The organism is Mesorhizobium sp. M0317 (assembly GCF_040321555.1).
In the GTDB taxonomy this organism is placed as follows: Bacteria; Pseudomonadota; Alphaproteobacteria; order Rhizobiales; family Rhizobiaceae; genus Mesorhizobium.
The window spans coordinates 1-55,041 of record NZ_JAMYRV010000043.1; the positions used below are offsets into that span (position 1 = coordinate 1).

Below are 55,041 nucleotides of genomic sequence, written 5' to 3' on the forward strand. Positions count from 1 at the left end.
TCTTCTCTTTTTGATTTAATCTTCAGACCGTGAGGTTGCTGTCGTGGGTTGGGCTTAAGTTCTCGCGCGGGGTTGTGGGTGATTGGGGGTGGGTGTGCGCCCTACGAGACCCCCCACCCCGCTTCGCAAAAGCCGCCTTGCGGCATTTGCTGCGCGACCCTCCCCACAAGGGGTAGGGTGAAGAAGCTTAAAACCGCTCCAGCTTCGCCCGCACTTTCACCAGAAACGCCGCCCTCGTCCTTGGCGTCGAGGCGTCCATCAGGTAGTGCGCCAGGAAAAACGTCCGGCAGCGGCGGGCGCACAGCGCGCGCATACCGCGCAGCAAGGTCTTGCGGCCGGGCTGGCCGACGACGACGCTCCACCAGGTCGGCGCGCCGCAGGTGGTAATGACGCCGACCCTGGTGACATGTGTCATCAGCGACGTGATGCGCCCCTTGCCCAGCTTGAAGGCGACATCGGTCGCCCAGACCCGGTCGAGCCAGCCCTTCAGCATGGCCGGCAGCCCGTACCACCAGGTCGGATAGATGAACAGGATCGCCTCAGCCCAGGCGAGATGCTCGAAATGCGGTTTTAGGGCCGGATCCTCCGGCGCCCGCTCATTGTAGGCGCGTCGCTCTTCGCAGCCCATCACCGGATCGAATTTCTCCGCATAGAGGTCGAGCAGCCGCACCTCCCAGCCGCGTGCCTTCAGCACATCGACTGCGGCATCTCTGATGGCGGCGCAAAAGCTTTCGGGCACCGGATGGCAATAGACCACCAGCACGCGCATCAGAATTCATCCATCCCGGCCGCGACCTTGGCCATGAAGGCTGCCCGCGTCTCGTCGGTCGACAGGTTCATCGAATAATGCGCGAGGTAGGACACCGAGGCGCCGGGCCTGATCGTCGCGCGCAGCATCCGCTTGACCAATCTGCGTGGCGGATCGCCCATCAGCATGGCGCGGAAGCGGCTGCCGCCATAGGTGGTGACGGCGGTCAGCTTGCGGATGTTGTGGAGCGAAGGCTGCGCCTTGCCGTCGACCAATTTGAACGACACGCCGGGCAGAAACACGCGGTCGAAAAAGCCTTTCAGGATGGCCGGGAAGCCGTAGTTCCAGACGGGATATGACAGCACCAGCGCCTCGGCCTTGAGCAGCCGCTCGACATAGGGCGCGGCCGGGTCCGCAGGGCTGCGTTGGTTATGATAATCCAGCCTCTCCCCGCGCGTCAGCCTGGGGTCGAAATCCTCTGCATAGAGATCGCAATCGTCGACCTCATGGCCGGCGGCCGTCAGCCGCTCGACGATCGTGCGGTGCAGACCTGCATTGAAGCTGGTCTCCACCGGGTGTGCGTAGAGGACGAGGACTTTCATGGGGAAATACTTGCGAGGTGGGCGCGAGGCACCCTCCTCTGCCCTGCCGGGCCGCGGCGTTCAGGCTGCCAATCTCCCCCCTTGCGGGGGAGATGTCCGGCAGGACAGAGGGGGGTGCTCAAGCTCAAACCTCTGCTCATTCTGCTTTCTGCAAACCCCTGAACAAAAAAGTCCGGCCCGAGCGATAGTCGTAATCCGGATTTTCCCAGGCGATCATCTTGCCGGGATTGAGCAGGCCTTGCGGATCGGTCTCGCGCTTGAAGGCGAGCTGGATTTCATCCGTCTGCTTCATGCCGCCCTCTTCCAGCGTGTAGCGGTGCGGGTTGAAGATCGGGCAGCCATTCTCCTCATGCAGCCGGATGATTTCGTTGAGCCGCGCCTCGGTGGTGAATTTCACCAGCGGCAGGCCGAAGCAGGTGATGTTGCCGTCGAGGCGCACGAATTCGAGATGCGAAAAGACCTCGTTCGGAAACATCGCGTCCATCTTCTCCACCAGCGCCAGCTGGTTGGGAAACGGATAGAGCGATTGCAGATAGGTGATCGCGGGATCGACCCGCAGTGCCCTGAGCGTGGTGTGGTTCCACGCCAGTTCGAAGCCCGGCGGCAGGCCCTTTTTCTCTTCGTCCGTTGCCGTCGCCGCATTGAAGATGACTTCGCCGCCGGCGCGGCGGGTGAAGGCGAGGAACGCGTCTAGCCCATGCCGGGCAACCATGACGACGCAGATGCTTTGCCCGTCCCGGAAGAACTTCTGGTGGCGCTTGAAATAGAGCTGCGGCACGGGCGCGGCGATCGGCGTGATCAGCTTGGTCAGGATGCCGTCCTGGCGTGCCAGCGCGTTGCCGTAGCGGGCTGCCGGCATGAAAGCGTCGAAGCCGACGATCACGTCGGTCCATTCATAGGCTGCAGTCAGCGGCATCTCGACCTCGGTGATGATGCCGTTGGTGCCATAGGCGTGGGTGACCTTGTGCAGGTCCTCGCCGGCGAGTTCGAGCGCCTTCGGCTCCGCCTCCATAGTGACGACGCGCAGGCGCAGCACATTGCCGAAATCACGCAGACCGCCGAAATTGATCGAGCCAACGCCGCCCGAGCCGCCGGCGATGAAGCCGCCGATCGAGGCGGTGTTGTAGGTCGACGGCGACAGCCGCAGTTCCTGCCCGGAATGCGCGCGCGTCGCTCTGTCGATGTCGGCGAGGATCGCGCCCGGCCCGGTGACGACGCGGCCCGGCGCTATGGCCTTGATCTCGTTCATCTCGGCGAGGTTCAAAACCACGCCGCCCGACAGCGGCATCGCCTGGCCGTAATTGCCGGTGCCGCTCCCGCGCGGCGTCACCGGAACGCCATGACGGTGGCAAGCGGCAAGCACGCGGATCAGTTCGGCCTCGTTCCTGGGCGTCACGATCAGGTCGCCGGTGACGTGGTCGAGCTGCTGCTTCAGCACCGGGCTGTACCAGTAGAAGTCGCGGCTCTTCTGCTGGACGATGGCCGGATTGTCGTCGAGCTTTATCCCGTCGAGATCGCGTTTGAGCGCCGAAACATCCATCATTCCACCATCAGTTCGTCGAGCTCGGCATAGTCGGGCAATTGCCTGTCGATCGCTCGGCCGTTGCGCACGACGATGCGATCCGATTCGGGCCGCGACAGCAATTCCGTCCAGCTCCGCCCTTTGAAGACGATGAAATCGGCGCTGCCACCTGCTGCCAGTGTCCCGACACCGTCGAGCCGCATCACCTTGGCCGGCGTCGCCGCCACCGTCTGCGGCCAGTCGCCGACCGGATGATCGAAATGCAGGATGCGCGTCGCCATGCGGTAGACCTCCAGCATGTCGAGATCGCCATAGGCATAGAACGGATCGCGGGTGTTGTCGGAGGCGACCGCGACCGGGATGCCCCTCGCCTTCATCTCGTGCAGCAGCGTCACGCCGCGCCAGCGTGGCGTGGTCTGGTCGGCACGCCGGTCCTGCAGATAGAGATTGCACATTGGCAGCGACACCACCGCCAGCCGCGCCTTGGCCACCTTGTCGAGTGTATCGAGCACGTCGAGATCCGGCTGGCGCGCCAGCGAGCAGCAATGTCCCACCAGCATGTTGCCCTCAAAACCGTTCCACAGTGCCGCCTCGGCGATCTTCTTCAGCGATATCGCCGCGATGTCGTCGGTCTCGTCGGCGTGGAAATCGAGATCGAGCCCGTGCCTGTTCGCCTCGGCGAACACCTTGTCGAGAAGCTCTTCGAGATCCGGCACCATATAGGTGACGACGCCGAGCACGCCCTTGGCCGCAGCCACGCGCTTGGCCAGCCTCTCGAACCACTTTCTGTCGCGCACGCCTTCGATGCCGAGCAGGCAGGCTGCCTGCAATTCGATGCGACCGCGCCATTTCTCCCGCATCGCCTCGAACACCGGCCAGGAGATCTCCTCCTGCGGCGGCACGCTGTCGAGATGCGTGCGCAGCGCCTTGGTGCCGTGCGCGAAGGCCGAGCGCAAAGAGAAATCCATGCGCCGCGCCACGTCCTCGGCGCTCCAGCGCGCTGCACGGTCGGCGCCGGTGGCATTGAGCGCGCCCATGAAACTGCCGTCGGGATTGGGTTTGCGCGGCCAGATCTGGCCCTTGTCGATATGGGTGTGGCAGTCGACGAAGCACGGCAGGATGATGCGGCCGGCAAGGTCGATGGCGGTGGCTGGCGCTTTTGATTTCTTGTGCGCGGCGATGCTGGAGAGCTTACCGTCGGCGACGGCGATGTCGGCCAGCGCGAAACCGTCGGTGTCGTAAGTGGGGGCAAGACCTGATGTCAGCGACCGGTGAAGGCGGACGTTGGTGAGATGGTACGAGCCAGAGGTCGGTATCAAGGACCGCCCCCCTCTGCCCTGCCGGGCATCTCCCCCTCAAGGGGGGAGATTGGCAGCTTTTCCGACAGCACCCGTCTTCCAACGTCGATAATTGGCGAAATCCCGGATGACGTCCAATCTCCCCCCTTGAGGGGGAGATGGCCGGCAGGCCAGAGGGGGGTGTTTCGCGCCAGCATCTCAATCACGTCACCCAACCCCCTACCGCTCCTGCTTCAGCGCGCTCTCGTGCCAGCGGCGCAGGATGAGATGCGACACCAGCGACAGCACCAGGAAGATCAATATGCCGGTGAGCGAGATCAGGATCAGCGCCGCGAACAGCCTTGGCGCGTTGAGGCGGTAGCCGGCCTCGATGATGCGCGACGCCAGCCCCGACGACTGCCCCTGCGCGCCGGCGACGAACTCGGCCACCACGGCGCCGATCAGCGACAGGCCGCCGGCTATCTTCAAGCCTCCTAGAAAATACGGCATGGCCGCCGGCAGTCTGAGATAGCGCAATTGCTGCCAGCGCGTCGCGCCGTTGAGCTTGAACATGTCGCGCAGATTGCGGTCGACCGAATTGAGGCCGAGCGTGGTGTTGGACAGGATCGGGAAGAACGCGACGATCCAGGCGCAAAGCAAAAGCTTCACCGTCTGGTTGTCCACATAGATGTTGATGAGCGGGAAGACCGCCACGATCGGTGTTACCTGCAGCACGATGGCGAAGGGAAAGAACGACATCTCCACCCATTTCGATTGCGCAAACAGCACCGCCAGTCCGACGCCGCCGACGACCGCGAGCAGCAGGCTGAGAAAGGTTATGCGCAACGTGACCAGCAGCGCGGAGAACAGGAGCCCCGCATCGCTATAGAGCGTCCACAGCACCACGCCGGGGCGCGGCAGGATATATTGCGGGATCGCGTTCCACACGCAAATGCGGTCCCACAGCCAGATCGCCAGGATCATGATCGCCAAAGGCAAGACCCACCGGCCGATCCGCTCCAGCCGCTCCTGGCGTACGCGGCCCGCCTCTTCCGCGTCGAGCGTTGCGGCATTCTGGTCAATGGCCGTCATGGTGCGGTCCGGCTGATGTGTTGATGGCGTTGACCAGGATGTCCGAGGCCTGGCGGCAGAGCGCGGCATAGTCGGGCGAAGTGCGGAAAACCTCGTCTCGCGGATAGGAGGCGTCGATGGCAAGCTCGGCATGGACGCGGCCCGGCCGCGCCGCCATGACGACGACGCGGTTGGACAGGAACACGCTTTCGAAGACGCTGTGGGTGACGAAGACGACGGTGAAGCGCTCGTCCTGCCACAGCTCCAGAAGGTCGTTGTTGAGCTTGAAGCGGGTGATCTCGTCGAGGGCGGCGAACGGCTCGTCCATCAACAGAATGCGCGGCTTCGTCACCATCGCGCGTGCGATCGAGACGCGCATCTTCATCCCGCCGGAAAGCTCGCGCGGCACGGCGTTTTCGAAACCGGTCAGGTGCACCCGCTCCAGCATCTCCGTCACCACCGGCGCCGCCTTGGCACGCGACACGCCTTTCAGCCTGAGCGGCAGCCAGACATTGTCGAAGACATCGGCCCAAGGCAGCAGCGTCGGTTCCTGGAAGACGAAGCCGATATTGGCGCGGTCGATCGAACCGCCCCAGTCGAGCTGACCGGATGTCGGCGTCGACAGGCCTGCGATCAGCCGCAACGCCGTCGACTTGCCGCAGCCGGACGGCCCGAGCAGGCTGACAAAATCGCCCTCGCGGATGGCGAGATCGACGTCGCTCAATGCAGTCACGCCATTGGAAAACACCTTGCCGACATGGCGCAGCGTCAGCAGCATCGGGCCTTCACCCGATGCCGTCATGGGCGCCTGCGCCATCTTTTCCAGCTTCACGATTACTTCTTCAGCTCGATTCCGACACCTTTGTTGATGAAGGCCAGCGTATAGGCCTTCTTGATATCGATGCCCTCGGGCGTGACCTTGGCCTTGACCATCTTGTCATAGAAGCTCTTGATCCGGTCTTCGTTCATGGCGCCGATGCCGAGCTTTTCGGTGTCGCCGGAATCGGCCAGGCCGAACTTCTTCATCTGCTCGATCGAGAAGGCAATCTGCTCGTCGCTCATGTCGGGATTGTCTTTCTTGATCATCTCGTTGGCGGCCTTGTTGTCGCCGTAGAGGTAGTTGTACCAGCCCTTGGCCGAGCCATCGACGAAGCACTGGACCACCTCCGGCCGCTTGTCGATCGTGTCCTGCATCACCTCGATCGTCGTCGAATAGGTGTCCCAGCCATAGTCGGCGAGCAGGAACTGGTTGGGCACGAAGCCGCCTTCCTTCTTGACCGCAAAAGGTTCCGAGGTGACGTAACCCTGCTGGATCGACTTCTTGTTGGCCAGGAATGGAGCGGTGTTGTAGGTGTAGGGCACGCGCTTGGCGGCATCGAAACCGAGTTCGATGACCATCCACTGGAAGAAGGTCTGGACGCCCTCGTCGCCGAGAATGTACTGGTCGGCGTTCTTCAAATCCTCCCACTTGTCCAGCCCCTGCCCCGGGTGGGACATGATGACTTGAGGGTCCTTCTGGAAATCGGCGGCGACGACGCGCATCGGGATGCCCTGCTGGACGGCGTCGAAAGCCGACAGCAGATTGCCGCCCATGTAGAAATCGAGCTTGCCGGCCAGCAGCAGCGGCCGCCCGCTGACCTGCGGACCTCCCTGCGAAATCGTCACGTCGAGGCCACATGCAGCGTAGGTGCCGTCGGCGACGGCCTGGTAGTAGCCGCCATGCTCGGGCTCGGCCAGCCAGTTGGTGCCGAAGGTGACCTTCTCGTTTGCTGCCGCGCCGAACGTGCCGGCTCCAAGCAGCGCGACCGCAAGCGCTGAAATCTTCTGTTTTCCGTACATCGACACCACCCTTTGTTGGCTCCGGAGCGTCACGCGCCGGGCTCGACACCATTGATCCAAGAAGCAAGACACATGCCACCGCCCGGGCCGCCTGCTTGCGCGGCAGTCACTGCCAACACCGGACGGGTCATGCTGTGCGGGAGGCATCGTGCCTATTTTTTGGACGCCTGTCCACAATCGCCCTTGTGCCATGCACCACATCTTGAACGTACTATCGGTCACGTCTTAGGCTGGTCTCGCAGACAGGAGATTGCCATGTTCAGATACCTCGCGCCGAAGTCGATCAAGCCGCCTTTCGCCCGCTACAGCCACGGCGTCGAGGTGCCGCCAGGCAAGCGGCTGGTTCTGTGCTCCGGCCAGGTCGCCATCACGGCGGACGGCCAGATCCCCGAGGATGCCGGCGCGCAGGCCGAGCTCTGCTTTCAAAACATAGCGGCGATTCTGGCTGAAGCCGGGCTGGGGCTAGGCGACATCGTGCGCATAAACGCCTACGTCACCGACCGCGCCTTTCTGCGGCCCTATATGGACGTCCGCGACCGCTTGTTTGCCAGCCCCGCGCCCGCCTCGACGCTGATGATCGTGTCAGGCTTTGCGCGGCCGGAGTTCAAGGTCGAGGTCGAGGCGATTGCGGCTGGGTGATCGACAGGCGACGTTTGGCGCGCTAGGTCTCCCTCACAGTCAAGAGGCATGACATGACCGTTGCAAACAGACGCGTGTGGTGGGGCGACTACCGGACCACCGAATACGCCGCGATCGATCCGGAGGCGACGATTGCCGTGCTGCCGGTGGCGGCGATCGAGCAGCACGGCCCGCATCTGCCTGTATCAACCGATACCTCGATCATGAACGGCATGCTGGAGACGGTCATCGCCCGCCTGCCCGGCGATCTCGACATCCGCATCCTGCCGGTCCAAACGGTCGGCAAGTCGAACGAGCATCTGCAGGCGCCGGGCACGCTCACCCTGCCGGCGGCCACCCTGGTCGATGCCTGGACCGAGCTTGGCCTGTCCGTTGCCCGCGCAGGCGTAAGGAAACTGATCGTCGTCAACTCGCATGGCGGCAATGAAGAGATCATGGGCATCGTCACGCGCGAGCTGCGCGTGCGTGAGAGGATGCTGGCGGTGAAGACCAGCTGGCAGCGCTTCGGCCGCCCCGCCGGCATGTACACCGAGCTGGAAGACCGCCATGGCATCCATGGCGGCGACGTCGAGACCTCGTTGATGCTGCATTTTCGCCCGGAGTTAGTCGACATGGCCAAGGCCGACAATTTCGCCTCCAAGGTCGCCCGCGCCGAAACCGAATTTGCGCTGCTGCGCCACACCGGAACGCACGCTTTCGCCTGGATCGCTGGGGATCTCAACCCCAACGGCGTGGTCGGCGATGCCAGCATTGCCACGGCCGAGAAAGGCCGACTGACGGCGGAGCATCAGGCCGACGGCTTCATCACCCTGTTGAAGGATGTGCGCAAGGCGAAGCTTGCCGACTGGCTGGCATAGCGGGCCGCCTTAGCCGTCGATCTTCAACACGAAAGGCGTACCCTCAAAAGCATCGGCGCCCCGCCCGATCGCTTCGATCGCTTCGATCATGCGGCCTTGTCGTGAGAGCAGAGCATCCGCGACGGCGATCAACCGTGGATTGGGTGTCGCCGAGGGCGAAAGCTTCCGCAATGTCTGCGCAAGTTCGACTTCGTCGCGCTTCGGGGCGAGCGCCGCCGCAATGATATAGGCCGAGGCGGTCGAGCGGCTGATGCCGGCATAGCAATGGACGACCATGGGTTTGGCGCGGTCCCATTTCCGGGCGAAATCGAGCAGATTGCGCACATGGCCTTCGCCGGGCATGGTCATGCCGTCCTGCGCCACCGCGATGTCGTGCATGACCAGATGCAGGTGGTTTTCCCTCGCGATTGAGGCCGGCCGCGTCACCTCGGTGCCGGCAGCGAGCAGCGACAGCACGCGCTCGGCGCCGCTTTTGGCCACCGTCTCCTCAAGCTTTGCCAGCGAACAGATATGGATCATGGCGCGATCTCCTTCGACCCATCGTCGCGCCGTGCGTGCCAGTCGGCAAGCGCCGATTCGAGCCGCTGCCATTCCTCCTGACTTCCAGGCAGCCCCGCGCGGAGCACCTGGGGACGCTCGGAAAAATGCCTGAGCAATATGCCGCGCTCACCGAGCGTCGAAAACAGCCCCGGTGCATCGGCAAGCCGGAGATAGCGAAACAGCGTCGTGCCGCCGGCGACAGCAACGCCAAAGCGCGAAAGCAGCGCATCGAGCCGCGCCGCATCCTGCGCCAGCCGCCGCCGCATGTCGGCCTGCCAGCCGCTGTCGGCAAGCGCGCGGATGCCGTATTCGAGCGCTGGGCCGGCGACCGCCCAAGGGCCGAATTGCGTTTCAAGCCTTTCGACCGTCACCGCATCGGAAAGTGCGAAGCCGAGCCGCAGGCCGGCGAGACCGAAGAACTTGCCAAACGAGCGCAGCACGACGATGCCGCCCCGCCCGACATCGCCGGCCAGGCTTTCCGCGTGCGGGCCGACATCCATGAAGGCTTCGTCGACGACCAGCAGACCGCCTATGGCGCGCAATGTCTCGGCAAGCCGAAGCAGCCTCTCCCGCGACACGACGCGCCCGTCGGGATTGTTGGGATTGACGACGATGGCAATTTCGGCTCCCGCAAGCGCCTCGAAATCGTCGACCTCCGCCACCGCATGGCCGGCAATCGCGGCGGCCCTGGCATGCTCGGCATAGGTCGGCCCGAGCACCAGCGCCTTGCCGGGGCTGACCAGCGAGGCGACGCGCGGCAGCAGGATCTGCGTGCCCGGGGCGACCGCCACATTCTCGGCCGAAGGCGCGCCATAGGCGCCGGCCGCGACCCTGGCCAGCTCACGCAGGCGCGCGGCCTCCGGCAATCGTGACAGGGCGGTGGCGGGCAGCTCGAAAAGCGGGTAGGAGTGCGGATTGATACCTGTCGAGAGATCGACGAAAGGTTGTGGCGCGTGAGGGAAGAGCGCCTTCGCCCGGCCAAGGGATCCACCGTGATCCACCACAGTAATCGCTCCATCAGAAAGCTTCATGTCGATCCTGATCGCTTTCCTGTCGCTGGCCATCGAACGCATCCTGGGTTACCCGGACTGGCTGTTCCGTGCCGTCGGCCATCCCGTCACCTGGTTCGGCAGGCTGATAGCCTTTCTCGACCACAGGCTCAACCGCGACACTGATTCCGACGCGCTGCGTCGCCGCCGCGGCGTGCAGGCGCTGCTGGTGATCGTGCTGGTGCCGGCGGCAATCGCCTTCATCGTGCAAATCCTGCTCTGGCAGCTCTTTCCTGCCGGCATGATCATCACGGCAATCCTGGCCTCGTCGCTGCTGTCGCAAAAGAGCCTTACCGAACATGTCGAGGCGGTGGCCGATTCGCTGGATACCGGCGGGCTGGCGCTCGGCCGCATTGCGGTTGCGCGCATCGTCGGTCGCGATCCAGAGAAGCTCGACCATGCCGGCGTCAGCCGCGCCGCCATCGAAAGCCTGGCCGAGAATTTCTCCGACGGCATCGTTGCGCCCGCCTTCTGGACAGGTGTCTGCGGTCTGGCCGGCGGCGTGGCCTACAAGGCCGCCAACACCGCCGATTCGATGATCGGCCACCGCACCCCGCACCACGAGGCCTTCGGCCGCGCGGCGGCACTCTTCGACGACTGGATCAACCTGCCGGCGTCCCGGCTGACCGCGTTGCTGATCGTTGCCGCCGCCTTTCTCGTTGACGGCGCCGATCCCCGCAACGCCTGGCAAGCAATGCGGCGCGACGCCAAAAAGCACCGCTCGCCCAATGCCGGCTGGCCGGAGGCGGCAATGGCCGGCGCACTCGGCCTGGCGCTCGCCGGCCCGCGCAGCTATGGCGGCGTTGTCGTCAACGATGCCTTCATGGGCGAAGGCGGCCGCCGCGAGGCGGAAAGTCTGGACATCAGGCGGGCGCTGAAACTTTATCAGGTCGCCGACTATCTGCTGATTGGGCTGTTCGGGTTGCTGTCGGCGGTGCTTATCGCGGCAACGTCCTGAGAGCTTACCGTCGCCTTCCTTTACCCTCCCCCTTGTGGGGAGGGTCGGCGCGCAGCGCCCGGGGGGGGGACTGCGCCCTACGAGAACCCACACCCCGCACCGCTTCGCGGATCGACCCTCCCCACAAGGGGGAGGGTACGAAACCCTCAAAACTCGATCCCCTGCTGCGCTTTCACGCCGGCCGAAAAATGATGCTTGGTCACGCCCATCTCCGTCACCAGATCCGCCGCCTCGACCAGCGCCGGCTTGGCGTTGCGGCCGGTGACGACGACATGCAGACCTTCGCGCCGCGCTTTCAGCGCCGCCACCACTCTGTCTAGATCGAGATAGTCGTAACGCAGCGCGATGTTCAGTTCGTCCAGCACGACGAGGCTGATCGAGGGATCGGCGATGAGCTCCAGCGCCTTGGCCCAGGCGGCTTCGGCCGCCTTAATGTCGCGCTTCAGATCCTGCGTCTCCCAGGTGAAACCCTCGCCCATCGTGTGCCAGACGACGCGGTCGCCGAACGCCGCGAAGGCATCCTTCTCGCCGGTGTGCCATTTGCCCTTGATGAACTGGACGATTCCGACGCGCTTGCCATAGCCGAGCATGCGCAGCGCCAGCCCGAAGGCAGCCGTGGTCTTGCCCTTGCCGGGTCCGGTGTTGACGATCAGCAGCCCCTTCTCGACCGTCTTTTCCGCGACCTCGGCGTCCTGCACCGCCTTGCGCTTGGCCATCTTGGCGCGATGGCGCTCTTCGTCTTTTGTGTCGATATCGGTCATCTCATTTCACCTTGAGCGGCAGCCCCGCCACCATCAGAAGCACCATATCAGCTACGACCGCGATCTGCTGGTTGAGCCGGCCGGCGGCATCGCGGAACCGGCGTGCCAGCGCATTGTCGGGCACGATGCCTTGTCCGACTTCGTTGGAGACCACGAACCACGGTCCGCGCGGCCGCGAAAGCACATCGGCCAGCCGCCGGCACTCCCCCTCCAGATCATGATCGGCCAGCATATGATTGGTTAGCCAAAGCGTCAGGCAGTCGACAAGCACCGGCTGGTTGTCCGGCAATGCCTCGAGCGCGCCTGCAAGATCAAGCGGGGCATCGATGGTCGCCCATCCCTCGCCGCGGCGCGAGCGGTGCTGCGCGATGCGCTCGCGCATTTCGCCGTCATTGGCTTGCGCGGTGGCGATATAGGCCCATGGCGGCAGCAACGCCGTCGCCAAAGTTTCGGCATGCGCGCACATGCCGGAGCGCGCACCGCCGATGATGAAGGTCAAACTGCGATCAGGCAAAGCTGTCGCGCAGGCTGGTCGCGGTGCCGGTGAAGCGCGCGCGCACTATGCCGACAACTGCGCCGAGCACCAGCCAGAACACCAGATTGGTCAGCGTCACCGCCACCACGAACTGATGATGCAGGCTCTCTGGGATCGGCGTTACGAAACTGTCAGGCTGCGGCGCGCCGACAATATGCGGGGCGACGATCAGGACGACGGCGAGCACGGTCAGGGGCGCCGACGTGCGGAAGGTGATAAGGGCAAGACCGATCGCCGTTGTCATCACCGTTGCCCACCACCAGATCTGGCGCTGTATGAGATCGGCCGCCGGCATTGCCGGCAGTTCCGGCGGCAGGCCGAGTCCCGGCGCCAGCGTGAACACGGCAAAGCCCGCCAGACCCCAGAACACGCCCTGGCGCCAGCTGCCGATGCCGCCGGCGAACTCGGAAACCGCCACCAGGACCAGCGCGAAGCCGATGCCGGTGACGATATTGGCGACGACACTGAAGGCGAAACGCTCGAAGCCGTCGGCCGGCGCCCAGCCTTCGTCCTCCGCCGGCGCGGCTGCTTCAGCCGGTGCTGCGCTGCTCACCGCATTTTCCGCCGGCGCGGCGGTGCTCATGGCATCGGTGTCCGCAGCGTTGGCGGCGGGCGCCGCGGCATGCTGATGCTCATGGCCGCCACCAGCCTTTTCGTAGACCTCCGCCTTGAGGATCAGCGGCACGGTGGCGTAGGCCTGCATGCAGGCGAGAGCGACACCCGCCACGAGCCCTGCGATCGCCGCGATGAACACGACGTTGCGAAACAGGTTCATGATGTCAGATCCTCGTCAGTGGCAGGGAAACGCCATCGAATGGCGATAGTCGTGCGCCGCATTGTGGACCGCATCGATATGCGAGAAACCGACAACGCCGACGACGAAAATGCCCAGAAACACGCTAAGCACGAGCTGCATGAAGCGCGACTGCGAGGAGACGGAAGCGCCGAGGGAGACGGAAGCGGTATTCATATCTTGTCCTTTCGCCCTCCACCCGAGGGCATCGAAGTCAGTTCCCTGTCGCCGGCAGGTCTCCTGGCTCGCGGATCAGCGCCCTTCCCCACCTTCCCGAAGAAAAAATCCTCAGTGGCTTGGAGAGGACTACCGCACACAGTTGCGGGGGCAGCCACGGCATTGGGCCAACAAGTCAGCCCTCACCGCATTCCCTCTTGGTCCCTAACGGAACCGACGACATGCATGACTATAGGCTGAAACGGCCGCATCCGGCAAACCAAATTCCGCCGGCCAACAGCGCGAATGCGCCATGCGGCGTTACGGGTTCAACGCGGTGATCCGCTCGGCAACCAGCCGCTGCAGCCGCCACAGATGGCGATCGTGAATGCCGCGCTCTTCAAGGTTTTTCACCGTGTTGTAGAGATAGTCGGCGCCCGACCCCCAGTGCCCGCAGGACGTTGCCAGCCTTTCGACGACCTTGCCCTCGTCGAGCGGTCCTGAATAGGTCAGGCCGTTGCGGTTGATGACGAAGGCCAATGCCCTGAGCGGTCCGGCCTCGCTTGCAAGCTTGAGCATGCGCGGCCGGTAGCTTGTCGGCTTCAGCGTGACTTCGCGCCGGAAAAGCCGGCCCAACTGCTCGCGCCGGTTATTGTCGGTCAGCCGAAAGGCGACGCCCTTGCATTGTCCGCCACGGTCCAGCGCCATCATCAGGCCGGGGCTGTCCTTGGTGCCGCGCCAGCGCGTCATGTTCATGCAAAAGGACCGATGCCAGCCGCGCGCCAGCGCAACGCGGTCCTCGACATAATCTATTTCCGGTTTCCAGATCAGCGATCCATAGCCGAACAGCCATAGCGGTTCGCTGTCCGGGAGTTCGACCTGCAATTCATCCAGCAGCGCGTCATAGTCGGCTTCATCGAGATGCATCGCGTCCGGATCCGGCCCGGGGTCCCTGATCTCGCGCCAGCAGCGCGCGACCAGCTCCGGCGTAAGCGACATCTGTCGTGCGGCCACTTCCGAATCCCCCCATTTCCGAATGTCCCGTGTCCACGACATGATTATGCGCCGCGCCTGCAACCGGCAATGCGGCACTCTGATTGACAAACGATTTGCCGGGGTGTCGGCTGACGCTTCATAGGAAGCCAGCCATGCATCCCAGCCCGAGCGAGCGCGACCCCTATAACGGCCTGAGCCGGGCCGAACCGACGCTACCGTCGTCGGCCTATTGGGATAGCGAGGCTTACCAGCGCGATCTCGACGCCATCTGGCACAAAAGCTGGCTGCTCGTCTCCCGCGAGGCCGACCTCGCCCAGCCGCTGGCGTTCAGGACATTCCGCATCGGCACGCAGGAAATCGTCATTCTGCGGGACGAGACCGGCGAACTGCGCGCCTTCCACAACACTTGCCGGCATCGCGGCTCGCAGCTTTGCCAGAAAAGCGAGGGCCGGCTGAAAGCGCGGCTCATCACGTGCCCCTACCACGCCTGGTCCTACTCGCTGCGCGGCGATCTGGTGCGCGTTACCTCGAAATCGCTGCCAGATGGTTTCGACAAGGCAGATCATCCGCTCTACCGGGTGGCGCTGTCGGTGTGGCGCGGCTTTGTCTTTGTGAACCTTCAGCAGGCTGCGGCCGGCTCCGCCGGGACCTCCTTCGATCCCGCATCCGGCGACCTCGCCAACTGGCCGCTGGAAACGCTGGTATCAGGCCATGTCCTGCGCAAGGTGATGAACTGCAACTGGAAGATCTTCTGGGAAAACTTCAACGAGTGCCTGCATTGCCCGGGCGTCCACAAGGACCTGTCTCGGCTGGTGCCGATATACGGCCGCGGCCTGATGAGCCGGCACGACGACCCCGACTGGGGCCGCCATGCCGACAATGACGCGCCGGAGTTTTCGGGTGGCCTGCGCGCCGGCGCCGAGACCTGGTCGCGCGACGGACATGCCCATGGCCCGGTCTTACCGGGCCTGACGCCAGCCGAGCGTGCGGCCGGACAGACCTATGCCACCAGCCTGCCCTCGATGTTCATCGTCGGCCATGTCGATTATGTCAGGACGGTGCGACTGATGCCGCTCGGTCCCGAACAGACCGAACTCACCGCCGAATGGCTGTTCGCGCCCGAGGCGCTGGCTGAGACGGACATCGACAATGTCGTCGCCTTCGGCACCCAGGTGCTGGAGGAGGATGCCGCGATCTGCGAGATCAATCAGAAAGGCCTGCGCTCGATGCGCCACCAGGCCGGCGTGCTGATGCCGGAGGAGTACGATCTGCACCGCTTCCACAACTGGGTGCGCGAGCGGCATGCAGCGCTTGAGGCAACCGCCTGATCGGCGACTAAAGCGACTTCGGCAGATAGCGCCAGGTGATAAAGCCGCAAACCGCGGCCAGAATGCCCAGCGTCACGAACACCGAGCCGAGGCCGAAAAACGCCAGCACCACCGAATAGACCAGCGGCGGCGTCAGCTCGGAAAAGTCGAGATAGGTGCGGTAGACCGCGGCCATCTGCGCCCGCTCATAGGACCGCACCGAGCGCATGAAGGCGGTCGAGCCCAGTGCATCGAGCGCGATGGTGAAGAAGGCGCCGCAGAGCAGGAAAAAGCCCGTAAGCAGCGGCGCGGTAGTGCCGACCGCGCCCGCCGCAAGCAGCGTCGCCGACATCGCGAAATAGGCGAAGGTCATGGTGCGCCGGCCGCCGAAGCGTTTTCCCGCTTTGCCCCAGAAGATCGCCATGAACAACAGCGCATTGCCGGCCGAAACCAGCAGGCCGCCGGCAAGCTTGCCCTCGCCGGTAATCACCATGAACAGCGGCCCGTAGACGAAGAACGTCGTCCAGAAGCAGGAGCGGCCGAAGGCGATCAGCCAGGCCAGCCTGAGCCTGGGTTGTGCTACGAAGCGGCCGATATTGGCCAGCGGATTGGCCGGCCGCGTCTTGCCAGGCCGGATCGACTGGTTGTCGCCCAGCCTGTAGGTCCAGAACAGCGCCAGCAAGGCCAACGCAAACACCGCCACCGCGCCATGCGCGGCATAGATGCCGTAGCGTGTGTAGAGGAAGATGCCGAGTGTCGGCCCGCCGGTCCAGGCAAGCATCGACCACGCCATGCGCAGCGATTCGGCCTGCATGAAATCGATCTTGCGGATGTGATCCATGATGTAGAGGTTGAGCGTGATCGACAGCGCGCTCGCCCCCATGACGCGGCACAGCATGCCTGCCAGTTGCCCGGCAAGCGTGTGGGTGACGAAGAACAGCGAGCCCATCGCCAGCAGGCAGGCGCCGGCGGTATAGACCCAGCGCCGGGCAAACCTGCGGATCAAGATCGGCATGAACAAGGTCACCGACAGGCCGAGCAGCGCCACGATGGTGTAGAGGATCGAGACGATCTGCTCGTTGTGCAGAATCTCATAAGCCTGGATCGGGATGACGCTCGATACCGTGGCGCGGGCGAAGGATTCGACCGCATAGAGCGAGGCAAAGGTGCGCGCATCCGCCGGACGCAAGGCTGGAAGCCAGATCGGATGGCGCACATGGGTGGACATTTGATCCCCAAATCAGACTCGCAGCCCAAATCTGCGCTGGCGCTTCCTCCGCCGGTAACAGGAAACCGACCCCTTCCCGGCAAAAAGCGAATTCGGCCAAAGGCTTTCCGGCTCTGGCCTAAAGCGCCGCCCGATGCAGCCGCACGGCGCGACCCGGAGCGTAGAGGGCGGCCTTCTTTTGTCCGGTGCAACCGTGATAGTCGTCTTTGGGGCTGAATCAGATCGCGAGACCATGAGCATCCATACCGCACCCCCTGGAGATCAACTGAAGCGAGATCAACCGAAGCGCATCGTCGCCATCGATGTCGTACGCGGCATCGCGCTGATCGCCATGGCGAGCTACCACTTCACCTGGGATCTCGAAAATTTCCACTACACCGACCCCGGCCTCACCGCCGTCGGCTGGTGGAAGATCTATGCGCGCTGCATCGCCTCGACCTTCCTGTTCCTGGTCGGCGTCAGCCTGTTTCTCGCTCATGGCAGGCAGATCCGCTGGACCGGCTTCTGGAAACGTTTTGCCATGGTCGCCGTCGCGGCCGCCGCTATATCGGCGGTCACGTACTTCATCACGCCGGACAGCTTCATCTTCTTCGGCATCCTGCATCAGATCGCGCTGGCCAGCCTGCTCGGCCTTTTGTTTCTGCGGCTGCCTTCCTGGCTGACGCTGGTCGTGGCGGCGGTGATGATCGCAGTCCCCCTCTATCTCCGATCCGAAGCCTTCGATCATCCGGCGCTGTGGTGGGTCGGCCTGTCGGCGATCAACCCGCGCTCCAACGATTACGTGCCGCTGTTTCCCTGGTTCGGCGCCGTACTTCTCGGCATCGCCGCGGCAAAGTTTGCGTCCACCACTGGCCTGCTGGCGCGGCTGGCCACGCTGGGATCAGGAAGCTGGACCAGGCCGCTCACCTTCATCGGCCGCCACAGCCTGGCTTTCTATCTGATCCACCAGCCGCTGCTGTTCGGCTGCGTCTGGCTGTTCTCGCAGATTGCGCCGGCGCCCGTCGAAACAAGGGAAGTGATCTTCCTCAAGGAATGCCAGGTATCCTGCGAACAGCAGCGCGACACGGAGTTCTGCACCAGCTATTGTGTGTGCATGCTGGACACGCTGCAAAGCGAAGCGGCATTCGACCGGCTCTACAATGGCGACCAGACCCCGGAGTTCAAAGCGCATCTCGGTGAACTCGCCGGCATCTGCACCGCCAAGACGGAGGAGAGTCCGATGACGCAGGGAGGGCAACAATGACCGACAAGCTCACAAAACCCGGGCTGGCAAAACCCGATCTATCGAGACCACGGCTGATCCCATGGCCGCCGCTGATCTACATCGCCGCCATCGCCATCAGCATCGCGCTCGGCCTGTTCTATCCCCTGCCCTGGATCGGCGACCTCTTGGGCGACCTTTTGTTTGCCGCCGGCTTTGTGGTGCTGTTTGCCGTCGCAGCCCTCTGGTTCACCGCTATCCGCACCATGATCCGGGCCAAAACGACGATGAACCCCAATGGCGTGCCGGAGCATCTGGTGACGTCTGGCCCGTTCGGCGTCACGCGCAACCCGATGTATCTGGCCAACACGCTGCTTTTGATCGGCGTCGCCTTCGTCTCGGGGATCGTATGGTTCCTGCCGCTGGCCCTGATCGCGGCTTTTGCAACGCAGAAGGTCGCCATCGAGAGCGAGGAGAAGGTGCTGTTCGCCAAATTCGGCAAGAAGTACCGCGACTATGCGAAGCGGGTCAGGCGCTGGATTTGAGGCGGGTGTGATCGCTGGCAGGGTTCGCATGCCTTGGCGACTAGCCGAAACGCCCATCTCTTCGTCATCCACGGGCGAAGCAAGGAGCGTAGCGACGCAGCACAGACCCGAGGATCCATGCCGCGACGTACAGGCGTTGCCACGTCCAGAATTCTGCACCGCTGCACTCCACGGCCAATGTCACGGAATGGATTCTAGGGTCTCCGCGACGGAGCCTCGCTCCTGCTTCGCCCTAGAATGACGAAGTGTGGAAGGGCTCCGCTAATCGCGAACGTTTGCGACGGGCGCGCAAACGCTCGACGGTCCGCTCAGGTATTAACCCCCAGCTCCACCAGCCGCTCGACGCAAGACTCCTCAGCCTGGTCGAGCTCCGCCAGCGTCTCCTCGAGATCGCGGCGCTTCTGGCGCAAATCCTCGCGCTTCTCCTCGATGCGCTTGATCATCAGCTTGAGTTGACCGACCTCGCCGGGCGGTTCCTTGTACATCTGGATGATTTCGCGGATCTCGTTGATCGAGAAGCCGAGCCGCTTTCCGCGCATGATCTGGCGGATCAGATGCCGGTCCGACGGACGAAACAGCCTTGTGCGGCCCCGCCGCACCGGTTGCACCAGCCCCTCATCCTCATAGAAGCGCAGCGTCCGCGTCGACACGTCGAATTCGCGGGTCAGTTCGGTGATCGAATAATATTCCCGCATCTTTGCTCCAAATGTCGGAACATCGGAAAACGCCCGGTCGCCCGGGATTCCAACGCATTCCGATCAACCCCGTTCCAAGCCGGACTCGGCATGAAACCCCGCGCAAGCCTCGCGCCACATTTACGTAAAAGTCAATTGAGCCCGCAACGCCTCTTTCTCAAGGGATAGCGAACCACCAGGTGGCCAGCCCGAGGAAGGCAAAGAAGCCAACGACGTCGGTGACCGTGGTGACGAAAACCGCCGACGCCACCGCCGGGTCGATCTTGAACCGGTCGAGCAATAGCGGGATCAGGATACCGGCAAGGGCTGCCACGAACATGTTGATGATCATGGCCGCCGCTATGATGCCGCCCAGATTGGCATCGCGGAACCAGACGGCCGCGACAATGCCGATCAGCACGGCGAAGATGATGCCGTTGATGGAACCCACGCCCATTTCGCGGCGGATGATGCGGCCGGCATTGTAGATGTCGAGATCCCTGGTCGCCAGCGCGCGCACGGTGACGGTCATGGTCTGCGAACCGGCATTGCCGCCCATGCCGGCCACGATCGGCATCAGCACGGCCAGTGCCACAATATGCTCGATGGTGCGGTCGAACAAGCCGATCACCGATGCCGCCAGGAACGCCGTCAACAGGTTGACCAGCAGCCAGGGAACGCGCGAGCGCGAGGTCGAAAGAATGCTGTCGGACAACTCTTCGTCGCCGACGCCGCCCATGCGCAGCAGATCTTCCTCGGCCTCCTGCTGGATGACGTCGACGACGTCGTCGATGGTCAGCACGCCGACCAGCCGCTCGTTCTCGTCGACGACGGCGGCGGACAGAAGATCGTATTGCTCGAAGTCCCGCGCCGCCTCTTCCTGGTCCATGGTGGCCGGAATGGCGTGCCTCGTCTCGTGCATCACGTCTCCGACCTTGGTCGTGCGCTTGGTGCGCAGGATCTGGTCGAGGTCGATGGCGCCGAGCAACTTGAAGCTTGGATCGATGACGAAGATCTGGCTGAAGCGCTCGGGCAGGTTCTTGTCTTCGCGCATGTAGTCGATGGTCTGGCCTATGGTCCAGAACGGCGGCACGGCGACAAACTCGGTCTGCATGCGGCGACCGGCGGTCTCTTCCGGGTAGTCGAGCGAGCGGCGCAGCCTGATCCGCTCGGTGAACGGCAGCTGCGACAGGATCTCGTCCTGGTCTTCCTTTTCGAGGTCTTCGAGAATGTAGACCGCGTCGTCGGAATCGAGGTCCTGCATGCCCTGGGCAATTTGCTCATTGGGCATATTGTCGACGATATCGCGGCGGATCGCCTCGTCGACCTCGGTCAGCGACGAGAAGTCGAAGTCGGCGCCGAGCAGTTCGACAAGGGCGCGACGCTGTTCGGGGTGCAGGGCCTCGAGCAGATCGCCAAGTTCCGACTGGTGCAGGTCGTCGACTTCGCGCTTCAGCGTCAGCGTATCGCGATCGGCAATCGCCGCGCCGATCTGGGCGAGGAATGATGACAGGACGGCGCCGTCCTCGCCATAGATGTCGGCGTGGGCGTCGTCAGCGGCTTTGGCGCCGGTCGTCTGGTCGTCCTGGCGTTCCACCAGCGGCTCCCGCCATGGGAATTTCGGAAAAGGTGCCTGTCAGGTCTAGCGCGCAACGCACGGGAATATCAAACGAAATGCGCCCCGCCCTGCATATGGGGAGAGAGCGATTTCATCAGGATATGACGCCGCCCAGGATTCAGGCGGCGCGACAGCACATGTCGCTGGGGAAAGAGCACCCGAGCACGGTTGGGGCAGAATTGTCATGATGCAGGTCCTGCCATCTGCCGGACCCGCCCAGGCCAGGAACCAGAACAGCCGGAAGCCCTTGAAGATCAGGTCACAGACGCAGAAGGCAATCGAGGAACGGCGCGTGCGCGTGGTCGTGGCCGAACGCAATCCGCTCGTGATATCGGCGCTGCGCGACATGCTGGACTGCGACGGGCGCTTCGAGCTCCTGGCCTGCGTGCAAAGCGGCAGGCATTTTCTTGAGTTGGCAGCGGAAGGCGAATTCGACGTCGCAATCATCGGGTGGAAGCTTGCCGACATGGACGGCGCCGATGTGCTGGCCGAGGTTCACAGCCGCAAGCTCGGCGTGCGCATCGCGGTGTTTTCCAACGACCACGACATCGGCATCCTGAAGCAGTGCGTGCGGCTCGGCGCCCAGGGCTACTGCTTCCAGTTCGACGATCCGGCGATCATCTTCGAGACCATCCTGGCCGTCGCGCATGGCCGCATATGCATCCCCTACATCGACATCAACAAGGTCAACGACACACCCTTGTCGCTGCTCACGGTGCGCGAGCGCGAGCTGCTGGCGGTGCTGTCCGACGGCTGGACGAATCTGCAGATCGCTACGCGGACCGGGATTTCCGAGAACACGGTGAAATACCACCTCAAGAATCTCTACGACAAGCTCGACGTCCGCAACCGGGCGATGGCCGTCGCGCTCTACGCGCGGGAGAGGCGTACCCAGAACCAGCCGTTCGGGTAGGAAAGCGATGAGCCGCGGGTAGGTCACCCGGGTGGGCAACCCCCACCCGCGCGCGGCAAGATGTTACCCCTTGAGGTGTTGTTGCCATTAGCCGTCGAGACGAAACTCCCCTCACCGCTTTGCTGGATCAGGAGGAGTTCGCGACATGGCCGGTTTCATCCATCTTTTCATTCCCGGACCGACCAACATTCCCGAACAGGTCCGGCGGGCGATGAACCTGCCTATGGAGGACATGCGCGCCGCGTCCTTCCCGGATCTCACGCTACCGCTGTTCGAAGACATCAAGACGGTGTTCAAGAACGAGACCGGCCGCGTTTTCATCTACCCCTCCTCCGGCACCGGCGCCTGGGAAGCGGCGATGACCAATGTGCTCAGCCCCGGTGACCGCGTGCTGATGTCGCGCTTCGGCCAGTTCTCGCATCTGTGGGTCGACATGGCCGAACGGCTCGGCTTCGAGGTCGATGTCATCGACTGCGAATGGGGAACCGGCGTGCCGCTCGAGCTCTATGCCGAGCGGCTCAGGGCCGACAAGGCGCACCGCATCAAGGCAGTCTTCTGCACCCAAAACGAGACCGCGACCGGCGTGACCAGCGACGTCGCCGGCTGCCGCGCCGCGCTCGATGACGCCAACCACCCTGCTTTGCTCTTCGTCGACGGCGTCTCGTCGATCGGCTCGATCGACTTTCGCCAGGAGGAATGGGGCGTCGATTGCGCGGTTAGCGGCTCGCAGAAGGGTTTCATGCTGCCCGCCGGCCTCGGTTTCCTCTCCGTCAGCAAGAAAGCGCTGGTGGCCTCGCGGAGCGCCACCCACCGCCGCTGTTTCTTCTCCTTCGAAGATATGATCCGCGCCAACGATGCCGGCTACTTCCCCTATACGCCGGCTACGCAGCTGCTGCGCGGCCTGCGCGCCTCGCTCGACCTGATCGCCGAGGAAGGGCTGGAAAACATCTTCGCCCGCCACCATCGCCTCGCCGAAGGCGTGCGCAAGGCGGTCGACGCCTGGGGCCTGAAGCTCTGCGCCAAGACGCCTAAATGGCACTCCGACACCGTCAGCGCCATCCTGGTGCCGGACGGCGTCGACAGCGGCGATGTGGTCAAGCGCGCCTACCAGAAATACCAGACCTCGCTCGGCGGCGGCCTCAACAAGGTGATCGGCAAGGTCTTCCGCATCGGCCATCTCGGCTGGCTGAACGAGGTGATGGTGCTGGCCTCGCTCTCGGCCGCCGAAATGGCGCTGCTCGACTGCGGCGTACGGCTGGCGCCCGGCGCCGGCGTCGGCGCCGCCATCCAGCACTTCCGCGCCTCGGCCGCCGTGCCGGTCGCCGAAGCCGCCTGAGGAGCCGACAATGAGCCACACCATCAACCACCTCAAGAAATTACGGCTGCAGCGCAGCGAGCTGGCGGTTCCAGGCTCCAGCCCGGAAATGATCGACAAGGCGGCCAACAGCGCCGCCGACTTCATCTTCCTCGACATCGAGGATGCGGTCGCCCCGCCCGACAAGGAACGCGCCCGCAAGAACATCATCCAGGCGCTCAACGACATCGACTGGCGCGCCAAGGGCAAGACCGTCTCGGTGCGCATCAACGGCCTCGACACCCATTACATGTATCGCGACGTGGTCGACGTCATGGAACAGGCCGGTGACCGGCTGGACACCATTTTGGTGCCGAAGGTCGGCGTGCCGGCTGACCTCTACATGGTCGAGGCCATGGTCAACCAGATCGAGATGGCAAAGGGTTTCAGGGCCCGCGTCGGCCTCGAAGCGCTGATCGAGACCGCGCTCGGCATGGCCAATGTCGAGGCGATTGCCGCGACACCCGGCCGGCTGGAAGCCATGCATTTCGGCGTCGCCGATTATGCGGCAAGCTGCAAGGCGCGCACGGTCAACATCGGCGGCCTCAACCCCGACTATCCCGGCGATCAGTGGCATTTCGCTCTGTCGCGGATGACCGTCGCCTGCCGGGCCTATGGCCTGCGCGCCATTGACGGGCCTTTCGGCGACTTCTCCGATCCGGAGGGCTACGTCGCCGGCGCCAGACGCGCGGCGGCGCTGGGTATCGAAGGCAAGTGGGCGATCCACCCCTCGCAGATCGCGCTTGCCAACGACGTCTTCTCTCCATCGGAAAAAGAGGTCACCCGCGCCCGGCGCATCCTCGAAGTGCTGAAGGAGGCGGAGGCGCAGGGCAAGGGAGCAGCCGCACTCGACGGCAAGATGATCGACGCAGCGTCGGAACGCATGGCGCGCAATGTTTTGGTGGTCAACGAGGCAATCGAACGGGCCAGCCAATTCTCTAGCGAGCCGCGTGTCGCCGCGCATTGACCGTTCAGGGAGGACAAAATGGACATCCACGAATATCAGGCCAAGGAACTGCTGGCACGCCACGGCGTGCATGTGCCGCGCGGCGGGCTGGCCTACAGCCCCGAGCAGGCGACCTACAGGGCGCGCGAGATCGGCGGCGCCAAATGGGTCTTGAAGGCGCAGGTGCATTCCGGCGCCCGCGGCAAGGCCGGCGGCATCAAGCTCTGCGCCAATGACGAGGAGATCTCCAACGCTGCCGAAGCCATGCTCGGCCGCAAGCTGGTGACCCAGCAGACCGGCCCGCGCGGCAAGCTGATTTCGCGCCTGTATCTCGAGGAAGCCGTCGATATCGCGCAGGAGCTCTATGTCGGCTTCGTTCTCGACCGCAAGGAAGAGCGCGTCATGATCGTGGCGTCCGCTGCCGGCGGCATGGAGATCGAGGACATCGTCGAGAAGGCGCCGAACTCCATCCTGCGCACATCGGTCGATCCCGGTGTCGGCATGCAGCGTTTCCAGGCCCGCGAGATCGCCTTCGGGCTCGGCCTCGACCACAATCTGATCGGCAAGGCGACCGAGACCATCTTCAGCTGCTACCAGGTGTTTCGCGACTACGACGCCTCGATGCTGGAGATCAATCCGCTGGTGGTGACCCGCGACGGCAATTTGATCGCGCTCGACGCCAAGATGTCGTTCGACGAGAACGCGTTGTTCCGACGGCCGGAAATCTCCGAGCTGCGCGACAAAAGCCAGGAAGATCCGCGCGAAACCTTCGCCAGCGATCGCGGCCTCTCCTATGTCGGCCTCGACGGCAACATCGGCTGCATCATCAATGGCGCAGGGCTCGCCATGGCGACCATGGACATGATCAAGATCGCCGGCGGCGAACCGGCCAACTTCCTCGACATCGGTGGCGGCGCCTCGCCCGAGCGGGTGGCGAAATCCTTCCGCGCCGTGCTCGGCGACAAGAATGTCGAGACCATCCTGGTCAACATCTTCGCCGGCATCAACCGCTGCGACTGGGTCGCCGAAGGCGTCATCAAGGCGATCCGCGAGGTCGGCGTCAACGTGCCGCTGGTGGTCCGTCTCTCCGGCACCAGGGCCGAGGAAGGCCGCCGCATCCTGGCTGATTCCGGCGAGGCGGTGATCGTTGCCGACACGCTTGCAGAAGCCGCCGAAAAAGCCGTCGCCGCATGGCGCGCGGCCACCAAGAAAAAAGCAGCCTGAGGGAGGTCGAGAAAATGGCAATCCTGCTCAACCGCAGCACCCGCGTCATCGTCCAGGGGTTCACCGGCAAGATCGGCAGCTTCCATGCCGACGACATGAAACGCTATGGCACCAAGCTGGTCGGCGGCGTCACCCCCGGCAAAGGCGGCCAGAAGCATCTCGGCCTGCCTGTCTTCAACACTGTCAAGGGCGCGGTGCGCGAGACCCGCGCCGAGGCCAGCATCGTCTTCGTGCCGCCGCCCTTTGCCGCCGATGCGATCATGGAAGCGGCGGACGCCGGCATTAAACTCTGCGTCTGCATCACCGACGGCATCCCGTCGCAGGACATGATGCAGGTCAAGCGCTACATGCTGCGCTACCGCTACGAGGACCGCATGCGGCTGATCGGCCCGAACTGCGCCGGCGTCATCACGCCCGGACAGGCGCTGATGGGCATCATGCCCGGCAGCATCTACCTCCCCGGCCGCGTCGGCATTGTCGGCCGCTCGGGAACCCTGGGCTACGAGGCGGCGTCGCAGATGAAGTCGCTCGGCATCGGTGTCTCGACCAGCGTCGGCATCGGCGGCGACCCGATCAACGGCTCGTCCTTCAAGGACATGCTGAAACTGTTCGAACAGGATGACGACACCGACGCCGTGGTGATGATCGGCGAGATCGGCGGACCGCAGGAAGCCGAAGCGGCGATCTGGGCGCGCGACAATATGAGGAAGCCGCTGATCGCCTACATCGCCGGCCTTTCCGCCCCCAAAGGCCGCCGCATGGGCCACGCCGGCGCCATCATCTCGGCCTTCGGCGAATCGGCGCAGGAAAAGGTCGAGATTCTAAAGGACGCCGGGGTGATCATCGTGCCGACGCCGTCGTCGTTTGGTGAGGTGGTTGCAGAGACGCTGTCACGTAGGAAGAAGGCCGCCTGAACAGCGGCCTTCGCGTTCGACCGCGCCTCATGCCGCCTTGTCGGCTGCCGGCTTCGCGACCTTGGTGCGGGTGGCGCTGCGGCGGCCGTCGACGCTGACCGGAACGTCGCCGTCGACCGTGGCGCGACGCACCACCCGGTGCTGGTCGCCATAGTCGTTGACGGCGTAGTGCTGCGTCGCGCGGTTGTCCCAGATCGCCACATCGCCGGCCTTCCAGCGCCAGCGCACGGTGTTCTCCGGCGCGGTGACATAGGACTGGAAAACCTCGTAAAGCTTCGCCGAATCGCTTTTGGAAAGGCCGATCAGCCGTTGCACGAAATTGCCGAGCAGCAGCGTGCGCTCGCCTGTTTCGGGATGGACGCGGACGACGGGATGCTCGGTCTCGTAGATCGTCGAGGTGAAGATTTCCTCGAAGTGCTTCTTTTCCGCAGCACTCGCACGCGGCCGCACCGCGGCGTAATCGTAGGCGTTGCTGTGCACCGCCCAGAGATTGTCGGCCAGCAGCTTCAACGGCTCGGGCAGGTCCTGGTAGGCGGCCGCGGTGTTCGACCAGATGGTGTCGCCGCCGGCCGGCGGTATGACGACGCCGCGAAGAACGGAGAATTTCGGATAGGCGTCGACGAAGGTGACATCGGTATGCCATTGGTCGGCGCGACCGCCGCCACGGCTGGAATCGAGTTCGAGAATGGACGCCGTTCCCTTGACGGGACCTTGGGTCGGATGCGGGACGAGGTCGCCGAGACGCTGGGCAAAGCGCTCCTGCCCGGCATCGTCGAGATGCGCCTGGTCGCGGAAGAACACCACCTTGTGCCGCAACAGGATCTGGTTGATCGCCGCGACCGTCTGCTGCGGCAGGTCGCCGGAGAGCCGAATGTTCCTGATCTCTGCGCCGACGCGTCCGGTAAGCGGGACAATATCGGCATCCGGGATGATCTGCTCTACGGGGGTAAGTCTGGTCATGGGAACCTCTGTCCTCTAAAGCCGCGGGGCTGGTGGCAATGCTCCGCCGTCTGCCGGCCGCACAGCGATCGGCGGAGCAACTCCCTCATCGGGAGCCGACTTGCTTGGTAACGAGAGCACTGATCTCAACTCAGGAGGCGAAGGCCGCCAAGGCTTGCGAGCAGTACCGAGATCCCATTCAAAGCGTAATTCTACAAATTCCATAGACATTTCTTTTCAAAGTTCGGCCGCCCTGAGAAAAATGCCTTCTGTTCAGTTCGCTCGTGAGCGGCAGGCGGTGGAGCGCTGCGCGACGCGGCCCGCACCAGTAGTGACACCGTCGTATCCCCTTCGATATTGGAGATGGCGGGTGAATTGCATGCCTGATATTGATGGCTTCCACGCATCACGCAGGCCCCGAGATGACAGACTCCGAAAAGGCTGACGCTGTCGAGCAATTGCTTGATACGCCTGACCTTGCCACCGCGCTGGAAAGCGACCAGTTCAAGAAATTTCTCGACCAGATGCCGATCGCGATCGCCGTCTCGGAATTGTTCGCGAAGGAGCGTGTCGTCTACGCCAATCCCGAATTCGAGAAGCTCTCGGACCTCAAGGCGCCGAAGCTTGCGCGGGAAAACTGGGCGGCCCTTTCCGGCAGGGGGCTTCATCGGCAGAAGGACAGGCCGCTCGCCGAGGCTGTCGTTGAAGACACCGATTTCGTCGGCACATTTCGTCTTGAGCGCGGCGAGGACAAGCCGGCAATCGTCGACGTTTATTCCAACGTTATCGAGGACGACAACGGCAAGCTCTGCTTCCGGCTGGTGGCGCTTGTCGACGTCACGGCACACGGCGAGACCGAGGACGCGCGACCCGCGGAGGAGCTCATCCGGGAGAAGGACACCCTGTTGCGCGAACTGCAGCACCGGGTGAAAAACAATCTGCAGATGATCACCGCTTTGATCCGGATGGAAACCCGCAACGCCACCGAACCGGACCAGAAGCGTTTCGAAAGGCTTGCCGGCCGGGTAGACGCATTGGCAATCCTTTACCAGACCTTGTCGGCTGACCAGCAGAAGGATGAGGTGGATCTTGGCGTGTATCTTAGCCAGATCGCGTCCGCCGTCATGGCGTCGCACGCAGTCGAAGGTATCCGCCTCGACCTTAAGGTGGATACCTATCCGGTATCCATCAACGTTGCCATGCCGACAGGCCTGGTCGTCAATGAGTTGCTGACCAACGCTCTCAAGCATGCATTCGTCGGGCGCGATGGCGGCACGATCACGCTGCACAGCGTCGTCAGCGGCGATGGTTGCCGGGTGACTGTCGCCGATGATGGGATCGGTCTGCCGACAGGTGAGACCTGGCCCAGGCCCGGCAAGCTCGGCTCCCTGATCGCGCGGTCGCTGACCGAAAATGCCAAGGCGCAATTCGACGTCAAGTCGAGTGCCGGCGAGGGAACCAGGGTCACCATCGTCTTCAAGCGATCGGCGGCGACGGACTGAGGCTATGCAACGGCGGGCCGGCAAATCCCGGCCGGACAGGTGCTTCGGGCGCTCGCGGGTGTGGCCTTAAGTCGCAAACGATTTGGCTGCAGAAGCGGGGCGCCGGGCTTCTTTGACGGTGCGATCAGCACCATATGTGGTCCACAGCCCTCCAAAACGAGAGAAGCTCGCTCCGGCGGGTCGCACCGCGGCCGTCAGCCGGCAATGGCTATGAACCAGGAAACTGAAAACCATCATGCGTGAAAATATCAGACCAGCGTCTAGAGACGTCCCCCTCATTCAGCTAGGCCTCAACCAGTGCCGCTTCCCGGTGAGCGAAGACCGCTCGGTACCCGGTGGCTACCGTTTTTGTGCCGGGCCGACGTCGCCGGATCGCGTCTACTGCGATCACCACCACACCGTCGTGACGGCCGTTGACCCTCGTCGAGCCCGTCCGGGTCTCCATTTCACGCAACGACGCGCCGCTTAGGTCACCCACAAAGCCGCCCCCTGCCCCGCCCGGTGCAGGAGGCTGGCAGCGCGAGCCAAGCGGCGTTCGCGTGCGGCTCTGCGACCTCTTGTTGCAACTCTGCTGCGGCCGGTTCAAGCGCCAAAGGCGATGATTTGGCGTCGACGGCCTGAGAAGCCGCAATGATTTCAATGGCCGAAAAATTATGGTGCGGTCGAGAAGACTCGAACTTCCACGGGTTGCCCCACAGCGACCTCAACGCTGCGCGTCTACCAATTCCGCCACGACCGCCCGTGGTAGGAGCCGGAACGAACCGGCTCGCGGCGTGTAGCAAATCGTTTCCGGCGAAACAAGGGCGCGGCGCGCAATAATCGCCGCAAATTGGCATATCGGCCTCTACAGCGCCGCGCGTCCTGTGGGACGCGCAAAGGACGCTGCAGCACTTTGATTTGGCGCATGATCCTTTCCGAAGATCGTTCCTATCTTCGGGGTCGTGCGCGAAGGCCGAAATGCGTGGCGAACTGGACGTTTCAGCCGGATACCGCCATATGAAGGGCAAATGCATTTGGCCCCAGAGCGCAAGCCGGTTTCGCCAAGCCGGCGTGCGTCACGCGAAAAACGAAAAAGCCATGACCGAACGCAGCCAGATCGCCACGTCGTTCCTGCCCTTGCCGGGTTCGGCGCCGGTCGAATGGCGCATCGAGCCCGGCCTGACCGGCTACACCGATGCGCTGGCCCTGATGGAAGCGCGCGCCGAGGCGATCCGCACGGGTGCGGCCGCCGAGATGGTCTGGCTGGTCGAGCATCCGCCGCTTTACACCGCCGGCACCAGCGCCCGCATCGAGGACTTGATCGACCCCGACCGTTTCCCGGTCTTTGCCGCGGGGCGAGGCGGCGAATACACCTATCACGGGCCGGGGCAGCGGGTTGCCTATGTCATGCTTGACCTGAAGCGCCGGCGCGAGGATGTGCGCGCCTTCGTCGCCGCGCTCGAGCAGTGGATCATCGGCACGCTTGCCGCCTTCAATGTGCGCGGCGAACGCCGCGAGGACCGCGTCGGAGTCTGGGTGGTGCGGCCCGAGCGCCCGTCCCTGCCCGACGGCTCGCCGGCTGAAGACAAGATCGCGGCCATCGGCATCCGGCTGCGGCGCTGGGTGAGCTTTCATGGCATTGCCGTCAATGTCGAGCCGGATCTCAGCCATTTCAGCGGCATCGTGCCATGCGGCGTGCCGGATCACGGCGTCACCAGCCTCGTCGACCTCGGCCTGCCCGTGACCATGGGCGATTTCGACCTGGCGCTGAAATCCGCCTTCGAGGATGTTTTCGGGGCAGCGGAGTCAACTTCTGCAGAACCGGCTCGCAAGGCCGGCTGAGTCTCGCCTCGACCAACGCTCAAAGCAACCGCGCCGAGGCCCACAACAGCCCGAAACCGTGAATGGCGAAGACGGCCAGCAGCGCGCCGGCCATGGCGAAACGGTCGAAGATGCGGATCGGCTTCAATTCGTGGCGCGGTTTTACCCCGCTACCCACTGTCATCAGGCTGAGGATGGCAAAGACGGCGCCCGCCACCAGCAGAAAGCTTTGGGAAAAGCCGGCCAGCCAGCCAAGCCATAGCAAGGCCGAGAGCAGGGAAAACGAGGCGAGCGCCAGGGCGACCGGCCCCGGGCAGATCTGGCGCAGCACCTGACCGCCGTCGAATTTCCACACCGGCACCAGATTGGCGATGTTGAACAATGCGGCAAAGCCGGCAAGCGTCGCCAGAAGGGCCGCGGCAAGCCGATGTCCCTCGCCGGACGCGAGCCCGCTGGCGACGATCAGCAGCGGAACCAGGAACGCGGAAAAGCCGGCGCCCATCAGCGCCACGAAGGCGACCTCGAAGCGGCTGTCATAAGGCCGGCCACCAATGGCGAGGCCGCCGAGCAGCGGGATAAAGATCATCCGCGCCTTGCGATGACCGGTCAGCCGAAAGGCCGCCATGTGGCCGAGCTCATGCAGGGCGACCACCGAGGTCAGGATCGCGGCCAGCGCCAGGCCGCCGAGATTGAGCCCGAAGAACGGCCACAGGATGAAAGCCGAAAGAACGGCGAAACCGACCTGGCTCAGCGGATGCTCGAACCAGCCGCCCTTGCGATATTGTCCGGTCCTCGCCCAGACCTCCAGCTTGCCGAGCTCGCGGCGCATGGCGAAGTAGCGGAACACCAGGAAGGCGACGCCGCGATAGCGATCGGTCTGGCTGAGCGTCACCCGCGTGCCGGCACCTTCCGAGGTGAGTTCAGTGGTCTCGTAAAAATCCTTCCAGAACGACGCGTCGAGCGCGGTATCCTCGATGACCCGCATCGAAAAACGACTGCCTTCGACGACGTCCTCGAAGCGCGACCCGCGCTCGATCGGCTGGCCGTCGCGGCCTTCCCAGGACAGCAGGATGCGGGTCGTGCCCTGCCCGTCCAGCGGCTGGGCCGAGAGTATCTCGCCGGACCAGCCGGCATCACTGCCGAGCGGCCACAGCGCCTGCCAGAGGCGCTGCCGGTCCATTGCGACCACGCGGCTGAGCCTCACCGTGCGCAAACCGAGCGGCGCGGTCATCAAAAGGAAAATCAATCCGAGATTACCGGCCACGAGAAGGGCCGTCACGACCGGCGACACCTGAGGTTTTGCTCCCTGTATTTGGCAGGGCACCCTAGCGGCACGGCGGCAAGAAAGGCTTAACGGCACAACGCCCTCCTGCCCGCCTAAAACACTGCGGCGAACAGCAGTTGCATCACATGGCGCCGATCCAGACGGCCATGGAAACCAGAAACGCACTCATGCACACCAACGAAACGACGTCCTGAACAAGATCGCTCATAACTCTCTCCTGTTGTTGCTATGTTCGTATTTTGTTCTAACTTTGTTCGAAAGTCAATGAGCGGAAAGCGGCATGCCGACAAATCCTGACAGCCGGTTTGGGCAGGGTTAAGGAAAGGTTGACGGGGTGACGGCAGTGCTGACGGAGGGCGCATCGCATGCCTTTGCGATCGGCCGACACGCACCAGTTGGGGCCTACAACGGAACGACCTTGCCGTCCGCCAGCGTCACCCGGCGGTCCATGCGCGAGGCGAGCTCGTGATTGTGGGTGGCGATCAGCGCGGCAAGGCCGGACTGCTTGACCAGCGCGCCAAGCGCCTCGAAGACATAGGACGCGGTGACCGGGTCGAGATTGCCGGTCGGCTCGTCGGCCAAAAGCAGCAAGGGCGCATTTGCGACCGCGCGAGCAATGGCGACGCGCTGCTGTTCGCCGCCGGACAGCTCCGACGGCCGGTGCGACGCGCGCTTGCCAATCTGCATATAGTCGAGCAGCTGTGCTGCGCGCTCCGACGCCTCCTTGCGCGAAAGCCCTTTGATCAGCTGCGGCATCATGATGTTTTCCAGTGCCGAAAACTCCGGCAGCAGATGATGGAACTGATAGACGAAGCCGACATCGTTGCGGCGGATTGCCGTGCGTTCGTCGTCGGAGAGCCGTCCGCAGGCGCGGCCGGCCAGAATGACGTCACCGGCGTCGGGGCGCTCGAGCAGGCCCGCCGTGTGCAGCAGCGTCGACTTGCCGGTGCCCGACGGCGCCACCAGCGCCACCATCTCGCCGCGCTTCAGCGAAAAGTCGGCGCCGTTCAAAATGGTGAGCTTGCGCGGCCCCTGGACATAGTGCCGCTCGACGCTCTTCAGCTCGATAATGATCTCGGACTTCATTCGTATCTCAAGGCCTCGACCGGATCGAGCCGTGCGGCGCGCCATGCCGGAAACACGGTTGCAAGGAAGGACAGGCCGAGCGCCATCAGGATGACGTAGGTGGTCTCGCGTGGGTCCATCTTTGCCGGCAGTTGGCTGAGGAAATAGAGTTCCGGATTGAACAGCACCTTGCCGGTCATCCAGGAGAAGAACTGGCGGATCGATTCGATGTTGGTGCAGATGAGCACCCCGAGCAGCACGCCGGCGAGCGTGCCGGTTACGCCGATCGCAGCGCCCGTCATCAGGAAGATGCGCAGGATGGCGCCGCGCGAGGCGCCCATTGTGCGCAGGATGGCGATATCGTGGCCCTTGTCCTTCACCAGCATGATCAGGCCGGAGATGATGTTGAGCGCCGCCACCAGCACGATCAGCGTCAGGATCATGAACATGACGTTGCGCTCGACCTGCAGTGCTGAAAAGAACGTCTCGTTGCGCTGGCGCCAGTCGACCATGTCGATCGGCCGTTGCGCCGCCGCATCGACCAGCGGTTTCAGCGCGTCGACATTATCGGGATTGTCGACATAGATCTCGATCGTCTGCGCCCTGCCGTCCATGTTGAAATAGAGCTGCGCTTCGGAAAACGGCATGTAGACGATGGAGCTGTCATATTCCGACATGCCGACCTCGAAGATCGCCGCCACCTTGTAGCCCTTCAGCCGCGGCGTCGTGCCCATCGGCGTGACGTCGCCATCCGGCGATATCAGCGTGATGGTGTCGCCAAGCACAAGGCCGAGATTCTCCGCCATACGCTTGCCGATGGCGACGCCCTCGCCGGAGTCGAAACCGTCAAGCGTGCCTTGTTTGACGTTTTTGGCGACGATGGCGATCTTGCCGAGATCCTCGGCGCGTATGCCGCGCACCAGCGCGCCCATGCCGCCGCCGACATTGCCTTGCGCCAGCACCTGGCCGTCGATCAGCGGGATCGCGTATTTGACGCCGGCCACGCCGTTGATGCGGGCTGCGACCTGCGCATAGTCCTCAAGCGGCGAATCCAGCGGCTGCACGATCAGATGGCCGTTGACGCCGAGGATGCGGGTCAGAAGTTCGGCTCGAAACCCGTTCATGACAGCCATGACGACGATCAGCGTGGCGACGCCTAGCATGATGCCGAGGAAGGAGATCGAGGCGATGACCGAGATCACCGTCTCCTTGCGGCGCGACCGCAAATAACGCCAGGCGACCATGCGTTCGAACATGGAGAACGGGCCGGCGACCGGAGATTTGGCGACCGGAGACTTGCCAACCGGAGACTGGGCTACCGAAGACTTCGCTGCCGCGGCTTCGCTCATGCGGTTGCACCGAAGCGTTTCCTGGCCTCCGCGACCGGCAGCGTCTCGCGCTCGCCGGTCCGGCGGTTCTTGATCTCGATCTCGCCGGCGGCCACGCCGCGCGGCCCGACGATCACCTGCCAGGGCAGGCCGATCAGGTCTGCGGTGGCGAACTTGCCGCCCGGCCGCTGGTCGGTGTCGTCGTAAAGCACATCCTTGCCGGCGCTGGTGAAGGCGGCGTAGAGCTCGCCGCAGACGCGGTCGCACTCGGCGTCGCCGGCCTTCATGTTGATCAGGCCGATGTCGAACGGCGTCACCGCTTCCGGCCAGATGATGCCGTTATCGTCATGGCTGGCCTCGATGATCGCTGCCACCAGCCGCGACGGACCGATACCGTAGGAGCCGCCGGAAACGAAATGATCCTTGCCGTCGGGCCCGGTCACCTTGGCGCCCATGGGCTTGGAATATTTGTCGCCGAAATGAAAGATGTGGCCGACCTCGATGCCGCGTGCCGAGACCCGGTCGGCTTCGCCAAGCTTGTCCCAGGCCGCCTCGTCATGCATCTCGTCGGTGGCGGCGTAAGGCGTCGTCCACGTTTTGACGATGTCGGCGATCTCGCCGTCATTGCCGAAGTCGGTTTTCTCGCCGGGCACCTGGAGCGACAGATATTCGCGGTCGCAATAGACCTGGCTCTCGCCGGTGTCGGCCAGGATGATGAATTCATGGCTGAGATCGCCGCCGATCGGCCCGGTGTCGGCCCGCATCGGAATGGCCTGCAGCCCCATGCGCGTGAACGTTCGGAGATAGGATACGAACATGCGGTTATAGGCGGCCTTCGCGCCCTCGAAATCGAGGTCGAAGGAATAGGCGTCCTTCATCAGGAATTCGCGTGAACGCATGACGCCAAAGCGCGGACGCACCTCGTCGCGGAACTTCCACTGGATGTGGTAGAGGTTTAGCGGCAAATCCTTGTACGACTTGACGTAGGCGCGCACGATCTCGGTGACCACTTCCTCATTGGTCGGACCGTAGAGCATGTCGCGGTCCTGCCGGTCCTTGATGCGCAGCATCTCCTTGCCGTAATCGTCATAGCGGCCGCTTTCGCGCCACAGATCGGCCGACTGGATGGTCGGCATCAGGATTTCCAGAGCGCCGGCGCGGTTCTGCTCCTCGCGGATGATGCGGCAGACCTTGTCGAGCACCAGCTTGCCTAGCGGCAGCCAGGAAAAGCTGCCCTGCCCCTGCTGGCGGATCATGCCGGCACGCAGCATCAGCCGGTGCGAGACGATCTCGGCCTCGCGCGGATTTTCTTTCAGGATGGGCAGGAAAAACTGCGACAAACGCATGGACAGGTCCGTGAGAGAGGAGGCTGCGCCGGAATCGGCGCGGCTGGCTTGCTTGCCCCGGCTTCATAGCTATTTCGTGACGGAATGGAAACCCGACCGGCCGCATCGGTCCGAAATCGCAAAAATCGATTCTTCTTCCAAAGACCTTCTCACCGAAAACGATAATGCTTTTGATGCAAAATGATGACCCTGACTCCGAAGTGCTCACACACGCTTTGCGCGTCCGGGCGACGCGGCACACCTGACCAGATTAAGGCGGCAGCCCCGGTGTTGTTCGTTTCGCAAGCAAAGCCTGCCGCACTATTGTGCACTGCAGCACAGATTGCCCGATTGCGGGCAAAATTCTGCGTGACAATTTCATCAGGGTTAGGCTAGTGTGCCCCGATAACCGAGAGGGTGGAGAAAAATCTGCTCTCCTACGCGGTCAAAGTCTTGGGAGGATGCGATCTAGGCGCGGTTACCCGCTGCCGCCGGAAACCGGAAAACAGATCGGAACGCGTTTAAATTGCAAGGCCTTGTGCCTTGCATTTTTTTTGCCCGATCATCTGGTTAGATCAACCTGTTCCCAAATCACGTGAGCTTGCGTCAGCCTGATGCCCAGTCGTGATTCTAATGCGGGTCGGCCATGCCTGGCCGCCGATTGTGCATCGCAGGCTGGCGAGACAAAACCTGAGTTTGGCGCTCCGAAAACAGGCACGAACACCCCAGCCGATCTGTCGGCGGGAAAGTGGTTAGTTAGCAGGTGCCTGGCTGGCTTCGGGGATGATGTGCGGGACTTCGTCGAGGCTGTAGCCCAGCCCGTGCGTCAGGCTGTAGAAAACCCCCATGACGACAGCCGTGACGATGGTGGTGCGGATCACGGCGCGCAGCATATGCGGTCCGCGCGGCGCGCTCGCAACCGTGCCCAGCGTCACGTCCTGGTCGTCATCCTGCGTCTTGACGCTGAACGGCAGCACGATGAACAGCATCAGCCACCAGGTGATGAAGAACAGCGCGGCAAACGAAATCCAGCTCATGCCTGCTCCAGTTCGACCAGCGTGCCGAAGAAGTCCTTGGGGTGCAGGAACAGCACCGGCTTGCCGTGAGCGCCGGTTTTGGGATTGCCGTCGCCCAGCACGCGGGCGCCGCTTGCTTTGAGGTGATCGCGCGCGGCAAGGATGTCGTCGACTTCGTAGCAGACATGATGCATGCCACCCGAGGGGTTCTTCGCCAGAAAGGCCGCGATCGGCGACCGTTCGCCCAGCGGCTCCAGGAGTTCGATCTTGGTGTTGCCGACATCGACGAACACCACGGTAACGCCATGCTCGGGCAGCGCTTGCGGCGCGGTGACCTTCGCGCCAAGCGTATCGCGATAGGCCGCAATCGCCGCGGCCAGGTCCGGCACGGCAAGCGCTACATGGTTCAGGCGTCCGAGCATCGATGCTCCGTGGCTAGTGGGTGAATGGTGAATACCAATCTCGATCAGCGCAGCACGTCGACCCTTCACTATTCACTATTCACTATTCACTATTCACTATTCACCATCCACTACCTCGTCACAAACACCGTCACCAGCGGCTTCTTGCCCCAGGCCTCGTTGGCGGCGCCGCGCCCGGCGGGGCGCACCGCTTCCTGCACCAGATCGAGGTCCTTGCGGCGCTGGCGAGGGATCGAGTCGACCGCGCCGACGGCCGCGTCGAGCATCAGATCTTCCATGTTTTCGCCACGGGCATCGGCCTCGGCGACGCCGATGGCGACCAGATCGGGATCGCCGGCGAGCTCATATTTATCGTCGAGCACGACATTGACCGCGACATGGCCGGCGAAGGATAGCTTGCGCCGGTCGCGTATGCCCATCGCCTGGTCGGTGCCGATCAGCCTGCCGTCCTTGTAGATGCGGCCGAACGGCACCTGGTCGATGATCGTGGCCGGACCCGGCGCCAGCCGCAGCATGTCGCCGTCGCGCACCTGCGCCACCTGGCCGATGCCGGAGGTCGACATCAGCGACCCCTGCGCCACCAGATGCGCGGCTTCGCCATGCACGGGAACGCCGATCTGCGGCCGCACCCACTCATACATCCTGCGCAATTCGCTGCGGCGGGGATGGCCGGAGACATGCACAAGCGCGTCGCCATCCTCGATGATCTTGATGCCGAGGTCGATGAGGCGGTTCTTGATCTCGAGGATCGCCTTCTCGTTGCCGGGAATGGTGCGTGAGGAAAACACCACCGTGTCGCCGGCCGTCAGCGACACCGATTTCATCTCGTCGCGCGAAAGTTTTGCCAGTGCCGCCAGCGCCTCGCCCTGGCTGCCGGTGCAGATGATGACGAGGTTCTCGCGCGGGATGAAGCCGAAATCCTCTTCGGCGATGAACTCCGGCAGCCCGTCCATGTAGCCGAGCTCGCCGGCGACATCGATGACCCGCTTCAGCGAGCGGCCCAACACCAGGCACTGGCGGCCGGCATCGCGCGCCGCCTTGGCGATCGAGACGATGCGCCCGACATTGGAAGAGAAGGTGGTGACGGCGACACGGCCGACAGCGCTCTGGATGACGCCCCTGAGGCCTTCGCCCACCGCCACTTCCGACGGCGATTCGCCTTCGCGCAGCGCATTGGTGGAATCGCAGACCAGCGCCAGAACGCCCTTGTCGCCATAGGCGCGAAACCGCGCCTCGTCGGTTTTCGGACCGATCGTCGGTTCCGGATCGATCTTCCAGTCGCCGGTATGGATGACGGTGCCGGCCGGCGAGGTGATCGCCAGCGACATCGGCTCGGGGATCGAGTGCGCCACCGGAATGGCCTCGATCGAGAACGGGCCGACAGTGAATGTTTCGCCTGCCCGGTAGATCGTCACCGGAATTTTCTTCGGCGCGCCCTGCTCGCCCTGGCGCTTGGCGTCCAGCAGTCCGGCGCTGAACGGTGTCATCCACACCGGCGCCTTCAGCTTCGGCCAGATGTCGAGCAGCGCCCCGTAATGGTCTTCATGCGCGTGGGTGATGATGATGCCGCGCAGGCCGGCGAGGTTCTCCTCGATGAAGCGCGTATCGGGCAGGATCAGGTCGACGCCAGGATGCGCCGCATCGGGAAAAGTCACGCCGACATCGACGACGATCCACTCGCGCGCGCTAGGCGGCCCATAGCCGTAAAGGGCGAAGTTCATGCCGATCTCGCCGACGCCGCCGAGCGGCACGAAGACGAGTTCGGCGTTTTGCGCTTTCGCCATCAATTTTCCCTTCCCGGCCCTTGCGGCCAGCCCCTAAATCTTTGCCGACGCGACGGCGCCGAAATGCACGTCGCCGGCGGCTACCGTCACGACCGACCCCTCATCATCGCGGATCACGAAACGGCAGTCCGCGTCAATGGTTTCGAAGGTACCGCGCACCACATTCCCGTCAATCCTGACAGCAACCTCGCCGCCAAGCCCCGCCGCGCGCGATAGCCAGCGACGCCGGATGGCGTCGAGCCCGCGTCCGTCATCCCACAGCCGGGCATTGTCGGTCCAGGCATCAGACAGCGCCAAGAACAGCGTTTCGGCGTCGCATGTCGCGCCCAGCGCCTGAAGCGATGTCGCCGGATACGGCAAATCCGGCGGATGCGCCACCACATTGACGCCGATGCCCACCGCCACCGCGAAACGGCCGCCATCGAGAATGGCCGATTCCAGCAGGATGCCGGCCAGCTTGGCGCCGGAGGCCAGCACATCGTTCGGCCATTTCAGCTCGAAGCGATTCTGCCCCTGGCTGGCGCCGTCGAGGCCGATAGCGATCCTGCCCTTCGGCACCACGGCGTCGAGCGCATCGGCCAGCGACAGGCCGGCGACGAAGCCCAGCGTCGCCGCCAGACGCAACTCACCGCCGGTGATGACCAGCAATGTCGCCGCCAGATTGCCCTCGGGCGATACCCAGGCCCTGCCGCGGCGGCCACGGCCGCTTTCCTGCTTCTTGGAAACGACCCACAATTTGCCGGGATCGCCTGCCCTTGCATGGTCCAGCGCCAGCGTGTTGGTGGAACCCACGCTGTCATGGGCCTCGAGCCGGAACCCTTCCGTCTCAGAGGTCGGAGCCAGCCGAAATGCCATCCGTTCAGAAAAATGTCTTGGCGGCGGCTTCGGCGTAGGTCGCGATCGGCCCGCCGATCAGCACATAGAACAGCACGAAAGCGCCGGAGACACCAAGCACGAGGCGCAGCTCAACCGCCATCGGCACGAAGCCGCCGGCCGGTTCGTCGAACCACATGATCTTGATGATCCGCAGATAGTAGAAAGCGCCCACCACAGAGGCCAGCACGCCGATGATCGCCAGCGCATAGAGATTGGCGTTGATGGCGGCGAGGAACACGTACCATTTCCCCCAGAAACCGGCGAGCGGCGGGATGCCGGCCAGCGAGAACATCAGGATGGTCAGGATCGTCGCCATGATCGGGTTGGTCGACGACAGACCGGCGAGATCGCTGATCTGCTCGACATTGCCTTCCTTGCGCCGCATGGCGAGGATGAAGGCGAAGGTGCCGAGCGTCATGACGAGATAGATCAGCATGTAGATGGCGACGCCGCGCACGCCGGCCTGGCTGTTGGCGGCTAGGCCGACCAGCGCGTAGCCCATATGGCCGATCGAGGAGTACGCCATCAGCCGCTTGATGTTGGTTTGGCCGATCGCGGCGAAGGAGCCGAGCGCCATCGAGGCGATCGAGATGAAGACGATGATCTGCTGCCAGTCGGAAGCGATCGGCTTGAAGGCGCCCATGGTGACGCGCACGATCAGCGCCATTGCCGCCATTTTGGGGGCAGCCGCCAGGAAGGCGGTGACCGGCGTCGGCGCGCCCTCGTAGACATCGGGCGTCCACATGTGGAACGGCACCGCGGAAATCTTGAAGGCAAGGCCGGCCAAAACGAAAACCAGGCCGACGACGAGGCCGAGCTGGCGCTCACCGCTGCCAAGCGCCGAGGCGATTTCCTGGAAGCCGACATTGCCAGTGTAGCCGTAAATGAGGCTGATGCCGTAAAGCAGCATGCCCGACGACAGCGCGCCCAGCACAAAATACTTCAAACCGGCCTCGGTCGAACGCAGATTGTCGCGATTGATCGCGGCCAGCACGTAAATCGCCAGCGACTGCAGCTCGAGGCCGAGATAGAGCCCGATCATGCCGTTGGCCGAGATCATCAGCATCATACCGAGCGTGCAGAGCAGGATCAGCACCGGGTATTCGAACTTGTCGAAATGCTCCTGCCTGGCGAAGCGCATCGACATCACCAGCGTCACCGCCGAACCGATCAGCGACAGCACCTTCATGAAGCGGGAGAACGGATCCTGGATGAAGGCGTTGCCGTAGGCGCTCCCCTGCCCCGTGGGAAAGATCAGCCATAGGCCTGCGATCACCAGCACGGCGACGGCAAGGCCGGTCACCAGAATGGCAGTGTTGGCGCGCGAATAGGCGCCGACCATCAACAGCGCCAGCGCGCCGATGGCGAGGATCAGCTCCGGCGTCGAGAGCGAAAGGCTGGAGTAAAGGTCCGGCGTCATGGTTCGCAAAACCTCTGGTCAGTTCGCCGCCGCGGTCTGCGCGGCGCCGATGGATGCGGTGACATTGGTGACGAGCGCCTTGACCGACTGGGCCGTGGCATCGAAGACGGGAGCGGGATAAACGCCGAAGAAGATGACCAGCACGACCAGCGGGTAGATGATTGCCTTCTCGCGCGTCGACAGATCGAGCAGGCCCTTCAGGCTTTCCTTGGTCAGCGCGCCGAAGATCACCCGGCGGTAGAGCCAGAGCGCGTAGGCCGCCGACAGGATGACGCCGGTGGCGGCGAAGAAAGCCACCCAGGTGTTGACCCGGAACACGCCGAGCATGGTCAGGAACTCGCCGACGAAACCTGACGTGCCCGGCAAGCCGACATTGGCCATGGTGAAGATCAGGAACACCGTGGCGTATTTCGGCATGTTGTTGACCAAGCCGCCATAGGCGTCGATCTCGCGCGTGTGCATGCGGTCGTAAATGACGCCGACGCACAGGAACAGCGCGCCCGAGACGAGGCCGTGGCTCAGCATCTGGAAGATCGCGCCCTGCACGCCTTCCTGGTTCATGGCGAAGATGCCCATGGTGACGAAGCCCATATGGGCGACGGAGGAATAGGCGATCAGCTTCTTCATGTCCTCCTGCATCAGCGCCACCAGCGAGGTGTAGATGATGGCGACGACCGACAGCGTAAACACCAGCGGCGCGAACATTTCCGACGCCAGCGGGAACATCGGCAGGGAGAAGCGCAGGAAGCCGTACCCGCCCATTTTCAACAGTATGCCCGCCAGGATCACCGAGCCCGCCGTCGGCGCTTCGACGTGCGCATCGGGCAGCCAGGTGTGCACCGGCCACATCGGCATCTTCACCGCGAAGGAGGCGAAGAAGGCCAGAAATAGCCATGTCTGCATGTGGGCCGGGAAGTTGTGGGTCAGCAGCGTCGGGATGTCGGTGGTGCCCGCCTGGAAGAACATCGCCATGATGGCGAGCAGCATCAGCACCGAGCCGGCCAACGTGTAGAGGAAGAACTTGAACGAGGCATAGACGCGGCGCTTGCCGCCCCAGACGCCGATGATGATGAACATCGGGATCAGGCCGGCCTCGAAGAAGACGTAGAACAGCACGATGTCGAGCGCGCAGAACACGCCGATCATCAGCGTTTCCAAGAGCAGGAAGGCAATCATGTAGGCCTTGACGCGCTTGTCGATCGCTTCCCACGACGCCAGGATGCAGAGCGGCATGAGGAACGTCGTCAGGATGACGAACAGCATCGAAATGCCGTCGACGCCCATATGGTAGGAGATGCCGGAATCCAACCAGGCAAACTTCTCGACGAACTGGAAGCCGGCTTGCGAATTGTCGAAGCCGGTCCAGATGAACAGCGAGATGATGAAGGTGGCCGCTGTCGTCGTGAACGCGATGGCGCGGATGTTGCGACGCGCATTGGGGCTGTCATCCCTGATGAACAGGATCAGCAGCACACCTACAAGCGGCAGGAAGGTGACCAGCGAGAGGATTGGCCAGGCGGTCATCAGAGCATCATCCAGGTGACGAGTGCGGCCACGCCGATCAGCATGGCGAAGGCATAGTGATAGAGATAGCCGGTCTGTAGCTTGACGACGCGGTCGGTGACGTCGACGACACGCGCCGAAATGCCGTCAGGGCCGAGCCCGTCGATGATGGTGCCGTCGCCGGTCTTCCACAAGAACCTGCCCAGCGCCTTTGCCGGCCGCACGAACAGGACGTCGTAGAGCTCGTCAAAGTACCATTTGTTGAGCAGGAAGGCATAGAGCAGCCGATGGTTGGCGGCGACGCTCCGGGGCAGTTCCGGCGAGCGGATGTAGAACTTCCAGGCGACGGCAAAGCCGATGATCATGGCGACGAACGGTGCCAGCTCGACCCACAGCGGCAATTCATGGATCTCGTGCAGGATGTGGTTGTCCGGCAGCGTGAACAGCGACGCGTTCCAGAATTCGGCATAGGCTTCGCCGATGAAGGCGCCATGAAAGATAACGCCGGCAAACAGCGCGCCCGCGGCCAGGATGAACAGTGGCACCAGCATCACCGGCGGCGATTCATGGACATGGTGCATGACGTCGTGGCTCGCCCGCGGCTCGCCGTGGAAGGTCATGAAGATCAGCCGCCAGGAGTAGAAGGAGGTGAAGCAGGCGGCGATGACCAGCAGGACAAAAGCGAGGCCGGCGACCGAATTGTGGCCGGCAAAGGCAGCCTCGATGATGGCATCCTTGGAGAAGAAGCCGGCGGTGCCGATGACGGTCACCGGAATGCCGACGCCGGTCAGCGCCAGCGTGCCGATCACCATCATCCAGTAGGTCTTCGGAATGAGCTTCCGCAGGCCGCCCATCTTGCGCATGTCCTGCTCGTCGGAGACGGCATGGATGACCGAGCCCGAGCCCAGGAACAGCAGCGCCTTGAAGAAGGCGTGCGTGAACAGATGGAAAATCGCCGCGCCATAGGCGCCGACGCCGAGCGCCACGAACATGTAGCCGAGCTGCGAGCAGGTCGAATAGGCGATGACGCGCTTGATGTCGTTCTGGACCAGGCCGACGGTCGCCGCGAAGAAGGCGGTGAAGGCGCCGATGAAGGTCACCACGGTCAGCGCCGAATGCGACAGTTCGAACAGCGGCGACAGCCGCGCCAGCATGAACACGCCGGCCGTCACCATGGTGGCGGCATGGATCAGTGCCGAGACCGGGGTCGGGCCCTCCATCGCGTCCGGCAGCCAGGTGTGCAGCGGCACCTGCGCCGACTTGCCCATAGCGCCCATGAACAGCAGCAGGCAGACGATGGTCATGGCTGCCTGCTTGTCCAGCGCGTAGCCGAGGAAGGTCAGCACGGCCGCGCCTTGTGGGGCGCCTTCAGCCGGAATGAACGTCGCGGCATTGGCGAAGATGGTGCCGAGATTGACCGAGCCGAACAAAACGAAGACGCCGAAAATGCCGAGCGCGAAGCCAAAATCGCCGACGCGGTTGACGACGAAGGCCTTGATGGCAGCAGCATTGGCCGACGGCTTCTTGTACCAGAAGCCGATCAGCAAATAGGAGGCGAGACCCACCCCTTCCCAGCCGAAGAACATCTGCACGAGGTTGTCCGCCGTCACCAGCATCAGCATGGCGAAGGTGAACAATGACAGATAGGCGAAGAAGCGCGGCCGGTTCGGATCGTGGTGCATGTAGCCGATCGAATAGATGTGGACCAGCGCCGACACCGTGTTGACCACCACCAGCATGACCACCGTCAGCGTGTCGATCCTGAGCGCCCAGGACGCGTCGAGCCCGCCCGACTGGATCCAGCGCAGCACCGGCACGGTGAACACCTCGCCCTCGCCGAAGCCGACGGAGAAGAAGGCGACCCAGGACAGCACGGCCGAGATCACCAGGAAGCCCGAGGTGATGTATTCCGATGCCTTGGCGCCCAGCGAATTGCCGAACAGACCGACGATCAGGAAGCCGAGCAGCGGAAGGAAGACGATCGCTTGATACATGTTAGCCCCGTCAACCCTTCATCTGGTTCACGTCTTCGACCGCGATCGAGCCGCGGTTGCGGAAGAAGACGACGAGAATGGCAAGACCGATGGCCGCTTCGGCGGCGGCGACCGTCAGCACGAACAGGGCAAACACCTGGCCGACGAGATCGCCCAATGCCGCCGAGAAGGCAACGAAATTGATGTTGACCGCCAAAAGGATCAGCTCGATCGACATCAGGATGACGATGATGTTCCTGCGGTTCAGGAAGATGCCGAACACGCCCAGCGTGAACAAGATCGCCGATACGGTCAGGTAATGTGCGATGCCGACGACCATGGCCAGATCAAACCTTTCCCGGCATTTGTTGAATCATTGAACGCGCGGATACGATGGCGTCCAAAAGGCTGTCTATGGCAGAAGGCTCGAAGATAACTGTTGCATCATTCCGGCCTGCCCCCTGAACGTATGTGAAATCTTCGCTCTTGATGTTCAGCGTAAGATTCCCGTCGCGATTCCAGACGAATACCCAGGCCTTTTCAGTCGAATCAACCCGCCAAGAGGCAACCTGCTCTCCCCAGTATTTTTTCTTCAAACGACCGAACATCGTCAGAGCCCCTCGCCCGACTTGACCTTGCGGATTTCCATGCCTGTCGCCGGCGTGCGGCCGACCTGGGCGGCGATCGACTGCCGCTTGACCCCTTCCTTGTGGCGCAGCGTCAGGACGATGGCGCCGATCATGGCGACTAGCAGGATGAGGCCCGAAATCTGGAAGTAGTAGAGGTAGTCCGTATAGAGGATGTCGCCGAGTGCTGCGGTGTTTGTCCGCGCGGCAAGATCCGGGATGGGTTTGGAGACCGTCGAGGCCAGTTGCGGCGCGAAGGTGTAGCCGCCGAGCACCACGATCAGCTCGGCCGCCAGGATCAGCCCGACCAGCGCGCCGATCGGCGCATATTGCAGGGCGCCTTCCTTCATCTCGGCGAAGTCGACATCGAGCATCATGACGACGAACAGGAACAGCACCATGACCGCGCCGACATAGACGACGAGCAGGATCATCGCCAGGAACTCGGCGCCGGTCAGCATGAACAGGCCGGCGGCGTTAAAGAAGGTCAGGATCAGGAACAGCACGGAATGCACGGGGTTGCGCGACGAAATGACCATGAAGGCCGACGCCACCGCGACAAAGGCGAAGAGGTAGAAAAAGGCCGCCTCTAGTCCACTCAGCATTGGGGATCCCCCGGGTTCCTGTCCAAACAGGACATCCGTCCTGTTTGATTTCTGCGACCGCCTCCGGCCGGCAAGTTGCGTTGTCCTTAGACGAGGCCCCTCGCCCCGTCCATGCGTCAAATGTCAGCGGTAGGGCGAGTCCAGCGAGATGTTGCGCGCCAGTTCGCGCTCCCAGCGGTCGCCATTCGCCAGCAGCCTGTCCTTGTCGTAGTAAAGCTCTTCGCGCGTCTCCGTCGCGAACTCGAAATTCGGCCCCTCGACGATAGCGTCGACCGGGCAGGCTTCCTGGCAGAAGCCGCAATAGATGCACTTCACCATGTCGATGTCGTAGCGCACGGTGCGGCGCGTGCCGTCATTGCGGCGCGGGCCGGCCTCGATGGTGATCGCCTGCGCCGGACAGATCGCTTCGCACAATTTGCAGGCGATGCAGCGCTCTTCGCCATTGGGGTAACGGCGCAAAGCATGCTCGCCCCGGAAGCGCGGGCTGATCGGCCCCTTTTCGTGCGGATAGTTGATCGTCTCCTTCGGCGCGAAGAACTGGCGCATCGACAGGAAGAAGGCGCTGACGAAATCCTGCAGCAGCAGCGATTTTGCGGCTTGAGCAAGCGCACTCATTCGGCACCCCCAAAAATCTGTATTGCAGCGATGGCGCCGACAAACCCAAACAAAACAGGCATCAGGAAACGGTAAGCAAGTGTCGTCAGAGCAGCCAATTTCTGCTTGTCCCAGCTAAACACCGGGGCTCGGTAGTTTGCTGCCAACCTTTGTTCCTGTTGCCGCAAGACGTAAGGAAGCACGACCAGATTGCCGAACAACGCCACGACTACGCCGGCAACTGCTCCCAAAAAACCAAGGGTGAAATCGCCCATCACGCCATCCCCGTGATCTTGAGGAAGGCCGCGGTGGCAACGACCATGAACAGCGAGATCGGCAAAAATACTTTCCAGCCGAGCCGCATCAGCTGGTCGTATCGGTAGCGCGGCACGAAGGCCTTCACCATGGAGAACATGAAGAACATCAGGCAGATCTTGAGCACGAACCAGATCACGCCGGGCACCCAGGTGAAGGGGGCGAAGTCGAAGGGCGGCAGCCAGCCGCCGAGGAACAGGATGGTGGCCAGCGCGCACATCATCACCACGGCGACATATTCGCCGAGGAAGAACAACAGGAACGGCGTCGAGGAGTATTCGACCATGTGGCCGGCGACGAGTTCCGACTCGGCTTCCACCAGGTCGAAGGGCGGGCGGTTGGTCTCGGCCAGCGCCGAGATGAAGAAAATGACGAACATCGGGAACAGCGCCAGCCAGTGCCAGTCGAGGAAGCTGTTGGGCAGGCCAAGCTTGGTGCCCAGACCGTCCTGCTGCGACAGCACGATGTCCGACAGGTTGAGCGAGCCGACGCAGAGCAGCACGGTGACGATGACGAAGCCGATCGAGACTTCGTAGGACACCATCTGCGCCGCCGAGCGCAGCGCGCCGAGGAACGGGTATTTCGAGTTGGACGCCCAGCCGCCCATGATCACGCCATAGACCTCGAGCGAGGAGATGGCGAAGACGTAGAGGATGCCGACATTGACGTTGGCGATCCCCCAGCCCGCATTGACGGGAATGACCGCCCAGGCTGAGATTGCCAGCACGGCCGACACCAGCGGCGCCAGCAGGAACACGCCCTTGTTGGCGCCGGACGGAATGACCGGTTCCTTGAAGACGAATTTCAGCAGATCGGCGAAAGCCTGCAGCGTGCCCCACGGGCCGACGACGTTCGGGCCGCGGCGCAATTGCACCGCCGCCCAGATCTTGCGGTCGGCGTACAGCAGATAGGCGACCCCGATCAGCAAAACGACGATCAGCACGACCGACTTCAAAAGGATGATCAGCGTCGGTAGCACGTAGAAGGAGAAGAAGGTGTCCATGTCTACTCTGCCGCCTGCCTGAAGCCGTTTTTCACCAGCGCCGAGCATTCCGCCATGACAGCGGAGGCCCGCGCGATCGGGTTGGTCAGATAGAAATCCGTGACCGGCGAGGTGAAAGTGCCCTTGTTCAGCCGCCCGCCGAGCTTCGCCACCCTGGCGATGTCGTCGGGGTTGCCTGAGACAACATGGTCGATACGGGCGAGATGCGGATATTCGCCATAGAGTTTGGCGCGCAGTTGCTGCAGCGAATCGAAGGGTAGTTTCTTGCCCAGCACATCGGACAATGCCCTCAGGATCGCCCAGTCTTCGCGCGCGTCGCCCGGCGCGAAGCCCGCGCGGTTGGTCTGCTGCACGCGTCCCTCGGTGTTGACATAGGTGCCGGACTTTTCGGTGTAGGCGGCTCCCGGCAGGATGACATTGGCGCGGTGCGCACCGGCGTCGCCATGCGTGCCGACATAGACGACGAAGGCGCCGCCGGTCTTGGACATGTCGACCTCGTCGGCGCCGAGCAGGAACAGAACCTCGCTCTCCCCCAGCATGCCGGCAACGTTCTTGCCGCCCTTGCCAGGCACGAAGCCGACATCGAGACCGCCGACGCGCGCGGCCGCAGTGTGCAGCACGGCAAAGCCGTTCCAGTCGGCGCGGGCAGCGTTGACGGCGGTGGCGAGTTTCGCCGCCTGGCCGAGCACCGCCGCGCCGTCGGCACGCGACAGCGCGCCCTGGCCGACGATGATCAGCGGATGCGTCGCCTTCTTCAGCACCTGGAAGAACTTCCCATTGCCGTCGACCAGGTCTTTCAGCGACTCCGGGCCGGCGCCGAGCTGTTCGTAGTCGTAACGCGTGTCGCCGACCTCGCCGATGACGCCGACCGGCAGATTGCCGATCCGCCAGCGCTTGCGGATGCGGGCATTGAGCACCGAGGCCTCGAAGCGCGGATTGGCGCCGATGATCAGCACCGCGTCGGCCTGCTCGATGCCCTCGATGGTGGGGTTGAAGATGTAGCTGGCGCGGCCGAGCGCGGGATCGAGTGCGGCGCCGTCCTGGCGGCAATCGGTGTTCTTCGAGCCCAACGCAGCCATAAGCTGCTTCAGCGCGTAGATTTCCTCGACGGCGGCAAGATCGCCCGCAATCGCGCCGATTTTCTCGGGCGCAGCATTCGACACCGCATCCCTGATCGCAACGAACGCTTCGGCCCAGCTGGCCGGCGCCAACTTTCCGTCCTTGCGGACATAGGGGCGGTCGAGGCGCTGCGTGCGCAATCCGTCCCATATGAAGCGGGTCTTGTCGGAAATCCACTCCTCGTTCACCGCTTCATTGACGCGCGGCAGGATGCGCATCACCTCGCGGCCACGGCTGTCGACGCGGATTGCCGAGCCGACGGCGTCCATGACGTCGATGGATTCTGTCTTGGTCAGCTCCCACGGCCGTGCCTGAAAGGCGAAAGGCTTGGAGGTCAGCGCGCCGACCGGGCAGAGGTCGATGACATTGCCCTGCAGCTCCGAGGTCATGGCGCTTTCGAGATAGGTGGTAATCTCGGCATCCTCGCCGCGGCCGATCAGGCCAAGCTCGGAAATGCCCGCAACTTCCGTGGTGAAGCGGACGCAGCGCGTGCAGTGGATGCAGCGGTTCATAACCGTCTTGACCAATGGGCCGATATATTTGTCTTCGACCGCGCGCTTGTTCTCGTGATAGCGCGAGGAATCGACGCCGAAGGCCATCGCCTGGTCCTGCAGGTCGCATTCGCCGCCCTGGTCGCAGATCGGGCAATCCAGCGGATGGTTGATCAAGAGGAATTCCATCACGCCTTCGCGGGCCTTCTTGACCATCGGCGTGTTGGTGAAGATTTCAGGCGCCTCGCCATTGGGTCCCGGACGGAGGTCGCGCACATTCATGGCGCAGGAGGCCTGCGGCTTCGGCGGCCCGCCCTTCACCTCGATCAGGCACATGCGGCAATTGCCGGCGATCGACAGCCGCTCATGGAAGCAGAAGCGCGGCACTTCCGCGCCGGCGTCCTCGGCTGCCTGCAGCAGCGTGTAGTGGTCGGGTACAGTGATCTCTTTCCCGTCGACCTTGAGCTTTGCCATCAATTGCCCCCGGCGGTCTGCGCCGTCTCATATGCCTGAAACAGATCGCTCAGCCTGATGCCATTGATCATCATGCCGGCGACTTCAGCGTTTTCTATCTTCAAATTGCTCATATTCACATTGCTGAAAAACGCGTTCGAGAGGTTCGCGTCGTCCACAACGGCCGCCGACAGGTCGCCGTTGTGAAACTGCGTGTTCGACAAGTTCACATCGTCAAATCTGGAGTTGCTGACGATGGCATTGCGCACATCGAGAACATCGCTCCTGTCGTGGATCTCCATGCCTGCCACCCCTACTTCTTCGCCTTGGCGGCCAGCGTCAGCGCCGCGGCCTGGCGGGTCCACTCGTCGCGGCCGATTCGGCCGGTGAGCGACAGGTAGTCCTCGACCCAGGCGATCTCTTCTGGCGCCCAGGCGGCGATCTGGGCAAAGGTCCAGATGCCGAGGCCGTTCAGCACCTTTTCCAGCTTCGGCCCAACGCCGGTGATCGCCTTGAGATCCGACGGCTTGGCCGGACGAGCCACGGCCTTGGGCTGTCTGAAATCCTCCGGCATCAATCCGATCGTCGCGCCTTCGGCGACGGCCTCGGTCTTCTCCGACTCGGCATCGACGGTGAGAGCGGCAATATCGGTCAGATCCTGGGCAAAAGTCTGCGCCTCGGCGATCAGGGTTCTGGTCGCCGCGCGCGCCTTGGTGGCGGGGGCGGTCTCGGCGAACCCTTGGCTGCGCTGTTCGAAATCGTCGATGATCGGCTGGAAAATCCGCTGCGATGCCTCGGCAGCACCCGACAAGGCGCCTAGCCACACGCCAAAGGCATGGTTGGCAAGGCCGAAGCCCAGCGCCGACATGGCGGCGGCACCAGCGACAGGATGCGCGAGAAGGTTGACGGCGCTGGCCATCTCCTTCGGCATCATCCTTGTCAAATCCTGGTTCATCTTCTCAAGCTGGTCCAAATTGGGCATCAAAGGGTTCGAATAGGGCGCCATAGACATCTCCTGGTCGTTTCTTCGTCAGCCCCGCCCCTATATTTCCGTCCGGGGCTTGCGCCCGATTTCAATCTACTCAGCAGCCACCATCACCGGTTCGGCCCGGTGCGCGTTGCGCGAAAACTCGTCGATGCGCCGCTCCACCTCGCCGCGGAAATGCCGCATCAGGCCCTGGATCGGCCATGCCGCTGCATCGCCCAGCGCGCAGATCGTATGACCCTCCACCTGCTTGGTGACGTCGAGCAGCATGTCGATCTCGCGCTTCTGCGCCTCGCCGCGCACCAGCCGCTCCATCACCCGCCACATCCAGCCGGTGCCTTCGCGGCACGGTGTGCACTGGCCGCAGCTCTCATGCTTGTAAAAATAGGACAGCCTGGCGATCGCCTTCACGATATCGGTCGACTTGTCCATGACGATGACAGCCGCCGTGCCGAGACCCGATTTCAGGTCGCGCAGCGCATCGAAATCCATCGGCGCATCGATGATCTGCTCGGCCGGCACCAGCGGCACCGAAGCGCCGCCCGGAATGACCGCGAGGAGATTGTCCCAGCCGCCGCGAATGCCGCCGCAATGCGTCTCGATCAGCTCGCGGAACGGGATCGACATCGCCTCTTCGACGGTGCACGGATTGTTGACGTGACCCGAGATGCAAAACAGCTTGGTGCCGACATTGTTGGGCCGGCCAAAGGACGAGAACCAGGCGGCGCCACGGCGCAAAATGGTCGGCGCGACCGCGATTGACTCGACATTGTTCACGGTAGTCGGACAACCGTACAAGCCGACATTGGCTGGGAATGGCGGCTTCAGCCGGGGCTGGCCCTTCTTGCCTTCGAGGCTTTCGAGAAGTGCTGTTTCCTCGCCACATATATAGGCGCCGGCGCCGTGATGCATGTAGATGTCGAAATCGTATCCGGACGTGTTGTTCTTGCCGATCAGCCTGGCCTCGTAGGCCTCGTCGATGGCGCGCTGCAGCGCCTCGCGCTCACGGATGAACTCGCCGCGCACATAGATGTAGGCGGCGACCGCGCCCATGGCGAAGCCGGCGATGAACGAGCCCTCGACCAGGGTGTGCGGATCGTTGCGCAGGATATCGCGGTCCTTGCACGTGCCGGGCTCGGACTCGTCGGCGTTGACAACGAGATAACTCGGCCTTCCATCGCTCTGCTTGGGCATGAACGACCATTTCAGCCCGGTCGGGAAGCCGGCGCCGCCACGGCCGCGCAGGCCGGACGCCTTCATCTCATTGACGATCCACTCTCGCCCCTTGGCGATGATGCCGGGCGTGTTGTCCCAGGCGCCGCGCGCCATCGCGCCGGCCAGTGACTTGTCGAAGAGCCCGTAGATGTTGTTGAAGATGCGGTCTTTGTCAGCCAGCATGACTTACCTCTTTCCCCGCAAGACGATCGAGACCCACACCAGCACGCCTATGCCGGTCGCGGCCATCGATTCCAGGGTATCCGAAAACGGCAATTCGACGAGGCGCCGAAGCCCCTCCAGAAGGATGTTGGCAGCAGCGATGCAGACAACGCCGATGACAATGCTGCGCAGCGACAGCAAAGATCCGGTGCTTTGCGCTTCAGCCATCAACGTGGCTCCTTGCCGAAGACGCGGATGTATTCGGCGACGCCGCCCTTGGCGAGCGCCTTGGCCTGCTTGCCCCAGTCGTCGCGCTCGATGCGGCCCTGGAAAGCGAGATATCCATCCACCCAGTCGCGCTCGGCCTTATTCCAGGATGCGACCTGTGTGAAGGTGAAGATGCCAAGCGAATGAAGGATGCCCTCGATCTTCGGGCCAATGCCCGAGATCAGCTTGAGATCGTCGACCGCAGCCGGCCTGTCGATTCCGGCCGGACGGTTCTTGTCCTCGAGCGACGGCTTTGCGGGTCTGGCTGTCGGCGCCTTGACGGTCGGGGCCACCGGGGCGTTGGCCGCTGGCGCCTTGAATTCCGGAGCGATGAAGGCAGCTGCCGGCGTGGAGGTGGTCTTCGGGCCATTACGCTGCTTGGCGACCTTCTCGACTTCAGGCGCCGCGGTGTTGGCGTTGGCGGCCGAATGCAGGGGCGCCGGGACGCTCGCCGCTTTTTCCGCCGCCGGTGCAACCTTGGCCCTGGAGGGCGACTTCAACGCCGAGCTGGTTTCCGGCGCATCGGTTTTCGGTTTGCCGGCGTTGGATGGCGCGACCGGGGCGGCCGCTGCAGGAGCGGCAGGAGCCGGAACAGGCGCCGCAATGATTGCGTCGGGCGCCGCGTGGGCAGCCTTGCTCGCCGCCCTGGCTTCCTTGTCGCGCGTTGCTTTGAGGATCGCCTTTTCGCTCTTCAGCGTCGTCAGGCCAGGCGCCGGCTCCGAGCCGGTTCTGCCGTTTTGCGGTCCCGTGGGAACCGAGGCGCCCTTGCCCGCATCGTAAAGATCGATGATTTCGGCCAGCCGCTCGGGGGTGAGATCCTCGAACGTATCCTTGAAGACCATCACCATCGGCGCGTTGACGCAGGCGCCGAGGCATTCGACTTCCTCCCACGACAGTGTGCCCTTGTCGTTGGTGTGGAATTGGTCGTGATGGATTTTCGAGCGGCACACATCCATCAGCGCTTCCGAGCCGCGCAGCATGCAGGGCGTGGTGCCGCAGACCTGGATATGTGCGCGCGTGCCGACCGGATTGAGCTGGTACTGCGTGTAGAAGGTCGCGACTTCGAGCCCGCGAATGCGCGGCATGCCGAGCATGTCCGAAATCGTCTCGATCGCCGCCTTGGTGACCCAGCCTTCCTGCTCCTGCGCAATCATCAGCAAGGGAATGATCGCCGACTGCTCGCGGCCCTTCGGATATTTCTTGATCCATTGCTTCGCAACCGCCGCATTCGCCCGGTTGAAGGCGAAGGTGGCTGGCTGGACGCTTGCTTCTGCGAGACGGCGGACTGACATTTAGCGATCGGGCCCCTGCTCTGCTACGAGAGCTATTGCGGTTTCACATTCTTTCTGATGAGAAAACGGAATGCGTTCGGCAGATCGAGCAACACTCGCAAATCGCTCTGCGGGCAACGTGTATTGCCACAGTCCCAGAACGGCTTGCCTTACTTGAGGCGAGATCCATGCCATGACCGCATGAGCGTCGATGTCATCGTCGAACAAGTGCTCGTAAAAAGCGACACCAGCCGCATTCCAAATCTGTTTGTTCGGGTGAACGGCAGCCCATTGGGCGAACCCATGCATTCTACCCAGCTTGTCGACGTCATTCTCGCGGTGGGCAAGGCGCGTCTTGGGTAGCAGGGTAAAAAAGAAGTCATAGATCGAACAGTCCTGAGTCGAGTTGTAAGAAGCCTCGGCGAACTCGACCGGCAGCATGGCTTTCGCCAATTCGCGCCACCGCGGTAGGGCAGCGTCCGCATTCCCTCGAACACCGACCTGAGAGCGCACTGTAGGATTGGCTGCCGCCATCACCGATCAACCTCCCCGAAGACGATATCGAGGGAACCCAACACGGCGGTGACGTCGGCCAGCATATGGCCGCGGCAGAGGAAATCCATGGCTTGCAGATGCGCGAAGCCGGGCGCGCGCAGCTTGCAGCGGTAGGGTTTGTTGGTGCCGTCGGAGACGAGATAGACCCCGAACTCGCCCTTCGGCGCCTCGACGGCGGCATAGACCTCGCCGGCCGGCACGCGATAGCCCTCGGTGTAGAGCTTGAAGTGATGGATCAGCGCTTCCATCGAGCGCTTCATCGCCTGGCGCTTGGGCGGCACCACCTTGCCGTCGAGGTTCGAAACCGGCCCGGTGCTTTCCTTCCCGAGCAGGAGATCGACGCACTGGCGCATGATCTTGGCCGACTGGCGCATTTCTTCCATGCGCACGAGATAACGGTCGTAGCAGTCGCCGCTCTTGCCGATCGGGATGTCGAAATCCATCTCGGAATAGCATTCATAAGGCTGCGACTTGCGCAAATCCCAGGCCGCACCCGAGCCGCGCACCATGACGCCGGAAAAGCCCCAGGCCCAAGCGTCGGCCAGCGACACGATACCGATATCGACATTGCGCTGCTTGAAGATGCGGTTGCCGGTAAGCAGCTTGTCGAGATCGTCGAGCGACTTCAGGAACGGGTCGATCCACTTGCCGATGTCCTCGACCAGCTTCGCCGGCAGATCCTGGTGCACACCGCCCGGACGGAAATAGGCCGCGTGCATGCGCGAACCCGAGGCTCGTTCATAGAACACCATCAGCTTTTCGCGTTCGACGAAACCCCACAGCGGCGGCGTCAGCGCGCCGATATCCAGCGCCTGCGTCGTCACATTGAGGATGTGCGACATGATGCGGCTGAGCTCGGAATAGAGCACGCGGAT

Annotated in this window: 57 protein-coding genes, 1 tRNA gene and 1 riboswitch (1 of these 59 only partly in view); of the genes, 14 read left to right on the forward strand and 44 right to left on the reverse strand. The window is 63.3% G+C overall.

The genetic code is table 11. The annotated features are described in order from the left end of the window. Window positions 1-187: 187 nt before the first annotated feature. The 7 genes from NKI88_RS24715 to NKI88_RS24745 form a co-directional block, all read right to left on the reverse strand. On the reverse strand, window positions 188-769 hold the full coding sequence (locus tag NKI88_RS24715; protein ID WP_023690990.1) for an NAD(P)H-dependent oxidoreductase: 582 nt from the start codon (window positions 767-769) through the stop codon (window positions 188-190). Then, window positions 769-1,350 carry an NAD(P)H-dependent oxidoreductase gene (locus NKI88_RS24720; RefSeq protein WP_023700354.1) on the reverse strand — a complete coding sequence of 194 codons (582 nt, stop codon included), beginning with the start codon at window positions 1,348-1,350 and terminating at the stop codon, window positions 769-771. Before NKI88_RS24720 ends, NKI88_RS24715 begins: the two co-directional genes overlap by 1 nt. 136 nt (window positions 1,351-1,486) lie before the next feature. After that, entirely contained in the window at window positions 1,487-2,890 is a 1,404-nt protein-coding gene (locus NKI88_RS24725; RefSeq protein WP_031198569.1) for an FAD-binding oxidoreductase, read from the reverse strand. After that, complete coding sequence (locus NKI88_RS24730) at window positions 2,890-4,191, reverse strand: cytosine deaminase (protein ID WP_352657917.1); 1,302 nt, start codon at window positions 4,189-4,191, stop codon at window positions 2,890-2,892. The genes NKI88_RS24725 and NKI88_RS24730 overlap by 1 nt, the downstream gene beginning before the upstream one ends. A 198-nt stretch (window positions 4,192-4,389) precedes the next feature. Further along, window positions 4,390-5,241 carry an ABC transporter permease gene (locus NKI88_RS24735; protein ID WP_023670772.1) on the reverse strand — a complete coding sequence of 284 codons (852 nt, stop codon included), beginning with the start codon at window positions 5,239-5,241 and terminating at the stop codon, window positions 4,390-4,392. Further along, a complete protein-coding gene (locus NKI88_RS24740; protein WP_023706113.1) occupies window positions 5,228-6,052 on the reverse strand; it encodes an ABC transporter ATP-binding protein in 825 nt (274 codons plus the stop codon). The genes NKI88_RS24735 and NKI88_RS24740 overlap by 14 nt, the downstream gene beginning before the upstream one ends. 2 nt (window positions 6,053-6,054) lie before the next feature. Next, the gene (locus tag NKI88_RS24745) at window positions 6,055-7,059 is read right to left on the reverse strand and encodes an ABC transporter substrate-binding protein (protein WP_023670774.1); all 1,005 of its coding nucleotides are present in this window, start codon (window positions 7,057-7,059) and stop codon (window positions 6,055-6,057) included. Between the two features lie 255 nt (window positions 7,060-7,314). On the opposite strand from NKI88_RS24745, the gene NKI88_RS24750 reads away from it, so the two are divergent. Both NKI88_RS24750 and NKI88_RS24755 read left to right on the forward strand, forming a co-directional pair. After that, window positions 7,315-7,698, forward strand: coding sequence for a RidA family protein (locus tag NKI88_RS24750; RefSeq protein WP_023731928.1), 384 nt, complete (start codon window positions 7,315-7,317; stop codon window positions 7,696-7,698). 53 nt (window positions 7,699-7,751) lie between these two features. Then, entirely contained in the window at window positions 7,752-8,555 is an 804-nt protein-coding gene (locus NKI88_RS24755) for a creatininase family protein (RefSeq protein ID WP_023670776.1), read from the forward strand. Between the two features lie 9 nt (window positions 8,556-8,564). Here the strand turns inward: NKI88_RS24755 and NKI88_RS24760 are convergent, their stop codons facing one another. Continuing rightward, window positions 8,565-9,074, reverse strand: coding sequence for a tyrosine phosphatase family protein (locus NKI88_RS24760; protein WP_023690280.1), 510 nt, complete (start codon window positions 9,072-9,074; stop codon window positions 8,565-8,567). Next, window positions 9,071-10,126, reverse strand: a complete 1,056-nt coding sequence (cobD, locus tag NKI88_RS24765; RefSeq protein WP_023805480.1) for a threonine-phosphate decarboxylase CobD — start codon at window positions 10,124-10,126, stop codon at window positions 9,071-9,073. The genes NKI88_RS24760 and cobD overlap by 4 nt, the downstream gene beginning before the upstream one ends. Here cobD and cbiB point away from each other — a divergent pair. Continuing rightward, window positions 10,125-11,102 (forward strand): adenosylcobinamide-phosphate synthase CbiB, encoded by a 978-nt coding sequence (cbiB, locus tag NKI88_RS24770; protein ID WP_352657922.1) that lies wholly within the window; start codon window positions 10,125-10,127, stop codon window positions 11,100-11,102. The two genes, cobD and cbiB, sit on opposite strands and share 2 nt — an antisense overlap. Window positions 11,103-11,248: 146 nt before the next feature. On the opposite strand, the gene cobO is transcribed toward cbiB, so the two are convergent. The 5 genes from cobO to NKI88_RS24795 all read right to left on the reverse strand — a co-directional run bounded on the left by cobO (window position 11,249) and on the right by NKI88_RS24795 (window position 14,361). After that, complete coding sequence (gene cobO / locus NKI88_RS24775) at window positions 11,249-11,863, reverse strand: cob(I)yrinic acid a,c-diamide adenosyltransferase (RefSeq protein ID WP_023739124.1); 615 nt, start codon at window positions 11,861-11,863, stop codon at window positions 11,249-11,251. Window position 11,864: 1 nt separating this feature from the next. Next, window positions 11,865-12,377: a bifunctional adenosylcobinamide kinase/adenosylcobinamide-phosphate guanylyltransferase gene (gene cobU / locus NKI88_RS24780; RefSeq protein ID WP_352657925.1), complete on the reverse strand. Its 513-nt coding sequence runs from the start codon at window positions 12,375-12,377 to the stop codon at window positions 11,865-11,867. After that, complete coding sequence (locus NKI88_RS24785) at window positions 12,370-13,173, reverse strand: CbtA family protein (protein WP_352657928.1); 804 nt, start codon at window positions 13,171-13,173, stop codon at window positions 12,370-12,372. The genes cobU and NKI88_RS24785 overlap by 8 nt, the downstream gene beginning before the upstream one ends. 15 nt (window positions 13,174-13,188) lie before the next feature. Then, entirely contained in the window at window positions 13,189-13,368 is a 180-nt protein-coding gene (locus NKI88_RS24790; protein ID WP_352657931.1) for a CbtB domain-containing protein, read from the reverse strand. A 36-nt stretch (window positions 13,369-13,404) separates the two neighbouring features. Then, a riboswitch (cobalamin riboswitch) is annotated at window positions 13,405-13,601 on the reverse strand. A gap of 67 nt (window positions 13,602-13,668) precedes the next feature. Beyond that, on the reverse strand, window positions 13,669-14,361 hold the full coding sequence (locus NKI88_RS24795; protein ID WP_031196360.1) for a gamma-glutamylcyclotransferase: 693 nt from the start codon (window positions 14,359-14,361) through the stop codon (window positions 13,669-13,671). A 134-nt stretch (window positions 14,362-14,495) separates the two neighbouring features. Between NKI88_RS24795 and NKI88_RS24800 the strand changes: the two genes are divergently transcribed. Then, the gene (locus tag NKI88_RS24800; RefSeq protein WP_352657935.1) at window positions 14,496-15,671 is read left to right on the forward strand and encodes an aromatic ring-hydroxylating oxygenase subunit alpha; all 1,176 of its coding nucleotides are present in this window, start codon (window positions 14,496-14,498) and stop codon (window positions 15,669-15,671) included. 7 nt (window positions 15,672-15,678) lie between these two features. On the opposite strand, the gene NKI88_RS24805 is transcribed toward NKI88_RS24800, so the two are convergent. After that, window positions 15,679-16,878, reverse strand: coding sequence for an MFS transporter (locus NKI88_RS24805; protein ID WP_352657938.1), 1,200 nt, complete (start codon window positions 16,876-16,878; stop codon window positions 15,679-15,681). A 232-nt stretch (window positions 16,879-17,110) separates the two neighbouring features. Here NKI88_RS24805 and NKI88_RS24810 point away from each other — a divergent pair, with 232 nt between their 5' ends. After that, complete coding sequence (locus NKI88_RS24810) at window positions 17,111-18,121, forward strand: acetyltransferase domain-containing protein (protein ID WP_352657941.1); 1,011 nt, start codon at window positions 17,111-17,113, stop codon at window positions 18,119-18,121. Next, complete coding sequence (locus NKI88_RS24815) at window positions 18,118-18,624, forward strand: methyltransferase family protein (RefSeq protein WP_352657944.1); 507 nt, start codon at window positions 18,118-18,120, stop codon at window positions 18,622-18,624. Before NKI88_RS24810 ends, NKI88_RS24815 begins: the two co-directional genes overlap by 4 nt. 308 nt (window positions 18,625-18,932) lie before the next feature. Here NKI88_RS24815 and NKI88_RS24820 read toward each other — a convergent pair whose 3' ends face one another. Both NKI88_RS24820 and mgtE read right to left on the reverse strand, forming a co-directional pair. After that, window positions 18,933-19,319 carry a MerR family transcriptional regulator gene (locus NKI88_RS24820; protein ID WP_006203215.1) on the reverse strand — a complete coding sequence of 129 codons (387 nt, stop codon included), beginning with the start codon at window positions 19,317-19,319 and terminating at the stop codon, window positions 18,933-18,935. Between the two features lie 157 nt (window positions 19,320-19,476). Beyond that, window positions 19,477-20,895, reverse strand: a complete 1,419-nt coding sequence (gene mgtE, locus NKI88_RS24825) for a magnesium transporter (RefSeq protein ID WP_352546104.1) — start codon at window positions 20,893-20,895, stop codon at window positions 19,477-19,479. Window positions 20,896-21,208: 313 nt separating this feature from the next. Here mgtE and NKI88_RS24830 point away from each other — a divergent pair, with 313 nt between their 5' ends. From NKI88_RS24830 to sucD, 5 genes are all read left to right on the forward strand, one after another. Next, window positions 21,209-21,829 carry a response regulator transcription factor gene (locus tag NKI88_RS24830; protein WP_032888681.1) on the forward strand — a complete coding sequence of 207 codons (621 nt, stop codon included), beginning with the start codon at window positions 21,209-21,211 and terminating at the stop codon, window positions 21,827-21,829. Window positions 21,830-21,974: 145 nt separating this feature from the next. Next, window positions 21,975-23,165, forward strand: a complete 1,191-nt coding sequence (locus NKI88_RS24835) for an aminotransferase class V-fold PLP-dependent enzyme (RefSeq protein WP_352657947.1) — start codon at window positions 21,975-21,977, stop codon at window positions 23,163-23,165. 10 nt (window positions 23,166-23,175) lie between these two features. Continuing rightward, window positions 23,176-24,150 (forward strand): HpcH/HpaI aldolase/citrate lyase family protein, encoded by a 975-nt coding sequence (locus tag NKI88_RS24840; RefSeq protein WP_352657950.1) that lies wholly within the window; start codon window positions 23,176-23,178, stop codon window positions 24,148-24,150. A gap of 18 nt (window positions 24,151-24,168) precedes the next feature. Then, window positions 24,169-25,353: a malate--CoA ligase subunit beta gene (locus NKI88_RS24845; protein ID WP_023827346.1), complete on the forward strand. Its 1,185-nt coding sequence runs from the start codon at window positions 24,169-24,171 to the stop codon at window positions 25,351-25,353. 14 nt (window positions 25,354-25,367) lie between these two features. Next, window positions 25,368-26,267 carry a succinate--CoA ligase subunit alpha gene (sucD, locus tag NKI88_RS24850; protein WP_352657953.1) on the forward strand — a complete coding sequence of 300 codons (900 nt, stop codon included), beginning with the start codon at window positions 25,368-25,370 and terminating at the stop codon, window positions 26,265-26,267. A 27-nt stretch (window positions 26,268-26,294) separates the two neighbouring features. Here the strand turns inward: sucD and NKI88_RS24855 are convergent, their stop codons facing one another. Continuing rightward, entirely contained in the window at window positions 26,295-27,227 is a 933-nt protein-coding gene (locus NKI88_RS24855; RefSeq protein ID WP_352460292.1) for a TauD/TfdA dioxygenase family protein, read from the reverse strand. A 401-nt stretch (window positions 27,228-27,628) separates the two neighbouring features. Here NKI88_RS24855 and NKI88_RS24860 point away from each other — a divergent pair, with 401 nt between their 5' ends. Both NKI88_RS24860 and NKI88_RS24865 read left to right on the forward strand, forming a co-directional pair. Then, a complete protein-coding gene (locus NKI88_RS24860; protein WP_352657956.1) occupies window positions 27,629-28,708 on the forward strand; it encodes a sensor histidine kinase in 1,080 nt (359 codons plus the stop codon). Between the two features lie 235 nt (window positions 28,709-28,943). Then, on the forward strand, window positions 28,944-29,177 hold the full coding sequence (locus tag NKI88_RS24865) for a GcrA family cell cycle regulator (RefSeq protein WP_352519642.1): 234 nt from the start codon (window positions 28,944-28,946) through the stop codon (window positions 29,175-29,177). A gap of 185 nt (window positions 29,178-29,362) precedes the next feature. On the opposite strand, the gene NKI88_RS24870 is transcribed toward NKI88_RS24865, so the two are convergent. Next, window positions 29,363-29,447 (reverse strand) — tRNA-Leu (locus NKI88_RS24870). A gap of 338 nt (window positions 29,448-29,785) precedes the next feature. Between NKI88_RS24870 and lipB the strand changes: the two genes are divergently transcribed. Then, the gene (lipB, locus tag NKI88_RS24875) at window positions 29,786-30,529 is read left to right on the forward strand and encodes a lipoyl(octanoyl) transferase LipB (protein ID WP_023670798.1); all 744 of its coding nucleotides are present in this window, start codon (window positions 29,786-29,788) and stop codon (window positions 30,527-30,529) included. A gap of 19 nt (window positions 30,530-30,548) precedes the next feature. Here lipB and NKI88_RS24880 read toward each other — a convergent pair whose 3' ends face one another. The 25 genes from NKI88_RS24880 to NKI88_RS25000 form a co-directional block, all read right to left on the reverse strand. Further along, complete coding sequence (locus NKI88_RS24880; protein ID WP_352657960.1) at window positions 30,549-31,799, reverse strand: site-2 protease family protein; 1,251 nt, start codon at window positions 31,797-31,799, stop codon at window positions 30,549-30,551. Between the two features lie 396 nt (window positions 31,800-32,195). After that, the gene (locus NKI88_RS24885) at window positions 32,196-32,879 is read right to left on the reverse strand and encodes an ABC transporter ATP-binding protein (RefSeq protein WP_023685211.1); all 684 of its coding nucleotides are present in this window, start codon (window positions 32,877-32,879) and stop codon (window positions 32,196-32,198) included. Beyond that, window positions 32,876-34,207 (reverse strand): lipoprotein-releasing ABC transporter permease subunit, encoded by a 1,332-nt coding sequence (locus tag NKI88_RS24890; protein WP_023731225.1) that lies wholly within the window; start codon window positions 34,205-34,207, stop codon window positions 32,876-32,878. The genes NKI88_RS24885 and NKI88_RS24890 overlap by 4 nt, the downstream gene beginning before the upstream one ends. Beyond that, entirely contained in the window at window positions 34,204-35,532 is a 1,329-nt protein-coding gene (proS, locus tag NKI88_RS24895; protein ID WP_023670802.1) for a proline--tRNA ligase, read from the reverse strand. Before proS ends, NKI88_RS24890 begins: the two co-directional genes overlap by 4 nt. Before the next feature lie 731 nt (window positions 35,533-36,263). After that, window positions 36,264-36,548, reverse strand: a complete 285-nt coding sequence (locus tag NKI88_RS24900) for a DUF1467 family protein (RefSeq protein WP_023670803.1) — start codon at window positions 36,546-36,548, stop codon at window positions 36,264-36,266. Further along, window positions 36,545-36,949, reverse strand: a complete 405-nt coding sequence (mce, locus tag NKI88_RS24905; protein WP_023727689.1) for a methylmalonyl-CoA epimerase — start codon at window positions 36,947-36,949, stop codon at window positions 36,545-36,547. Before mce ends, NKI88_RS24900 begins: the two co-directional genes overlap by 4 nt. A gap of 110 nt (window positions 36,950-37,059) precedes the next feature. Continuing rightward, window positions 37,060-38,733 (reverse strand): ribonuclease J, encoded by a 1,674-nt coding sequence (locus NKI88_RS24910; protein ID WP_352463138.1) that lies wholly within the window; start codon window positions 38,731-38,733, stop codon window positions 37,060-37,062. 33 nt (window positions 38,734-38,766) lie between these two features. After that, entirely contained in the window at window positions 38,767-39,588 is an 822-nt protein-coding gene (locus NKI88_RS24915; RefSeq protein ID WP_023709242.1) for a biotin--[acetyl-CoA-carboxylase] ligase, read from the reverse strand. A gap of 4 nt (window positions 39,589-39,592) precedes the next feature. Continuing rightward, window positions 39,593-41,029 (reverse strand): NADH-quinone oxidoreductase subunit NuoN, encoded by a 1,437-nt coding sequence (nuoN, locus tag NKI88_RS24920; protein ID WP_023731229.1) that lies wholly within the window; start codon window positions 41,027-41,029, stop codon window positions 39,593-39,595. 18 nt (window positions 41,030-41,047) lie between these two features. Continuing rightward, entirely contained in the window at window positions 41,048-42,553 is a 1,506-nt protein-coding gene (locus tag NKI88_RS24925; protein WP_023670808.1) for an NADH-quinone oxidoreductase subunit M, read from the reverse strand. Continuing rightward, window positions 42,553-44,526, reverse strand: a complete 1,974-nt coding sequence (gene nuoL / locus NKI88_RS24930) for an NADH-quinone oxidoreductase subunit L (RefSeq protein WP_352657965.1) — start codon at window positions 44,524-44,526, stop codon at window positions 42,553-42,555. The genes NKI88_RS24925 and nuoL overlap by 1 nt, the downstream gene beginning before the upstream one ends. 10 nt (window positions 44,527-44,536) lie before the next feature. Continuing rightward, window positions 44,537-44,845 carry an NADH-quinone oxidoreductase subunit NuoK gene (nuoK, locus tag NKI88_RS24935; protein ID WP_023670810.1) on the reverse strand — a complete coding sequence of 103 codons (309 nt, stop codon included), beginning with the start codon at window positions 44,843-44,845 and terminating at the stop codon, window positions 44,537-44,539. A 7-nt stretch (window positions 44,846-44,852) separates the two neighbouring features. After that, window positions 44,853-45,113 carry a hypothetical protein gene (locus NKI88_RS24940; protein WP_023670811.1) on the reverse strand — a complete coding sequence of 87 codons (261 nt, stop codon included), beginning with the start codon at window positions 45,111-45,113 and terminating at the stop codon, window positions 44,853-44,855. A 2-nt stretch (window positions 45,114-45,115) separates the two neighbouring features. Further along, window positions 45,116-45,736 (reverse strand): NADH-quinone oxidoreductase subunit J, encoded by a 621-nt coding sequence (locus tag NKI88_RS24945; protein ID WP_023690957.1) that lies wholly within the window; start codon window positions 45,734-45,736, stop codon window positions 45,116-45,118. 123 nt (window positions 45,737-45,859) lie between these two features. After that, window positions 45,860-46,351, reverse strand: a complete 492-nt coding sequence (gene nuoI / locus NKI88_RS24950) for an NADH-quinone oxidoreductase subunit NuoI (RefSeq protein ID WP_023670813.1) — start codon at window positions 46,349-46,351, stop codon at window positions 45,860-45,862. Continuing rightward, window positions 46,348-46,605, reverse strand: coding sequence for a hypothetical protein (locus NKI88_RS24955; RefSeq protein ID WP_023670814.1), 258 nt, complete (start codon window positions 46,603-46,605; stop codon window positions 46,348-46,350). Before NKI88_RS24955 ends, nuoI begins: the two co-directional genes overlap by 4 nt. After that, window positions 46,605-47,648: an NADH-quinone oxidoreductase subunit NuoH gene (gene nuoH, locus NKI88_RS24960; protein ID WP_023670815.1), complete on the reverse strand. Its 1,044-nt coding sequence runs from the start codon at window positions 47,646-47,648 to the stop codon at window positions 46,605-46,607. The genes NKI88_RS24955 and nuoH overlap by 1 nt, the downstream gene beginning before the upstream one ends. 2 nt (window positions 47,649-47,650) lie before the next feature. Then, entirely contained in the window at window positions 47,651-49,732 is a 2,082-nt protein-coding gene (gene nuoG / locus NKI88_RS24965) for an NADH-quinone oxidoreductase subunit NuoG (RefSeq protein WP_352657969.1), read from the reverse strand. Then, window positions 49,732-50,013, reverse strand: coding sequence for a pentapeptide repeat-containing protein (locus tag NKI88_RS24970; RefSeq protein ID WP_352657972.1), 282 nt, complete (start codon window positions 50,011-50,013; stop codon window positions 49,732-49,734). Before NKI88_RS24970 ends, nuoG begins: the two co-directional genes overlap by 1 nt. Window positions 50,014-50,024: 11 nt before the next feature. Beyond that, a complete protein-coding gene (locus NKI88_RS24975) occupies window positions 50,025-50,717 on the reverse strand; it encodes a helix-hairpin-helix domain-containing protein (protein ID WP_352460285.1) in 693 nt (230 codons plus the stop codon). Window positions 50,718-50,789: 72 nt separating this feature from the next. Beyond that, the gene (nuoF, locus tag NKI88_RS24980; RefSeq protein ID WP_023670819.1) at window positions 50,790-52,094 is read right to left on the reverse strand and encodes an NADH-quinone oxidoreductase subunit NuoF; all 1,305 of its coding nucleotides are present in this window, start codon (window positions 52,092-52,094) and stop codon (window positions 50,790-50,792) included. Between the two features lie 3 nt (window positions 52,095-52,097). Next, a complete protein-coding gene (locus NKI88_RS24985; RefSeq protein ID WP_023670820.1) occupies window positions 52,098-52,301 on the reverse strand; it encodes a hypothetical protein in 204 nt (67 codons plus the stop codon). Further along, window positions 52,301-53,632: an NADH-quinone oxidoreductase subunit E gene (locus tag NKI88_RS24990; RefSeq protein WP_352519568.1), complete on the reverse strand. Its 1,332-nt coding sequence runs from the start codon at window positions 53,630-53,632 to the stop codon at window positions 52,301-52,303. Before NKI88_RS24990 ends, NKI88_RS24985 begins: the two co-directional genes overlap by 1 nt. Beyond that, a complete protein-coding gene (locus NKI88_RS24995; RefSeq protein WP_352657975.1) occupies window positions 53,633-54,145 on the reverse strand; it encodes a DUF7674 family protein in 513 nt (170 codons plus the stop codon). It lies immediately after the preceding gene. Beyond that, on the reverse strand, window positions 54,145-55,041 hold the 3' portion of the coding sequence (locus tag NKI88_RS25000; RefSeq protein WP_352657978.1) for an NADH-quinone oxidoreductase subunit D. The gene runs 294 nt beyond the window's last position; only the last 897 of its 1,191 coding nucleotides appear in the window; its start codon lies beyond the right edge, outside the window; the stop codon is at window positions 54,145-54,147. The genes NKI88_RS24995 and NKI88_RS25000 overlap by 1 nt, the downstream gene beginning before the upstream one ends.

What these genes read in the sequence shown, in the direction of transcription:
- NKI88_RS24715 (WP_023690990.1), bottom strand. Translation starts at nt 769, where the DNA reads ATGCGCGTGCTGGTGGTCTATTGCCATCCGGTGCCCGAAAGCTTTTGC.
- NKI88_RS24720 (WP_023700354.1), bottom strand. Translation starts at nt 1,350, where the DNA reads ATGAAAGTCCTCGTCCTCTACGCACACCCGGTGGAGACCAGCTTCAAT.
- NKI88_RS24725 (WP_031198569.1), bottom strand. Translation starts at nt 2,890, where the DNA reads ATGGATGTTTCGGCGCTCAAACGCGATCTCGACGGGATAAAGCTCGAC.
- NKI88_RS24735 (WP_023670772.1), bottom strand. Translation starts at nt 5,241, where the DNA reads ATGACGGCCATTGACCAGAATGCCGCAACGCTCGACGCGGAAGAGGCG.
- NKI88_RS24745 (WP_023670774.1), bottom strand. Translation starts at nt 7,059, where the DNA reads ATGTACGGAAAACAGAAGATTTCAGCGCTTGCGGTCGCGCTGCTTGGA.
- NKI88_RS24750 (WP_023731928.1), top strand. Translation starts at nt 7,315, where the DNA reads ATGTTCAGATACCTCGCGCCGAAGTCGATCAAGCCGCCTTTCGCCCGC.
- NKI88_RS24755 (WP_023670776.1), top strand. Translation starts at nt 7,752, where the DNA reads ATGACCGTTGCAAACAGACGCGTGTGGTGGGGCGACTACCGGACCACC.
- NKI88_RS24760 (WP_023690280.1), bottom strand. Translation starts at nt 9,074, where the DNA reads ATGATCCATATCTGTTCGCTGGCAAAGCTTGAGGAGACGGTGGCCAAA.
- cbiB (WP_352657922.1), top strand. Translation starts at nt 10,125, where the DNA reads ATGTCGATCCTGATCGCTTTCCTGTCGCTGGCCATCGAACGCATCCTG.
- cobD (WP_023805480.1), bottom strand. Translation starts at nt 10,126, where the DNA reads ATGAAGCTTTCTGATGGAGCGATTACTGTGGTGGATCACGGTGGATCC.
- cobO (WP_023739124.1), bottom strand. Translation starts at nt 11,863, where the DNA reads ATGACCGATATCGACACAAAAGACGAAGAGCGCCATCGCGCCAAGATG.
- NKI88_RS24785 (WP_352657928.1), bottom strand. Translation starts at nt 13,173, where the DNA reads ATGAACCTGTTTCGCAACGTCGTGTTCATCGCGGCGATCGCAGGGCTC.
- NKI88_RS24790 (WP_352657931.1), bottom strand. Translation starts at nt 13,368, where the DNA reads ATGAATACCGCTTCCGTCTCCCTCGGCGCTTCCGTCTCCTCGCAGTCG.
- NKI88_RS24800 (WP_352657935.1), top strand. Translation starts at nt 14,496, where the DNA reads ATGCATCCCAGCCCGAGCGAGCGCGACCCCTATAACGGCCTGAGCCGG.
- NKI88_RS24805 (WP_352657938.1), bottom strand. Translation starts at nt 16,878, where the DNA reads ATGTCCACCCATGTGCGCCATCCGATCTGGCTTCCAGCCTTGCGTCCG.
- NKI88_RS24810 (WP_352657941.1), top strand. Translation starts at nt 17,111, where the DNA reads ATGAGCATCCATACCGCACCCCCTGGAGATCAACTGAAGCGAGATCAA.
- NKI88_RS24815 (WP_352657944.1), top strand. Translation starts at nt 18,118, where the DNA reads ATGACCGACAAGCTCACAAAACCCGGGCTGGCAAAACCCGATCTATCG.
- NKI88_RS24820 (WP_006203215.1), bottom strand. Translation starts at nt 19,319, where the DNA reads ATGCGGGAATATTATTCGATCACCGAACTGACCCGCGAATTCGACGTG.
- NKI88_RS24835 (WP_352657947.1), top strand. Translation starts at nt 21,975, where the DNA reads ATGGCCGGTTTCATCCATCTTTTCATTCCCGGACCGACCAACATTCCC.
- NKI88_RS24840 (WP_352657950.1), top strand. Translation starts at nt 23,176, where the DNA reads ATGAGCCACACCATCAACCACCTCAAGAAATTACGGCTGCAGCGCAGC.
- NKI88_RS24845 (WP_023827346.1), top strand. Translation starts at nt 24,169, where the DNA reads ATGGACATCCACGAATATCAGGCCAAGGAACTGCTGGCACGCCACGGC.
- sucD (WP_352657953.1), top strand. Translation starts at nt 25,368, where the DNA reads ATGGCAATCCTGCTCAACCGCAGCACCCGCGTCATCGTCCAGGGGTTC.
- NKI88_RS24855 (WP_352460292.1), bottom strand. Translation starts at nt 27,227, where the DNA reads ATGACCAGACTTACCCCCGTAGAGCAGATCATCCCGGATGCCGATATT.
- NKI88_RS24860 (WP_352657956.1), top strand. Translation starts at nt 27,629, where the DNA reads ATGACAGACTCCGAAAAGGCTGACGCTGTCGAGCAATTGCTTGATACG.
- NKI88_RS24865 (WP_352519642.1), top strand. Translation starts at nt 28,944, where the DNA reads ATGCGTGAAAATATCAGACCAGCGTCTAGAGACGTCCCCCTCATTCAG.
- lipB (WP_023670798.1), top strand. Translation starts at nt 29,786, where the DNA reads ATGACCGAACGCAGCCAGATCGCCACGTCGTTCCTGCCCTTGCCGGGT.
- NKI88_RS24885 (WP_023685211.1), bottom strand. Translation starts at nt 32,879, where the DNA reads ATGAAGTCCGAGATCATTATCGAGCTGAAGAGCGTCGAGCGGCACTAT.
- NKI88_RS24890 (WP_023731225.1), bottom strand. Translation starts at nt 34,207, where the DNA reads ATGAGCGAAGCCGCGGCAGCGAAGTCTTCGGTAGCCCAGTCTCCGGTT.
- proS (WP_023670802.1), bottom strand. Translation starts at nt 35,532, where the DNA reads ATGCGTTTGTCGCAGTTTTTCCTGCCCATCCTGAAAGAAAATCCGCGC.
- NKI88_RS24900 (WP_023670803.1), bottom strand. Translation starts at nt 36,548, where the DNA reads ATGAGCTGGATTTCGTTTGCCGCGCTGTTCTTCATCACCTGGTGGCTG.
- mce (WP_023727689.1), bottom strand. Translation starts at nt 36,949, where the DNA reads ATGCTCGGACGCCTGAACCATGTAGCGCTTGCCGTGCCGGACCTGGCC.
- NKI88_RS24910 (WP_352463138.1), bottom strand. Translation starts at nt 38,733, where the DNA reads ATGGCGAAAGCGCAAAACGCCGAACTCGTCTTCGTGCCGCTCGGCGGC.
- NKI88_RS24915 (WP_023709242.1), bottom strand. Translation starts at nt 39,588, where the DNA reads ATGGCATTTCGGCTGGCTCCGACCTCTGAGACGGAAGGGTTCCGGCTC.
- nuoN (WP_023731229.1), bottom strand. Translation starts at nt 41,029, where the DNA reads ATGACGCCGGACCTTTACTCCAGCCTTTCGCTCTCGACGCCGGAGCTG.
- NKI88_RS24925 (WP_023670808.1), bottom strand. Translation starts at nt 42,553, where the DNA reads ATGACCGCCTGGCCAATCCTCTCGCTGGTCACCTTCCTGCCGCTTGTA.
- nuoL (WP_352657965.1), bottom strand. Translation starts at nt 44,526, where the DNA reads ATGTATCAAGCGATCGTCTTCCTTCCGCTGCTCGGCTTCCTGATCGTC.
- nuoK (WP_023670810.1), bottom strand. Translation starts at nt 44,845, where the DNA reads ATGGTCGTCGGCATCGCACATTACCTGACCGTATCGGCGATCTTGTTC.
- NKI88_RS24940 (WP_023670811.1), bottom strand. Translation starts at nt 45,113, where the DNA reads ATGTTCGGTCGTTTGAAGAAAAAATACTGGGGAGAGCAGGTTGCCTCT.
- NKI88_RS24945 (WP_023690957.1), bottom strand. Translation starts at nt 45,736, where the DNA reads ATGCTGAGTGGACTAGAGGCGGCCTTTTTCTACCTCTTCGCCTTTGTC.
- nuoI (WP_023670813.1), bottom strand. Translation starts at nt 46,351, where the DNA reads ATGAGTGCGCTTGCTCAAGCCGCAAAATCGCTGCTGCTGCAGGATTTC.
- NKI88_RS24955 (WP_023670814.1), bottom strand. Translation starts at nt 46,605, where the DNA reads ATGGGCGATTTCACCCTTGGTTTTTTGGGAGCAGTTGCCGGCGTAGTC.
- nuoH (WP_023670815.1), bottom strand. Translation starts at nt 47,648, where the DNA reads ATGGACACCTTCTTCTCCTTCTACGTGCTACCGACGCTGATCATCCTT.
- nuoG (WP_352657969.1), bottom strand. Translation starts at nt 49,732, where the DNA reads ATGGCAAAGCTCAAGGTCGACGGGAAAGAGATCACTGTACCCGACCAC.
- NKI88_RS24970 (WP_352657972.1), bottom strand. Translation starts at nt 50,013, where the DNA reads ATGGAGATCCACGACAGGAGCGATGTTCTCGATGTGCGCAATGCCATC.
- NKI88_RS24975 (WP_352460285.1), bottom strand. Translation starts at nt 50,717, where the DNA reads ATGGCGCCCTATTCGAACCCTTTGATGCCCAATTTGGACCAGCTTGAG.
- nuoF (WP_023670819.1), bottom strand. Translation starts at nt 52,094, where the DNA reads ATGCTGGCTGACAAAGACCGCATCTTCAACAACATCTACGGGCTCTTC.
- NKI88_RS24985 (WP_023670820.1), bottom strand. Translation starts at nt 52,301, where the DNA reads ATGGCTGAAGCGCAAAGCACCGGATCTTTGCTGTCGCTGCGCAGCATT.
- NKI88_RS24990 (WP_352519568.1), bottom strand. Translation starts at nt 53,632, where the DNA reads ATGTCAGTCCGCCGTCTCGCAGAAGCAAGCGTCCAGCCAGCCACCTTC.
- NKI88_RS24995 (WP_352657975.1), bottom strand. Translation starts at nt 54,145, where the DNA reads ATGGCGGCAGCCAATCCTACAGTGCGCTCTCAGGTCGGTGTTCGAGGG.